Genomic DNA, 56,635 nt, shown 5'->3' on the forward strand with positions numbered 1-56,635 from the left:
GGTCTTCCTGCCCAGCGTGCCGCACCTGCTGGGGCTGGCCAGCGAGATGGAGGCCGAGCGGGACCACGTGCTCGGCAAGGCGAAGGACCCCGACGGCTTCGACGACGACCTGCTGGAGCGCGCCCAGCGGGACGACCAGGCCAGCGGCGAGCTGGAGAAGAGGTTCGCGGCGCTCTCCGCGACCGCCGAGCTGGACCAGGTGATCTTCGACGGCGCGTCGTTCGGCACCGCCGCCCAGGCCGGCACCCCGGAGGAGGAGGAATATCTCGGCCTCCCCGGGCTGCTCACCGCGGACCAGGTCGCGATGCTGCTGAGCAAGCGGCAGGCCGAGCAGCTGGCCGCGCAGCGGCGCAGGGCCGCCGAGCGGACCGCTGAGCCGGCCGCCGAGGCGCCCGCGCCGCCGATGAGCGCCGCCCAGCGCCGGGTCGCGCTGCGGCGGCAGTTGAACGCGCTGGTGGCCGCCCAGCACCACCGGACCGGGCAGCCGCACGGCAAGATCCACGCCGAGCTGCGCCGGATCTGCGGCGGCCCGCCGAGCGCCCAGGCCACCATCGAGCAGCTCGAAGAGCGCATCGCCACCGTCCAAACCCTCTAACCCCACCCACCCACCCACGGTCCAGCGGCTTGATCAAGAGGTTCGCGTCCGGTCCGGGCCGAGTTTCGACCCAAACTTCTTGATCAACGCCCTGGGGGTGGCCCTCAGGCGGTGGGGGCCGGTTCTGTGGGTGGGGCTGGCTGTGATGCCGACGCCCTCTGTTGATCCACTCCGCAAGCGGCGGTATCCATCACCCAACGACACCGCCACATACCGCACACGAAGTCGCTCACCGCGCCCTGCCCCACCACGCGCGACACTTTCGGGGAAAGTGGCCCCTCAGAGCGCCGCGAGGGCCCACTTTCGGCGAAAGCGCGCCTTGAGCACACACCCGGCGGACCGAGGACAGGCCAGCCAGGACCGGCCAACCAGGGCGAGCCTCCAGCCCGTACCCCGAGGCACGAGTCACGCAGCTCGCCCCGCCGGGTAGGTAACGCGACAGCCGGGACATCGGGTCCAGGTGCGGACATCGGGCCGAAAAAGCCGGCCGGAGGCACCTTTCGGTGCCTCCGGCCGGCTTATGTCGGGTTGCGGATTCTCAGTTCGCCATCAGATCGGCGCCACGCCAGCTGAACTCCGGGTCCGACGCGTACCGCACGGTGATCTTCACGAGATCCTCCGCGTACTTGTTCGCGTGGTGCCCACAGAACACCAGCTCGCTCCCACCCGCCAGAGTGATCCGGAGCTTGCCGGCAGCATTGCAGCGGTCGCACCGTTCATCGGCGGCCGGGGGGCTCACCGTCTCGGGCGGCGGCGTGAGGGTCGGGGTCATCGCCTTCCTCCTCTGGTCGTCACCGATGAACACTCTCTTCGGTTGCTCACCTATCGTGCAACACCCTTCTCGGGCCCTGCCTTCCCTGTGTGCCCGTCGGGGACGGAGGTCACACCTGGCGTGGGAGACAGTGTGCCGTGCACCAAGGGTGCCACGTCAACGATCACAAACAGGCAACCGTCAGGTCACCGGTGAGTGTTCTACGGCTGGTGATCAAACCGACACGACTGGTTGACGTGTGGCGGTCAGTCCAGGTAGTCGCGGAGCACCTGGGAACGCGAGGGGTGCCGCAACTTGGACATCGTCTTGGATTCGATCTGCCGGATGCGCTCCCGGGTCACGCCGTACACCTGGCCGATCTCGTCCAGGGTGCGCGGTTGGCCGTCGGTGAGGCCGAAGCGGAGGCGTACCACGCCGGCCTCACGCTCGGACAGCGTCTGCAGGACCTGCTGGAGCTGGTCCTGCAGCAGCGAGAACGAGACCGCGTCGACCGCGACCACGGCCTCCGAGTCCTCGATGAAGTCACCGAGCTGGCTGTCGCCCTCGTCGCCGATGGTCTGGTCCAGCGAGATGGGCTCCCGGGCGTACTGCTGGATCTCCAGCACCTTCTCCGGTGTGATGTCCATCTCCTTGGCCAGCTCCTCCGGGGTGGGCTCGCGACCCAGGTCCTGGAGCAGCTCGCGCTGGATCCGGCCGAGCTTGTTGATCACCTCGACCATGTGCACCGGGATGCGGATGGTGCGGGCCTGGTCGGCCATGGCGCGGGTGATGGCCTGGCGGATCCACCAGGTGGCGTAGGTGGAGAACTTGTAGCCCTTGGTGTAGTCGAACTTCTCGACCGCGCGGATCAGGCCGAGGTTGCCCTCCTGGATCAGGTCGAGGAAGGCCATGCCGCGGCCGGTGTAGCGCTTGGCCAGCGAGACGACCAGCCGGAGGTTCGCCTCCAGCAGGTGGTTCTTGGCCCGCTCGCCGTCCCGGGAGATCCACATCAGGTCGCGCTGCATGTCCCGGGTGAGCTTCTCCTCGCCCTCCTCGGCGGCGCGCAGCCGCTCGGCGGCGTAGAGGCCGGCCTCGATCCGCTTGGCGAGCTCGACCTCCTGCTCCGCGTTGAGCAGCGGCACCTTGCCGATCTGCTTCAGGTAGGCCCGCACAGAGTCGGCGGAGGCGGTCAACTCGGCGTCGCGGCGCGCCTGCTTGAGCGCCTCGGACTCCTCGTCGTCCCACTCGAAGTCGTTGTCGTTGGCGGAGTTGGCCGCGTCGGCCTCGGCGGCCCGGGTCAGCTCGGCCGGCTCGTCGACCACCACGTCCTCGATCTCGGCGGCCAGCTCCTCCGGGTCGATGTCGCCCTCGGAGCCCTCGCCCTTCGGACCGGCCTTCGCCGGCTTCGCCCCGGCGGTCTTCGCCGCCACGGTCGCCTTGGTGGCCCGGGTCGCCTTGGTGGCCTTCGCCGGGGCGGCGGCCTTGGCGGCCCCCTCCGCGGTGGTGCCGGCGGCCTTGCGCGCGGTCGCCTTCCGCGGGGCGGGGGCCGGGACCTCCTCGGCGGCCGGCGCCTGCTTCGGGGCGGGCGCGGCGGCGCTCTTGGTGGTCTTGGCGGTGGTGGCCCGGGAAGCCGGCGTGGCGGACCGGGCGGCGGCCACCCGGCGGCGGGTGCTGGCAGAGCCGTCCACGACCACCGTCACCCCCGCATCGGAGAGCGCACGCAGGATCTTCTTGGCCTGGGCCGGGGTCACCTCAGCGGACTCGACGGTGCGCGCGAGCTGGGCCGACGTGAGCTGGCCGCCGGCGCTCTGCGCGTGGGCGATCAGGGTGTCGGTGAGCGAGCGAACGTCGGCGCCGGTCTGGCGGGGTTCTGTCACGAATGACCTTCCGGAGGCGAAGAGCGAGCACGGCCGGGTCGTCCGGCGCAGCACGGAACGCCGTGCCGGGCGAGTCGTTGAGGGACCCCCGTGTCCCGGACCGGCCGGTCGCTGGCGGTCCGTGGCGCGTGGGCAGGGTGAATTGTAACGCCGTCTGCGGCGATCATCCCCCGCCGCACGGCGTACCGGCGGTATGGACCGCCGATTCGGCGCAGATGTGGACTTTGTAAGGATGATACCCGCGCTCGACCGGGCCGGTCCCGGTCGTGCGGGAAGGGGACGAACATGATCGGCTCGGCGCCCACTCCGCCGGAACTGCTGGAGATCGCGATCACGGTGGCCCGGGACGCCGCCGCCACCGCGCACCGGATGCGGGCCGAGGGGGTGTCGGTCGCCGCGACCAAGAGCACGGTCACCGACGTGGTCACCGCCGCCGACCGGGCCGTCGAGCGCCAGGTGCTGACCGCCCTGCGTACGCGCCGCCCCGGCGACGCGGTGCTCGGCGAGGAGTACGGCGCGGGGGAGACCGGGCCGGCCGCCGACGGCGGGGTGCGCTGGATCGTCGACCCGATCGACGGCACCGTCAACTACCTGTACGGGCTGCCGTACTGCGCGGTGTCGCTGGCCGCCGAGGTGGCTGGCGAGGTGGTGGCCGGGGTGGTGCGCAACATCGCCACCGGAGAGGAGTGGACGGCCACCGCGGGCGGCGGCGCCTGGCGGGACGGGGCGCGGCTGCGCTGCTCCGCCGAGACCGACCTGGGGCAGGCGCTGGTGGCCACCGGGTTCGGCTACGACGCCGGCCGCCGGGCGCACCAGGCCCGGGTAGTCGCCGAGCTGATCCCGCACGTCCGGGACATCCGCCGGATGGGCGCCGCGGCACTGGACCTCTGCCTGGCCGCCGAGGGGCGGGTCGACGCCTACTACGAGAAGGGGCTGGCCGCCTGGGACCTGGCGGCGGGCGGCCTGGTGGCGCGCGAGGCGGGACTGCGGGTGACCGGCCTGTCCGGGCGGCCGCCCGGCCCGGACCTGGTGATCGCCGCGCCGCCGGCGCTCTTCGAGCCGCTGCACACCCGGCTCGCCGCCCTGGACGCCTCCGGCGGCCCCTGACTACTTGTCCTTCCCCGACGTCGGGCAGGTGCCGGTCGGGGCCTCCGGGGAGCCGAGGTCGCCGAGGGACTGGTTGACCTCAGTGGTCGTGGCGAGCTGCTGGAAGGCGTTGCCGAGGATCACGTCGACCGTGTCGTCCGTGCGCTTCGCGTCGTACTGCTGCTCGGCGTTGTCGAGGAAGTAGGCCCGCAGCAGGTGCGCGGAGCCGACTCCCTTCGGGCCGAAGCGCAGCACGGCGACTTCGTCCACGGCCTTGGGGGCGTTGCCGACCTTCTTGACCTGGAACTTGCGGTTGCGGAAGTCGTCCGCGACGCTGCCGGCCCGGCCGACCTCGTCGGTTCCGTTGTACACGTTGATCTTGACGTCCTTCGGCTCGCGCAGCGTGACGTCCGCCAGTGGCCAACCCTTCGGGCAGCCCGCAGCGGTGCCCGCCTTGCCCTGGGTGTCGCGGACCATCGCGACGATGACGAAAACCAGGGCGAGGACCGCCAGCAGACCGACGACAACGAGTGCGCGCACTCGTGCAAAGCTCATCTGGGCGCTCCCCGTACAGAGATTGGGTGGTGGCCGTCGGCGGTCGGGCCGCCCCGCCGGCCGTCAAGTACGCCGCTGAGGTTAACGGTTGTCCGGCGGTGGCGTGGAAACAGCCCGACATGCCGGCGCGCCACCGAGGGAACGGGTAGTACTACCCCTATCTTCGTGTCGCCTGAGTCACATTGGGAACAACTTCGGGCGCAGGGGCGTACATCTCTGCCACGAGGGCGGTATACATGCCTCGCCCAATGGGGGGGTAAGGTTCCGCGCTCGCTGGGGTGTTCTTCTCTGGCGGACTCGGCCCACCGGTCGTCGGGTCGGGTGACCGACACAAAGTGGTGGCCGGCCAGTGGAACCGAAACAGCGTCCTCCGGCGTTACACCCGGAAGTGACCATATCGATATGGGAGAGTGAAACCGATGGCCACCGACTACGACGCCCCGCGTCGCGACGAGGTCGACCTCGGCGAGGACAGCCTCGAAGAGCTCAAGGCCCGGCGGGTCGACTCACAGTCGGGCGCCGTGGACGTCGATGAGGCCGAGGTGGCGGAGAGCTTCGAGCTGCCCGGCGCCGACCTGGCCGACGAGGAGCTCACGGTCAAGGTGCTGCCGATGCAGCAGGACGAGTTCCGTTGCGCCCGGTGCTTCCTGGTCCACCACCGCAGCCAGTTGGCGGTCGAGCGCAACGGCGAGCTGATCTGCCGCGAGTGCGCCTGATCACGACGTGTCTCACCGGCGGCGGCCTCCTCGATGGGGCTGCCGCGGTCCGAGCCGCCGTGCGGCGGTGGCGGGAAGCTGCTTGACTCGTAACCGGCGGCTGTCACGCCGCCCAGAGGCGGGAGGGCGGACGGGTGAGCGAGCACAGCGGGCGGGCCGGGGCACCGGACGCCGCCGGGACCGGCGCCCAGGGGCGGACCGACCGGCCCGCCGAGCCGTCCGCGCCGGCCGTCGGGGGAGCGGCCGAGCCTTCAGCGCCGGCGGCCGGGGGCGGTGACGCGGAGCAATTCGGCGCGACCGTCGCCGCGCTGACCGCGGACGACATCGCCCCGGCCCGGCGCCGGCAGCTGCTCACCCGACTGGTCGGCCAGGCCCGTGCCCGCGGCCTCGCCGACCTGTTCAAGCCGAAGGCCGCGGTCCGCTGGCTCACGGACACGGTCGCCGAGGTCGCCCCGCACGTACCGGTCCGCGACCTGGCCACGCTCCGGCGGCACTTCCCCGGCCTGACCGACGACGAGCTGGCCGAGCGGCTGATCCGCAACGCCGCCCGGGCCACTGCCGGGGTCGGCGCGGCCGGCGGCGGGGTCGCCGCGGTCGAGTGGACGGTCACCCCGACCCTGCTCACCGCCCCGGTGCTGCTGGCCGCCGAGACGGTCGCCGTGGTCGCGATCGAGCTGAAGCTGGTCGGCGAGCTGCACGAGATCCACCGGGTGCCGCTGCCAACCGGCGGCACCCAGCGGGCCGTGGCCCTGATCCAGTCCTGGTCCAGCCAGCGGGGGATCAATCCGATGCTGCCCGGGGTCGGGGTGAGCGCGGTACTGGGCACCGCCGCCCGCCGGGAGCTGCGGGACAGGCTGCTGCGCCGCTTCGGCCGCAACCTGACCACGCTCGGTCCGTTCCTGACCGGTGCCGCCGTGGCCGGTTACCTCAACCGCCGGGCCACCCGGGCCCTCGCCGACCAGCTCCGCAAGGACCTCCGCCGTCAGAGCCGAGAACTCCCCGGCTCCCGCCCCGCCCTGCCCTGACCGCGCCGCGCCTGCGTCCCGCCCGGTCAGGCGCCTCAGGCACGGAAACGGGCTCTCCGGCGGGGCACAGCCACTCGTTCCGGGAATCTGCCCGCAGCAGGGGCGGTGGTTCAGGCGGCGTCGCGGGCGGCGAGGATCGCCGTGGCCAGCTCGACCGGGTGCCGGGTGCTGACCACCCAGAACGGGGTCGGGTCGGCCGGGTCGTCCAGCACCACCTGCACCGCGCCGCCGATCCACGGGCGCTGCACCACGAAGGCCAGCGGGTCCGACCCGACGCCGAGCACCTCGCGCCGGCCGGCGGCGTCCAGCGGGACCACGTCGGCGACGTACCGCACCGGGAGGCGGGCGTCGTCCACCCGCAGCTCGCCGTCGCGGACCGCGACCCGGATCCGGCCCAGCCACCAGAGCGCGACCAGGACCGCCGGGATCAGCAGCACGAACGGCAGCCAGGACCGGACGCCCGTGGCACCCATCCAGAGCTCGGTGGCGAGCAGCCCGGCGACGGCGAGGCCGGCGGGCCAGGCCCACCACGGCAGCCCGAGCCGCTCCGCGTACTCGCGGGTGGCGGCCACCGGCGGGGTCGCGGCGGACGGGGACGACGACAGGCTCACAGTCCGAGGGTACGGCGCACGATCGGCCGGCCAACCGGCAGGATGGCAGGGTCACCCCCGCAAGGACCGGACGGAAGAGGAAGACCGTGACAGACGTCGTACCCGTGCCCGTACGGCAGCTTGATCCGCAGCTGCCGCTGCCGGCGTACGCCCATCCCGGCGACGCCGGCGCGGACCTGGTGGCCGCCGCGGACGTGGAGCTGCCGCCCGGCGGGCGCGCCCTGGTGCCGACCGGCGTGGCCATCGCGCTGCCGCAGGGGTACGTCGGGCTGGTGCACCCCCGATCGGGGCTGGCGGCCAGGCTCGGCGTGACCGTGCTCAACGCGCCCGGTACGGTCGACGCCGGCTACCGGGGTGAGATCCTGGTCAACCTGATCAACCATGATCGGGAGACACCGGCGAAGATCAGCCGGGGTGACCGGATCGCCCAGCTCGTCGTCCAGCGGGTCGCGCGGGCCGAGTTCCGGCCGGTGGCGGAGCTGCCCGCGTCCCGGCGCGGGACCGGCGGGCACGGGTCGACCGGCGGGCATGCCGGGCTGGTCCCGGCCCCGGCGAGCGGGCAGACGGAAGAGGTGGCAGGGTGAGTGTGAGCAGCGGAGGGCGGGCGCAGTGATCTTCTCCCGAAAGCGGGCCGGTGAGGCGCGGCACGCGCGTGACGAGCGGGGCGACGAGGTCCTCGACTCCCCGGCGACCGAGGAGTCGACCGCGCAGGCGACGTCTCGGGGCCCGTACGACGTCTCCGAGGCGCCCGACGCGCCCCGGCTGGACCTGGGCAGCCTCCAGATCCCGGCGGTGCCGGACGTCGAGGTGCGGGTGCAGGCCGACCCGCAGGGCGTGATCCAGCAGGTCGTGCTGGTGCACGGCGACAACGCGTTGCAGCTGGGCGTCTTCGCGGCGCCGCGGTCCGAGGGCATCTGGGACGAGGTGCGCGAGGAGATCCGGCGGTCGCTGTACAACGACGGCGCGGCCGCCCAGGAGGTGCAGGGGGAGTACGGCACCGAGCTGAAGGCCCGGGTCCGCACCCCGGACGGGCTGACCGACCTGCGCTTCGTCGGCATCGACGGCCCGCGCTGGATGGTCCGCGGCGTCTACCAGGGCGAGGCGGCCAGCAACCCGGCCGTCGCCGGCCCGCTGACGGCCTGCCTCGACGGCCTGGTGGTGGACCGGGGCCAGGAGGCCAAGCCGGTGCGCGAGCCGCTGCCGTTGCGGCTGCCCCGCGAGGTGGCTGAGCAGCAGGCGGCCGAGCAGCAGGCCACGCAGCAGGCCGCGCCGGGGCAGCGCGAAGCCTGAGCCGTATCGCACGGGCCCGGCCCGTCGGCTCCTGTCGACGGCGCCGGGCCCGTCGCGTGTCCGGCGCCATCCGGCGGACGCCGGCTCCGCGGCTCGGCCGGATCGGCGTACGCTGGCGGGACGGTTCCGCATCCCGGGGCCGAGCCAGTGCCGGCGCGGCCGGCCAGCGTGGAGAGGGTGACGCGGAGGTCATGACGACCGACGAGAGCCGGGTGTCGCTGCGACGGCTGCTGCATCGGCTCACCGCGAGCGAGGCCGAGATCGAGGCGCAGGAGCTGCGCCGGGAGAGCGCGGAGTCCGGCGGCATGCCGGCCCAGCAGTGCCTGCGGGGCCAGGTGGTGTCGATCAACGGGCGGCTCCGCACGGTGGTCTACACGCCCCGGACCAACCTGCCGACGCTGGAGGCCGACCTCTACGACGGCAGCGACGTGGTCACCCTGGTCTGGCTGGGCCGGCGGCACATCGCCGGCATCGAGCCGGGTCGGCACCTCACCGCCCGCGGCCGGCTGGCCGTCCGGGACGACCGCAAGGTGATCTACAACCCGTACTACGAGCTGGAGTCGCCGAAGTGACGACCGGACAGCATCGGTCCGCCGGGCCGGAACTCGGGCCGGAGGACGACGAACGCCTGCCCAGTCTCGCCGAGCAGATGGCCGACCAGCTCGGCGGCTGGCGGGGCCTGGTCGAGTCGAGCATCCCCGTGGTGGTCTTCGTGATCGCCAACGTGCTGGGCGAGCTGCGCCCCGCGGTGATCGCCTCGGTGGCGGTGGCGCTGCTGATCGCCGGGCTACGCCTGGCCCAGCGCCGGCCGATCCGGCACGCGGTCAACGGGCTGGTCGGCATCGCCATCGGCGCCGCCATCGCCTGGCGGACCGGCGACGAGCGGGACTTCTACCTCCCCGGCATCCTCTACGGGATCGGCTACGGGCTGGCCCTGCTGCTGTCGGCCGCCATCAAACAGCCGCTGGTGGGCTGGATCTGGTCGGTGCTGGTCGCCCGGGGCCGCTCCGAGTGGCGGGACGACCCGCGGCTGGTGCGCACCTTCACCCAGCTGACCGTGCTCTGGGGCGTGGTGTGGCTGGCCAAGGTGGGCGTGCAGGCCGGGCTCTACCTGGCCCACCAGGACACCCTGCTGGGCGTGGCCCGGCTCGCCCTGGGCTACCCGCCGTACGCGCTGCTGCTGCTGATCACCGTCTGGGTGGTGCGCCGGGTGACCCGCGAGACCACGCGGACGGCGCTGCCGGGCGCCTGAGCCCGCCGGCCGTACCGGAATCCCGGCCGGCGGAGCCGAACGGCTGCCGTCAGGCGCCGTCGCGGGTGCGCTCGACGCTGTCCGGCCCGAGGATCACCGCCCGGACCTCGTCCTCCACGGCGGCCGTGCACACGAAGACCAACTCGTCGCCGGCCTCGATGGGGTCGTCCGGGCTGGGCACCAGCACCCGCTTGCCGCGCAGGATCGCCACCAGCGCCGCGTCGCGGGGGATCGGCACGGCGTGGATCGGCTCACCGACGTACGGCGCGGTGGGCGGCAGGGTGATCTCGACCAGGTTCGCCTCGCCCTGCCGGAAGGTCATCAGCCGGACCAGGTCGCCGACCGTGACCGCCTCCTCCACCAGGGCGGCCATCACCCGCGGCTTGCTCACCGCGACGTCGACGCCCCACTGCTCGGTGAACAGCCACTCGTTCTCCGCCCGGTTGACCCGGGCGACCACGCGGGGCACCGCGAACTCGGTCTTGGCGAGCAGCGACACCACCAGGTTGACCTTGTCGTCACCGGTGGCGGCCACCACCACCTCGCAGCCGGCGATGTTGGCCTCCTCCAGGCTGGCCAGCTCGCAGGCGTCGGCGAGCACCCACTCGGCGGCCGGCACCCGGTCCGGCCGGAGCATCTTGGGCTGCCGCTCGATCAGCATCACCTGGTGCCCGTTGTCGATCAGCTCCTGGGCGATGGACCGGCCCACGTTGCCCGCGCCGGCGATGGCGATGCGCATGGCTCAGTGCCCCCCTTCCGGCGGCGCGGCCGCCACCGAGGTGACCGACGGGATGATGTCGTCGGTCACCAGCATGAAGACCTGGTCGCCCTCCTGCACCACCGTGGAGGCAGTGGGCAGGGTGCCGATCCCGAACCGGATCAGGTACGCGACCCGGGCCCCGGCGGCCTCCTCCAGCTCCCGCAGCGACCGGCCGATCCAGTCCTTGTGCACCGGCGCCTCGATGATCGACACGGTGCTCGTCGGGTCGCGGAAGATCTCGACGTTGCCCTCGGGGACCAGGTGCCGCAGCATCCGGTCGGCCGTCCACCGGACGGTGGCGACGGTGGGGATGCCCAGGCGCTCGTAGACCTGTGCCCGGCGCTGGTCGTAGATGCGGGCGGCCACCCGGGAGACGCCGAACGTCTCCCGGGCCAGCCGGGCCGAGATGATGTTGGAGTTGTCGCCGCTGGAGACCGCCGCGAAGGCGTCGGCGCGCTCGATGCCGGCCTGGCGCAGCACCTCGCCGTCGAAGCCGGCACCGGTGACGGTGATGCCGGCGAAGTCGGGGCCGAGGCGCCGGAACGCGTCCGCGTCCTGGTCGATCACCGCCACCGAGTGCCCCCGGGACTCCAGGCTGTGGGCGAGGGTCGACCCGACCCGGCCGCAGCCCATGATCACGACATGCACGGTGTCCGCTCCTCCCACGGTCCGCCCGGCGGACCCGTCGACTGCGAGCCTGCCACGTCCCCGTTGCCGGCGGGGAGCCGACCGTACCGCGCGGACCAACGCGGGGGTGATCAGCCACCCACACCGCATTCCCTGGACTGGTCGTACCCTTGGCGGTTGTGGCCAGACCCACCTCGCTGCTGAAGCGACTCCTCGTCGGTCGACCGTTCCGGTCCGACCGCCTCCAGCACACCCTGCTGCCGAAGCGCATCGCGCTGCCGGTCTTCGCCTCGGACGCGCTCTCCAGCGTCGCGTACGCGCCCGACGAGATCCTCCTGACGCTCTCCATCGCCGGCGCGTCGGCGTTCTTCTTCTCGCCGTGGATCGCGCTCGCGGTCGTCGTGGTGATGCTCACCGTCGTGGCGAGCTACCGGCAGAACGTGCACGCCTACCCCTCCGGCGGTGGCGACTACGAGGTGGCCACGGTCAACCTCGGCCCGCGCGCCGGCCTGGCGGTGGCCAGCGCGCTGCTGGTCGACTACGTGCTCACGGTTGCGGTCTCGATCTCCTCCGGGGTGGCCAACCTCGGCTCCGTGCTCCCGTTCGTGGCCACCCACAAGGTGCTGATCGCGGTCATCGCGGTGGCGCTGCTCACCGCGATGAACCTGCGCGGCCTGCGCGAGTCCGGCACGGCGTTCGCCATCCCCACCTACGGCTTCGTGATCGTGATCGGCGGCATGCTGCTCACCGGCCTGGTCCGGATCTTCATCCTCGGCGACGAGCTGCGCGCGCCCAGCGCCGGCCTGGAGATCCAGGCGGAGCACAGCGTCACCGGTTTCGCCCTGATCTTCCTGCTGCTGCGGACCTTCTCCTCGGGCAGCGCCGCGCTCACCGGTGTGGAGGCGATCTCCAACGGAGTGCCGGCGTTCAAGGCGCCGAAGAGCCGCAACGCGGCCACCACCCTGCTGCTGCTCGGCGTGATCGCGGTGAGCATGCTGTTCGGCATCATCTGGCTGGCCCGGCTGACCGGCCTGCAGTTCGTCGAGTCCCCGAGCCAGATCGTCTCCGGCCCGCCCGGGTACGTGCAGAAGACCGTCACCACCCAGCTCGGCGAGGCGGTCTTCGGCAACGGGGTGCTGCTCTACGTGGTCGCCGGGATGACCGCGCTGATCCTGTTCCTGGCCGCCAACACCGCCTTCAACGGCTTCCCGGTGCTCGGCTCGATCCTGGCCCAGGACCGCTACCTGCCCCGCCAGCTGCACACCCGCGGCGACCGGCTGGCCTTCTCCAACGGCATCGTCTTCCTCGCCGTCTTCGCGGTGGTGCTGATCGTCGGCTTCCAGGCCGAGGTGACCCGGCTCATCCAGCTCTACATCGTCGGCGTGTTCGTCTCGTTCACGCTCTCCCAGGCCGGCATGATCCGGCACTGGAACCGGCACCTGCGCACCGAGCGGGACCCGGAGGTGCGCCGAAGGATGGTGCGGTCCCGGGCGATCAACGCCTTCGGCATGGCGCTCACCGGCACCGTCCTGATCATCGTGCTGATCACCAAGTTCCTGCTCGGCGCCTGGATCGCGATCGCCGCGATGGCGGTGATCTACCTGCTGATGCTGGCCATCCGCCGGCACTACGACCGGGTCGCCGCCGAGCTGGAACCGACCGAGACCCGGGGTGTGCTGCCCGCCCGCAACCACGCCATCGTGCTGGTCAGCAAGCTGCACCAGCCGACGCTACGGGCCATCGCGTACGCCCGGGCGACCCGGCCGGACACGCTGACCGCGGTGACCGTGAACGTGGACGAGAAGGACACCCGGAACCTCCAGGCCGACTGGGAGCGGCGGGAGCTGCCCGTGCCGCTGACCGTGATCGACTCCCCGTACCGGGAGATCACCCGGCCGATCCTGAACTTCGTCGCCTCCACCCGCCGCGAGTCGCCCCGCGACGTGGTCACCGTCTTCATCCCCGAGTACGTGGTGGGCCACTGGTGGGAGAACCTGCTGCACAACCAGAGCGCGCTGCGGCTCAAGGGCCGGCTGCTCTTCGAGCCGGGGGTGATGGTGACCAGCGTTCCATGGCAGCTCGCCTCGACCGCCAACAAGAACCTGGACCGGCTGGACGCCAACCTCAGCCGCGGGCCGGCGCGCGGACCCCGGGTGGCCCCACGCAGCACCCTGCCACCCACCGTCCCGCCGGTGGCCCCCGCCCCGCCCGGCGAGAGCGGAGACCGCGCGTGACGGCGCCGGTCGACGGGCGGCGCGGGCTGGAGGAGGCCGAGCGGGTCGAACTGACCGTGGCCGCGGTCGCCCCGGGCGGGCACTGCGTGGCCCGGGTCGACGGCCAGGTGGTCTTCGTGCGGCACGCGCTGCCCGGGGAGCGGGTGGTCGCCGAGGTGACCGAGCTGCACCGGGGCTTCGCCCGGGCCGACGCGGTCGAGGTGCTGGCAGCCTCCCCGGACCGGGTCGAGCCACCCTGCCCGTACGCGAGGCCGGGCCGCTGCGGCGGCTGCGACCTCCAGCACGTCGCCCCCGACGCCCAGCTCGACTGGAAGACCGCGGTGGTGCGCGAGCAGCTCACCCGGCTCGGCGGCCTCACCGACCCGCAGGTCGACGCGCTCGGCGTTCGGGTCGAGGCGCTGCCCGGCGGGCCGCTGGGCTGGCGCTCCCGGGTCCGGTACGCCGTCGACGGCGCCGGCCGGGCCGGGCTGCTCAAGCACCGCTCGCACGAGGTGGTGCCGATCGACCGCTGCCTGATCGCCCACCCGGCGATCCAGGAGCTGCCGGTGCTCGCCCCCGCCGGGGCCCGCTGGCCGGACGCGGACGCGGTCGAGACGGTCGCCGCCTCCGGCGGGGACGTCAGCGTCACGGCGTACGCCCAGGGCGTGCCCACCCCGGTGAGCGGCCCGGCGGTGGTCCGCGAGGTGGCCGCCGGCCGGGAGTGGCGGCTCCCCGCGTCCGGTTTCTGGCAGGTCCACCCGGCTGCGGCGGACACCCTGGTCGGGGCGGTGCTCGACCTGCTCGACCCGCGCCCCGGCGAGACCGCCTGGGACCTGTACGGCGGGGCCGGGCTGTTCGCCGCGGCCCTCGCCGGCCGGGTCGGTGCGGCCCGGGTCACCCTGATCGAGTCCGCCGAGCCAGGCGTGGCCGCGGCCCGGGAGAATCTGGCCGACCTGCCCGCCGTGGAGGTGGTCGCGGCCCGGGTGGAGACCGCGCTGGCCCGCCGCCGGGTCACCGGCCCGGTCGACCTGGTGGTCCTCGATCCGCCCCGCTCCGGCGCCGGCGCGCCGGTGGTGCGGGACATCGTCGCCGCCGGCCCGCGGGCGGTGGCGTACGTGGCCTGCGACCCGGCCGCCTTCGCTCGGGACGTGCGCACCTTCACCGGCCTGGGCTGGCGGCTGGCCGCGCTGCGCGGCTTCGACCTGTTCCCGATGACCCAGCACGTCGAGCTGGTCGGCCTGCTCCTGCCGCCGTCCTGAGCCAGGCCGGCGGGTCAGGATCCCCGCCGGCCGACGGGGGCCTTCGCACCCCCCGATCCGGCTGCTGTGATCCACGGCCGAGCTGCGGGCTGTCGGGCGGCCGATAGACTCTTCGGTCATGAGTGTTGAAGAGGGCACGGCCAACCGCGGCCGACTGCTGGGCACCGTCCGGGGCCCGCAGGACGTGAAGCGGATGACCGCCGAGCAGCTGGACATCCTCGCCGCCGAGATCCGTGACTTCCTGATCGCCAAGGTCTCCCGCACCGGCGGGCACATCGGGCCCAACCTCGGTGTGGTGGAGCTGACCCTGGCGATGCACCGGGTCTTCGACTCGCCGCGGGACCGGCTCCTGTTCGACACCGGCCACCAGGCCTACGTGCACAAGATCATCACCGGCCGGCAGGAGGGCTTCGACAAGCTCCGCCAGCGCGGTGGCCTCTCCGGCTACCCCAGCCAGGCGGAGAGCGAGCACGACCTGATTGAGAACTCGCACGCCTCCACCGCCCTGTCCTACGCCGACGGGCTCGCCAAGGCGTACGCGCTGCGCGGCGAGCGGCGCAGCGTGGTCGCCGTGGTCGGCGACGGCGCGCTGACCGGCGGCATGTGCTGGGAGGCGCTGAACAACATCGCCGCCGCCGGCAACCCGCTGGTGATCGTGGTGAACGACAACGGCCGGTCGTACGCGCCGACCATCGGTGGCCTCGCCGACCACCTCTCCTCGCTGCGGCTCAACCCCGGCTACGAGAAGGTGCTCGACACCGTCAAGGAGGCCCTCGGCTCGACCCCGCTCGTGGGCAAGCCGATGTACGAGGTGCTGCACGCGGTCAAGAAGGGCATCAAGGACGCGGTCGCGCCGCAGGCCATGTTCGAGGATCTCGGCATCAAGTACGTCGGCCCGGTCGACGGCCACGACGTCGCCGCGGTCGAGTCCGCACTGCGCGCGGCGAAGAACTTCGGCGGCCCGGTGATAGTGCACGCGGTCACCCGCAAGGGCTACGGCTACCGCCCGGCCGAGGAGGACGAGGCGGACTGCCTGCACGGCCCCGGCGGCGCCTTCGACGTCGAGACGGGTCAACTGGTCGCCGCGCCCTCGGTGAAGTGGACCCACGTCTTCGCCGACGAGCTGGTCAAGATCGCCGACGAGCGGCCGGACGTGGTCGGCATCACCGCCGCGATGGCCGAGCCGACCGGGATCGCCAAGCTGGCCCGCAAGCACCCGAAGCGGGTGTACGACGTGGGCATCGCCGAGCAGCACGCCGCCACTTCGGCGGCCGGCCTCGCCATGGGCGGCCTGCACCCGGTGGTGGCCGTCTACGCCACGTTCCTCAACCGGGCCTTCGACCAGGTGCTGCTGGACGTGGCGATGCACAAGCTGCCGGTCACCTTCGTGCTGGACCGGGCGGGCATCACCGGCCCGGACGGCCCGAGCCACTACGGCGTCTGGGACATGTCCGTCTTCGGCGTGGTGCCCGGCCTGCGGATCGCCGCGCCCCGCGACGCCGGCAGCCTCCGCGAGGAACTGCGCGAGGCGGTCGCCGTGGACGACGGCCCGACCATCGTCCGCTTCCCGACCGGCACGGTGGCCGCCGACCTGCCGGCCGTGCGCCGGGTGGGTGCGGTGGACGTGCTGGCCGAGTCGGCGCGTACCGACGTGCTGCTCGTCGCGGTCGGCTCCTTCGGCCAGCTCGGCATGGAGGTCGCCGCCCGGGTGGCCGAGCAGGGTTACGGGGTCACCGTGGTGGACCCGCGCTGGGTCCGCCCGGTCCCGGCCGAGCTGGTCGAGCTGGCCGCCGCGCACCGGCTCGTGGTCACCGTCGAGGACGGTGTCCGGGTCGGCGGCGTCGGCGACGCGCTCGGCCAGGCCATGCGGGACGCCGACGTCCGGGTGCCGCTGAAGGACCTGGGGGTGCCGGCCGACTGGCACCCGCACGGCACGCGGGCGCAGATCCTGGCCGACCTGGGCCTGACCGCGCAGAACGTGGCCCGCGACGTCACCGGCTGGATCTCCGGCCTGGACGCCCAGCCCGTCGAGCCGGCCGCCTCCGAGGCCACCGCCAAGAACTGACTCGGCACGCGAGCGGGTGGTCCTGCACCAGCAAGGCCACCCACCGCAGCTAGGGAAGATCTTGGTAGGAAGTGGCCCCTCCAGGGGTCATTTCCTACCAGGATCGCAGCGTGACCCGGAGGTGCACGGGCAGCAGCAGGGGCGCGCGCGTGGTTTCATCTGGTCATGATCGAGCCCGTTCGTCGCATGGCCTACCAGTTGTACGCCCGCCGCCTGCGAGCGCAGTTGGTCGACGTCTCACTGCCTCGGCACGTTGCCATGGCGATGGACGGGAACCGGCGGTGGGCCAGGCAGATGGGCTTCGACGACCCACGACTGGGGCACCGGTACGGGGCGGAGCACATGCACGAGGTGCTGAGCTGGTGCGCCGAGTTGAGCATCCAGCACGTCACCCTGTTCGTCGCCTCCGTCGACAACGTACGCAAGCGGGCCTCCGACGAGGTGGAGCACCTGATGCGGATGATCGAGGAGGTGGTGGCGGAACCACTGCTGCGGCCGGGCAACCCGTGGCAGCTTCATGTGGCCGGTCGCCCGGACGTGCTGCCCGACTCGACGCGCCACGCACTGAAGCTGGCCGAGGAGGCGACCGGTGCGCGCGGCGGCAACTTCCATCTCACGGTGGCCGTCGGCTACGACGGCCGCGAAGAGATCGTCAACGCGGTCCGTTCACTGCTGGAGCAGGAGGCGCAGACCGGCGCTACCGTCGATGACGTCGCGCAGCGCCTGACCGCCGAGGACATCGCGGCGCACCTGTACACCGGCGGCCAGCCCGACCCGGATCTCGTCATCCGCACGAGTGGAGAACGCCGGATGTCGGGCTTCCTGCTCTGGCAGGCCGCCTACTCCGAGTTGTACTTCTGCGACGTGTACTGGCCCGGCTTCCGGAAGGTCGACTTCCTTCGCGCCCTGCGTTCCTACGCGGCACGCAGCCGGCGATTCGGGGGATGATCATCACGAGAGCCGGCCACCCGGGAGCACGGGCGGGCGGCCCAGGCGGGCGCTTGGGGCGCGTAGGTCAGCGTCCGTCCACGGAGCGGTACCAGGTCTTTTCAGTGCCAGCCAGGCTGAACGTCTGACGAGAGTCCGGCTGCGGCATCACCACCAGGCCCGGCCGGTCGACCAGGCGCGACGCCCCGGGCGGGGCGGCGAACGAGGTGTCCCGGCTGGCCCGCCAGGTCAGCACCGCGAGCGGCTGGCCCGGCATCGGCAGGTGGTACGCCTGCAGGGTGGTGGACCGGTCGGCGGGGGAGACCACCGGGGTGCCGCCGTCGCCCGGGCGGTAGACCAGCGCGGTCATCGTGCCGGTGGCGCTCTCCCAGGTGAGCTGCTGCAGGTCGCCCGGCTCGCCGCCGGCCAGCGCCACCTCGCCCAGCGACCGGACGGCGACCTTCGCCATCGGCCAGGACTCCGGCGCGGAGCGGGGCGCCAGCCGATCGCCGATGCGGCGCGGCACGCTGCCGAACGGTCCGGTGGTTTCGGCGAGAACGCAGGTGTCCAGCCCGGCCAGGGCGCGCTTGCCGGTGCCGGTCTCGTCGCGTACCAGGGGATACCGGGGGTCGGCGGTGGCCGTACCCAGGTCGAGGACGCGGTCGGCGGCCCGGCCGCGCGGCAGCGACCGGGTCGGGCGCAGCGCCACGGTCAGCTCCACGGCCCGGCAGGCCGGCACGGCGAGCGGCTCGGTGAGGCCGTCGGTGCTGGCCAGCGCGCGGCCGTCCGGCCCGAGCAGCCGCTCCACCCGGGCCGAGGTGAGGTAGCGCCGGCCCTGCGGGAGCCGCACCGGCAGCACGTCGGAGTAGACCAGGTAGCCGGGGTCGGTGTACTCGGTGGCGTGGGCGACCCGCCAGCGGTCCTCGGCGCGGTCGAGCTGCAGCAACCAGGACGCGCTCTCGCCGGGCACGTCGGCGGCGACCAGGGCGAGCGGTGACCCGGCCACCTCGCCGGAGTAGAGGATGCCGGAGGTGGGCAGGTGTGCCCGGTCGTCGACCGGCGAGCGCCAGTCCCGGACGGCCGCGCTGATGGCGGCGGTCGCGGTGGCGTCGCCGGCCAGGCTGCCCCGCGCCGGCCAGACGGTCAGCGGCCCGTCCAGGCTGTCGTAGCCGACCCGCAGGTCCGCCGACTGGCGCCCGGCGACGGGCCCGCACCCGGGTGCGGCCAGCAGCAGGGTCAGCAGCGCGGTGGCCACCGTGCCGCGTCGGCGGACTGAAGCCACCTGTACGCCCCCGATCGCGTCGTTGGTCGTGTTTGCGAGCCACATGGTACGAGACGACCGGTCGTCCGGCCGCGCCCGGCTCACCCCCTCCGGACACTCGCCACAGTGGACGGTGGTGTGCGTTTCGTGGCCATTTTCCGGCTCCGGTAGACTCCGCCGACTGTGACGCCTGCCGAGCCCCGTGGCGACTCGCCAGCGGACGCCGACGCCCCGACGGGCTCCGCCTCCGTCACCACCGTGGCCCCGCCCGCCCCCGATCCCGCCTTCGACCCCGCCCCCGGCGACGGCCGACCGGTCGCCCGGCCGCGCCCACGCTGGACACCCCGCCGGCAGGATCTCGCCATGTACGGCATCTTCCTGCTTGCCGCGCTCTGGGTGACCAGCCGGATCTGGGTCGACCCGGCCGGCCGGGTGGCCGCCCTCTACAGCAGCGACCCGGCGCAGGTGCAGTTCTTCCTCGCCCACTCCGTACGCGTCGTGCTGCACGGCGAGTTCCCGTTCTACACCGACCAGTTCAACTATCCGGACGGGGTCAACCTGATGGCGAACACCGCCATCCTGGCCCTCGGCATCCCGATGGTGCCGATCACCGTCCTGTTCGGACCGGCGGTCTCCTTCGTCACGCTGGTGACGCTCGGCCTCGCCGGCACGGCCGCCGCCTGGTACCGGGTGCTATCCCGGCACGTGGTGCGTACCCGGCTGGCCGCCGCCGTGGGCGGCTGGTTCTGCGGGTTCTCACCGGCGATGCTGTCGCACGCCAACTGGCACCCCAACATCATCTCCCAGTTCCTGCTGCCGTTCATCGTCTGGCGGGTGTTGGTGCTGACCCGCTCCACCCGCCCGGTCCGCGACGGCGCGCTGCTCGCCCTGCTGGTCACCGCGCAGGCGTTCATCAACGAGGAGATCCTGCTCTTCACCGCGCTGGCCTGCGGCGTGTTCCTGCTGGCGGTGGTCGCGCAGCAGCGGGAGCGGTGGGCCACCGCGTGGCGTCCCCTGGGGACCGCGCTGGCGGTCTGCGCGGTGCTCGCCGGGTCGCTGCTGGCGTACCCGCTCTGGGTCCAGTTCGCCGGGCCGATGGCGTACCACGGGCTCAGCGACACGGTCCGCGACTACGGCAACGACATCGCCTCGTTCTTCGCCCCCGGCTCGCCCACGCTGGGCGGCCACGAGCGGGCGAACGTCAACCTCGCCCCGAACTACTCGGAGGAGAACGCTTTCTTCGGCTGGAGCCTGTCCCTGTTGGCCGTCGGCATCGTGGTCTGGCTCCGCCGGGAGGTGACCGTCCGGGCGCTCGCGGTGACCGGGCTGTTCTTCGCGGTGCTCTCCCTCGGTGAGCGGGTGTCCTGGTGGGACCGGGAGCTGCTCACCGGCCCGTGGGAGCTGCTGGTCCGGCTGCCGCTGCTCGACGCGGTGGTGCCGACCCGGTTCGGCCTGATCACCACCGTGGTCATCGGGATCCTGCTGGCCCTCGCCGTGGAGCGGGCCTGGTCGCTGCGGACCGCCGAACGCCGGACCGTACGGACCCTGACGGTCGCCGGTCTGGTGCTGGCGCTGCTGCCCATCGCGCCGATGCCGTTGCAGGTCACCACCCGGCCGGAGGTGCCCCAGTTCATCACCGCCGACCGGTGGCGGCGGTACGTCGGCCCGGACCAGACGCTCGTGTCGGTGCCGGTGCCGAGCATGGGCAACACCAACGCGATGCGCTGGGCGGCCAGCACCGACCTGGCCTTCAAGATTCCCGGCGGGTACTTCCTCGCCCCACGCAACGGGGTCACCGGCGACCCGGGCCGATTCGGCGGTCGGCCCAGCGGCATCGGCGACCTGCTCGCGGAGGTCGCCGCCACCGGGCGTACGCCGAAACTCGACGACCGGCAGCGCCGGCGCTTCCTGGACGAGCTGCGGCACTGGCGGGCCGCCGTCGTGGTGCTGCCGCTCGACCAGCCGAACGCCGACCCGCTGCGGCAAACCGTCGAGCAGCTGATCGGGCCGGCCCGGCAGGAGCTGGACGTGTGGGTGTGGGACGTCCGGACACTGACCAGCCGGTCGGCCTGACCGCCCCGCCGGACCCGCCGGCGACCCGGTCGCGGCGTCGGCGCCTCCGCCTGGTCGACGCCCTCGTGGTCGCCGGCTACCTCGGCCTGGCCGTCCTGCTCACCGGCGACCAGTGGCGGCGGCCGGAGCGGCTGTTCCACCAGGCCGGCGACCAGATGCTCTTCGAGTGGATGCTGGCCCGGGCGGCCCGGGCGGTGACCGCGGGGGAGAACCCGCTGCACAGCACCGCGCTGAACGCCCCGGACGGGGTGAACCTGATGGCCAACACCTCGGTGCTCGGGCTGGGCCTGCCGCTCACCCCGATCACCCTGCTGTTCGGCTCCCAGACGGCCTTCCTCGTCGCCGTGGTCGCCTGCCTCGCCGGCACCGCCACCGCCTGGTACGCGCTGCTGGCCCGCCGGCTGGTCAGGTCCCGGGCCGCCGCGGCACTGGGTGGGCTGTTCTGCGGGTTCGCGCCCGGCATGGTGTCGCAGGCCGGGGCGCACCTGCACATGGCAGCCCAGTTCCTGGTCCCGGTGATCCTCGCGCTGGTGTTCCGCCCGGCCACCGACCGGGTACGCCGGGACGGGGTGCTGCTCGGGCTGGCCGTCGCCTACCAGGTCTTCCTCGGTGAGGAGGTGCTGGTCTTCGTGGCGCTGGCCGCCGGGGTTGTCGCCGCGGCGTACGCGCTGGCCGACCGGGCGGCCGCGCGCCGGCTGGCGCCCGTGGTGCTGCGCCGGCTCGGGGTCGGTGCGCTGGTGGCGGGGGCCCTGCTGGCGTACCCGTTGTGGTTCCAGTTCCGCGGCCCGGGCCACTACGCGGGGATGCCGTTCTTCGCCCAGGGTTACCGGCTGGACGTCGCCTCGTTCACCGCGGGGGCCCGGCAGAGCGTGGCCGGGGACGACCGTCACTCGCGGCTGCTGGCGCCGAACCCCACCGAGCAGACCTCCTTCTTCGGGCCGTTCCTGCCGCTGCTCGCCCTGCTGGTGGTGGTCCGGCTGTGGCGGCGGCCGCTGGTCCGCGCCCTCGCCGGCTGCGGGCTGCTGTTCGCCCTGCTCTCCCTCGGCACCACGATCGTGGTGAACCGGCACGAGACCGGCCTGCCCGGGCCGTACCGGCTGGTCGCCGGCCTGCCGCTGCTCGACCTGGTGGTGCCGGCCCGGTTCGCGCTGGTCTGCGTGCCGGTGCTCGGGGTGCTGCTGGCCCTGGCGCTGGACCGGGTCCGCCACCGGTCGGCCCGGACCTGGGCGCCCTGGGCCGGGGCGGTCGCCGCCGCGCTGCTGCCGCTGGTCCCCACGCCGATCCGTACCGTGCCGGTGGTGCCGGTGCCGGCCTTCGTCGCCGACGGCGGCTGGCGGACGTACGTCGTGCCGGGCCGGACGCTGGTGCCGGTGCCGCCGGTGACCGGTGCGGCGAAGAGCCCGGCCACCTTCTGGTCGGCCCGCACCGGGCTGGCGTTCCACGTGCCGGGAGGCTACTTCATCGGCCCGCGGAGCGCGGACGACCCGACCGCGCGCTGGGGCGCCCCGGACCGCCCCACCTCGTTGCTGCTGCGGCGGGCCGCCGAGACCGGTCAGGTGCCGCCGGTCGGCGCCGCCGAGCGCCGCCAGGCGGTCGCGGACCTGCGGCACTGGCGGGCGGCGGTGCTGGTGCAGGCCGGCTCGTTCCCGGGCGACCCGGTCCGGACCACGGTGGACGCCCTCGTCGGCCCGGGCCGCGACGTGGCCGGCGCGTACGTCTGGGACGTCCGCCCCCTGGTCGGCTGACTGGGAGCATGGTGGGGTCGGTTCAGAGCCGGTCGCGGACGTCCCAGAGCCAGACGTCGTCGATCCGCTGCGGCGGCCCGAGCAGCGCGGTCATCAGGTCGCGCAGCACCGCCTCGCGCGGGTTCGCGCCGAGGACCACCACCGACGCCTTCCAGAAGCGCAGGTCGTCGACCGCCTGACGGCGGTGCTCCGCGGTGATCGCGGGGACCTTGTTCGCGTCCATGGTGGCGTAGATGAGCGTGCTGGTCGGCCGGTTCGGCGCGCCGAAGACCCCCGCACCGTTCTCGTTGGGGCCGATGAAGTAGCCGGCGGGGATGGGGAACTCCTGCCCGGTCAGTGCGCTCCAGCGTAGGGTGGGCAGGCCGTGCACGTTGCTCGGGATCGGCACCGGGACCAGCGTCCGGCCGTCCGGCACGTACGGCCGCCAGCCGCCCGCGGTGATGAAGTGCGGCGGCGGGTCGATCCGCTCGGCCGGCAGCGGGCGCGGGAAGAGCGGTAGCAGGGCCGCCACGATCGCCGCGTACCCGATGCCGCGCAGCCAGCGGCGACGCGGGCCAGCAGCCGGCGACGTCCCGGTGGCCGCCCCGGCGCGCTGCCTCGGCACCGGCGGGCGGCCGGCCCCGGCCAGGGCGTTCCAGGCCAGCGCGAGCAGCACGCCGACGGCGCCGGCCACCACCAGGGCCAGCCGGGTCGGCATCATCATCTCGACCAGCGGCAGGTCGTCCGGCACGTACGCCCAGGGGCCGTCGACAGTGGTCTCGACCCCGTCGAAGCGCACCTTCGGGCCGATCGCGGCGACCGTGAAGACCACCACCAGCACGGCGACGATCCGGGCCGGCAGCGAGCGGCGTACCAGCAGCACCAGGGCGACCAGGGCGACCAGCACCAGCGGCCAACCGAACCAGGTGTTCTGCTCGGTCAGCCCGATGGTCTGCTCGACCGCCTCGTCACCGGCCACCGTGTCCCGGGCGAAGGTGACGAAGGCCATCAGGTCCTCGCCCCAGTTGTGGAAGACCCCGCCCTGCAGGCCCCGGTAGGACTGCGGCCCGTTGAACTGGAACCAGAGCGGGTAGGCGGTCAGCAACAGGGCCAGGCCGCCGCCCACGCCGAGCGCGGCGAGGAACGTCCCCGCCCGCTCCCGCGCCGCGCGTGGCCGCTGCACCGCGTACGCCACCACGATGACCAGGCAGGCCAGCGCGGTCAGCAGCAGCATCTCCTCGTTGAGGAAGATCTGGTACGCCACCAGCAGCCCCAACGCGACGCCGTTGCGCAGCCGACGGCCCGGCTCGCCGAGGCGCAGCACCCGGGCCACGATCAGCGGCAGCAGGAAGTTGGAGACGAAGTTCGGCTGCCCGTTGGCGTGGTGCACGATGCCGGGGGCGAAGCCGAGGAACACCCCGCCGACGAAGGCCGCCGCGCGGGAGCGGACCAGGTGCCGGGAGAGCATCCAGTACGAGGTGGCCGCCGTCGCCGACAGGGCCGCGCCCAGGTAGAGCGCGTACATCACCTGCGGGCCGAGGAGCAGGGTGAGCGGCGCGAGCGGCAGGGTGACCCCGAGCAGCGAGGTGTTCGCCATCATGTTCACCCCGTCCGGGGCGTTCTGCCGGGCGGTGAAGAGCGGGTTCTCCAGGTGACGCACCGAGTAGGCGCCGTGCGCGAAGAGCCACTCGAACCAGCTGTGGTCCGTCGGCAGGTGCGAGGAGACCCGGTGCTGCACGTCCCCCCAGTAGTTGAGGCAGACGAGAACCCCGAGCAACGCATAGGCTCCGATGGCCAGCACGTCGGCGCGGGCCGGCCGGCGCCGCGGCCGGCGTGGCGGGACCGCCGCGACGGGCTCGACCGCGACGGGCGAGGGGTTCAGCGAGGGGTCTACCACCGGCACAGCCACGACGGGCCATCGTACAGGCGACCCGGCGTCACCCCGGCCGGCCGGTACGCCCGGCGCTGGTGCGCCGGAGGGCTGCCCGGGAAGGGGTGATCGTGACGGTCATCGATCTGGGCGAGCTCCGCCGCGACCCGGCGCCGGAACCGCCGCCTCGCCCGCCGCGTGCCGTCAGCCGGCCGTACCGGGTGCTGGCCGTGCTGTTGGCCGTCCTGTGGGTGGTCGCCGGCGGAGTCCCGCGCCCGGAGCGCGCGGTGGCCATCGTGCCGGCCCGGCTCGGCGCGGACGTCTTCCTGGCGGCCGACCGCCTCTACGTCGTGGATCCGCTGGATCCGCAGCAGGGTACGGGGCGGCTGCTGGTGGCGTACCGGATCCCGGCGGAGGGGCCGCCCGCCGTCCTGTGGCGCACCTCGCTCCCGGCCGGCGGCGGCGACGTGTGGCTGCTGCAGCAGGGCGGGACGGTGCTGGTCAGCGGCCGCCAGGTGGGCGGCCCCGAGGGCGTGTTCCGGACGACCGCCCTCGACGCCGGCACCGGCCGGTCGGGCTGGCAGCAACCCGGGGCCAGCTACCCGGCGGGCGACGGCGTGCTCCTCCAGAACCTCGACGTTTCCGGCGAGGGCTCGCTCCGCCGGGTCGACGCGGCGTCCGGCCGGACGCTGTGGTCGGTGCCCACCCCGCTGGACGGCCCCAACCTGCGCTTCGGTCCCGACGGCGTGGACGGGATCGTGCTGGCCGCCCCCTCCGGCGAGGTCGAGGTGCGCGACCCCGCCAGCGGTTCCCTGCTGGCCGCCCGCAACATCCGCCCCGGTCAGCTGCCGAGCTGGCAGCGGAACCAGATCGTCGGCGACCTGCTGCTGGTGATCAGTGACAACGGCGGCACGGTGACCGGCTACGGCCTGGATCGGCTGGACCAGCGCTGGACGGCCCGGCTCGCCCAGGTCGGGTACCTGACCGACTGCGGCGACCTGCTCTGCGCCTACCGGCAGACCGGGGGGATGTGGGCGCTTGACCCGGCGACCGGCGCCGTGCGATGGAGCAACCCGCGCTGGCAGGCGGTGCTGCGGGCAGAACGCGGCCGGTTCCTGGTCAGCTCGGGCCACGGCAGGCCGGAGAGTTCCGCGTGGTCGGGCGGGGAGCGGCTCGTGGTGGTGGAGGCGGCCACCGGCCGGGAGGTGGCCGACCTGGGCACCTGGGAACTGGCGAACTGGCAGGAACCGGACAGCCGGCTGATCGGCGCCCGGCGGAGCCGGGACGGGCGCCTGCTCGTGGCCGAACTGGACCTCACGGCCGCCCGGAGCCGGGTGGTGGACGCGTTGCCCGGTGTGCTCGGTGACTGTCGGACCGGCCGGGACGTGCTGGTATGCCGGCGCAACGAGGGCGGGCTCGCGGTGTGGCGGCTGCCGTGAGTCAGCCGGCCGGTACGCCGGCCTGGCCGGTGGGCCGCGACGGAGTCACCAGTTGGCCTGGGCGGGTGCCGGCGGCAGCGGCACCGACGCCGGCCGGACCACGTACGTGACGCCGCCGCTGCCTGCCTGCCAGGCCGCCTCGAACGCCGCTCGGGGCACCGTCCGGCGGACCCCCTCGTCGTCCGGGGCGTACGGGTCGTTGAGCACCGGGTCGCCGTCGGCGGTGAAGCCGACCAGCACCATCAGGTGCCCCCGGGTGTCGTAGTCCAGCCCGGGCACCTGCCCCGCTGCGAAGGCGGTCGACAGGATCAGCGGTACGCCGGCGGCGACGAACCGTTCCGCCTCGGCGAGGGAACGCAGCCGGGTGACGAAGGCGTCCACCCCGTGCAGCCCCGCGTACGCCGTGTTGAACGCCCAGTTCCCGGCCCCCGCGTACGCGTGGTCGTAGCAGTGCCGGGCGGCGTGCACCACCACCGGCCGTGGGCCGGGCGGGTCGACCCAGGCGTACCGGTCGGGGGCGGGCCCGGCGCCCCAGAAGTCCAGCACCATCGACGTGCAGGTGGGGCTGCACCAGGAGTCCCCACCACCGCCCCAGCGGGTCTCCCCGCCGGCGTGCAGCCGCTGCGAGTAGCGGGGCACGTCCAGCACCCGCCCCCGGGCGCCGGTCGACGGCGGTGCCGCAGCGTCCACCGACCCGGAAGCCGCCCTGCCGGAGGCGACCGCGCCGACCGTGCGCAGCACCGGGCCGGCCGGGGACCCGGGGCGGCGGAACAGGCTGACCCGGACCTGCCAGCCGGTGACCACCGCGTCCGTGACCCGCAGGGTGTCCTCCGCCACCCGCGCGTCGTCGCCGGCCTGCCCGGGCACCGAGCTGCGGTGGATCGTCGTCTCATCGGCCGCCCAGTCACCCAGCACGTACCAGCCGGTCGACGGGCCAGTCTCGGCCCAGCCGCGCAGCTCCACCCGCAGCCAGCAGCCCGGCGGGGTGTCCGCGGTCCACGACGGGACGATCTCGGCCGCCGGGAAACCCAGCCGGACCGGCGGGGACGTCCAGGTCGCCAGGTCGTAGCCGGCGGTGTTGCCGGTGTGCGGATCGGTGTGCTCGACCCGGCCGGCCGCCGGGCCGACCACCAGGCCGCCCGGGCCGGCGATCACCCCGTCGGACGCCCCGCGGCCCAGTTCGTCCGGGAAGCGGAAGCGGTGGTAGGCCACGTCCCGCCCGGTGGGCGTTCCGGTCATCGGCAGCTCCTTGTCGCCAGGTGCCGGGAAGCATGGCGTACGCGAAGATTCTTTGCAACGGCGGCGCGGGATGCTGGTTTGGTGGCCGGCACTAGGTTGTCGGGAGGTCACGAGCTGGGAGGCCGGGGATGCGGGTACTGGTGGTCGAGGACGAGCGGAACCTCGCCGACGCGATCGCGCGTGGGTTGCGCAAGCGCGGGATGGCCGTGGACGTCGCCTACGACGGCGCCGCCGGGCACGAGGCCGCCTTCGTCACCCGGTACGACGTGGTGATCCTCGACCGGGACCTGCCCGGCGTGCACGGCGACCAGATCTGCGCCGAACTGGCCGCCTCCGGCACCCTGACCCGGGTGCTGATGCTGACCGCCAGCGGCACCGTCGCCGACAAGGTGGAGGGCCTGCAGCTCGGCGCCGACGACTACCTGCCCAAGCCGTTCGCCTTCGACGAACTGGTCGCCCGGGTGCAGGCGCTGGGCCGGCGGGCCACCCCGGCCGCCCCGCCGGTGCTGGCGGTCGCCGACCTGGTGCTCGACCCGGCCCGCCGGGTGGTCACCCGCGGCGGGGTGCCGGTCGACCTGACCAACAAGGAGTTCGGCGTGCTGGCCGAGCTGCTCAAGGCGCGCGGCGCGGTGGTCTCCAGCGAGGAACTGCTGGAACGGGTCTGGGATGCGAACACGGACCCGTTCACCACCATCGTCCGGGTCACCGTGATGACGCTGCGCAAGAAGCTCGGCGACCCGCCCCTGATCGAGACGGTGGTCGGCGCTGGCTACCGCACCGCCGAGGTGTCAGCGTGAGCGCGAGGAGTGAGCCGGTTTTGCGAGCCCCGCAGTCGCGAACTGAGGAGGCACTGTGAGCGCGAGGAGTGAGCCGGTTTTGCGAGCCCCGCAGTCGCGAACTGAGGAGGCACTGTGAGCGGCGGCCTGCGCCCCACGCTGCGGCTGCGGCTCACCCTGCTCAACGGGGTGCTGCTCGTCGGCGCCGGGGCGATCCTGGTGGTGCTGGCCTGGCTGCTGGTCCGCGACGCGCTGCGCCCCACCGACGAGCTGCGGCCCGGCACCACGGTGGTGCTCGCCGACGGCCGCACCCTGGACGCCGGGCAGTGGCAGCATGATCTGGTCGGCGCCGCCTCGACGGAGCTGCTGGTCAAGGGCCTGGTGGCGCTGCTGGTGATCAGCGTGGTCGGGGTCGCCGGGGCGTACCTGGTGGCCGGCCGGGCGCTGCGCCCGCTGCACCAGGTGACCGCCACCGCCCGCCGGCTCGGCGAGGCCACCCTGGACCAGCGGATCGGCTGGTCCGGCGCGGACGACGAGGTCGCCGAGCTGGCCCGGACCTTCGACGCCATGCTGGACCGGATCGCTGCGGCGTTCGAGGCGCAGAAACGGTTCGTCGCCAACGCCTCGCACGAGCTGCGTACCCCGCTGGCGGTGATGCGGACCGAGATCGACGTGACGCTCAGCGACGACGAGGCGGACCGGGCCGAGTACCGGCGGATGGCCACCGTGGTCCGGGACGCCTCGGAGCGGGCCAACGGCCTGGTCGACGCGCTGCTGGTGCTGGCCCGCAGCGAGGCCCAGACGGGCCGCCGACTGGCCCGGCGGGCCGAGTGCGACCTGGCCGCCGGCACCGCCAACGCGCTCTCCGCGATGTCCGGCGAGGTGGAGCGGATCGGGCTGAAGGTGCACACCGCGCTGCGCCCGGCCCCGGTGGTCGGCGACCCGGGGCTGCTCGACCGGCTCGCCGGCAACCTCGTGGAGAACGCGGTCCGCTACAACCACCTGCACGGCCGGCTCTGGGTGCGTACCGGCACCGACGGGCAGCGGTCCTGGCTGGTGGTGGGCAACACCGGCTTCGAGGTCGCCCCGGCGGACGTGCCGGGGCTGTTCGAGCCGTTCCGGCGGGGCGGCCAGGAACGCACCGGCGCCCGTGGCTCCGGCCTGGGGCTCTCCATCGTCCGGGCGGTCTGCGACGCGCACGGCGGCACGGTGACGGCGGTGGCCCAGCCGGGCGGCGGCCTGGAGGTGACCGTCACCCTGCCGTCCGCCGACGCCCCCGCCGCCACCTGACCGGCCGCCGGCGGGCGTCCGGCCGTCCGGCTCAGCCCCGCAGCGCAAAGGCCGGGCCGGCGGCGGGTTTGTGCGGACGGCCGGGGCGGTGACATGATGCTGCGCGTCAGCTCGAAATGCGGAAGGGGGTGTGGTCGATGTCCACCGTGAAGACTCCCGCGCCCCGCAGCCGCCGCTGACGTCATCCGCTTCCGCGGGGCGCACTCCGACCAGGAGGTAGCACCGTGAGTGCACAGATCCACTGCGTCACCGTCGAGACCGACGACCCGTACGCCCTGGCGAGCTGGTGGGCGGGGGTGCTCGATCGGAAGCTGCACGACGACGACCACCCGGGCGACCCCGAGGCGGTGCTCGTCGCGCCCGACGGGCACGGCCCCGACCTGCTCTTCGTGTCGGTCGGGGAGCGGCACGGCAAGGGCGCGTTCCACCTCGACCTGCACCCGGCCGAGGGCACCCGGGACGCCGAGGTCGAGCGGTTGCTCGGCGTCGGGGCCACCCTGGTCGCCGACCGGCGCCGGCCGGACGGCACCGGCTGGGTGGTGCTCGCCGACCCGGAGGGCAACGAGTTCTGCGTCTGCCGCAGCCCCGCCGAGCGGGCCGCGTCGGCCTGACCCGGAAACGGGACCGGGCCCCCGCCACGGCGGGGGCCCGGTCACCGGTCTGGCGGGCGGTCAGTCCTTGTGCTCGATCTCGCCCCGCATGGCGACGAACTCGGACTGCAGCGCGGACGCGGGCTTGAAGTACATGACGATCATGCCGACGCTGCCCCGGTCGGCCCAGACGCAGACCCCGACCGGGTCGCCGTCGATCTTGCCGTCGCCGCACTTGGCGTCGCCGCCCAGCGGGCCGGCGTCCACCGTCTTGAACTCGGTCACCCCGAGTTCGCTGCCGAGGCCCGTGGTGGCGTCGTCCAGCTCCTTCTTCGGGTCGGCCATCACGCCGGACGCGCCGGCGATCATGACCAGATCCTGCTTCGTGGGGTCGCCGTAGAAGGCGCCGACGGCGCTGGTGGCGTCCGGCACGTCCTTCTTGATCTCCGCTTCCATCTCCGTGGCGGCGGACTGGAGTTGCGGGTTGTCCACCTTCGGCCGGCCGCCGAGGGTCTCCGGAGCCGATACCCGGGTCTTGGTGGCGTCGACCACCTCGCCCACGGTGTCCTTCGCGGCGAAGTAGATGGCGGCGCCGCCGCCGATGCACAGGACCACCACGACGGCCAGCACGATCAGCACGATCTTGCCGGCCTTCGACTTCTTCTTCGGCGGCACCTCGGGGCCGCCGAAGCTGGGCTGGCCGGTCTCCACGTACCCGCCGTACTGCGGGGCGGGCTGCTGGGGCGCCTCCGGGTGGCCGCCGTACTGGGGGGCGGGCTGCTGCGGCGCCTCCGGGTGGCTGCCGTACTGGGGGCCGGGCTGCTGCGGAGCCGGCGGGTAGCCGCCACCGTACTGGGGCTGCTGCTGCGGCGGGTAGCCACCGCCGTGCTGCTGGTCGGGCTGCTGCGGCGGAGGGTATGAACCGGGGTACGGACTGGACGGCGGCTGGGACATGTTGGTCAGCTCCTAAGAAATCTGGACGCGTGATGGTAGCGAGCCCGACCGACAGACCGCTGACCGACGGGTGCCGACGTGATGAAACCGGAACCGGCTCGTGACCGGCCCCGCCGCATCGCCGATGCGGCCGCGAGCGCGGGGTGACCGGGCAGTGACGGACCGGGTGCGCCCGAGCTGCCGGCATCGTCCGCCCGGTGGCGCAGGCGGCGAGCGGTGCCGGTCCGGTCCTGGAAACGACGAACGCGGTGGCCGGACCGTCCGGGAGGGACGGTCGGCCACCGCGATCGCGGGGGAGCGGCGGTGGTCAGGCGGGCAGGCTGGCCACCCCGCGCGGCAGGAACCGCTGGCCGGTGACCCGCTCGGAGGTGCCGGTCCGGTCCAGGTACGGCGTGACGCCGCCCAGGTGGAACGGCCAGCCGGCACCGAGGATCATGCACAGGTCGATGTCCTGCGCCTCGGCGACGACGCCCTCGTCGAGCATCAGCCGGATCTCCTGCGCCAGCGCGTCGAGCGCGTGCTGCCGGACCTGCTCGGCGGTCAACGGCTGGTCGCCGACCACGAGCAGCTTGACGACCTCCTCGTTGACCTGGTCGTCGACCACGATCGGCTGGCCGGAGTCGGCGATCCGCTTGAGGTTTTCGCTGACCTCGAACCGGTCCGGGAAGGCGGCGTGCAGGGTGCCGCCCACGTGGTACGCCACGGCCGGGCCGACCAGCTGGAGCAGGGCGAGCGGGCGCATCGGCAGGCCCAGCGGGTCCAGCGCGCTGTTCGCCACGTCCAGCGGGGTGCCCTGGTCGACGGCGGCGAACACGGTGCCGAGGAAGCGGGTCAGCAGCCGGTTGACGACGAACGCCGGAGCGTCCTTGACCAGCACGCTCGACTTCTTCAGCTGCTTGCCGACCGCGAACGCGGTGGCCAGGGTGGCGTCGTCGGTCCGCTCGCCCCGGACGATCTCCAGCAGCGGCAGCACGGCGACCGGGTTGAAGAAGTGGAAGCCGACCACCCGCTCCGGGTGCTCCAGGTCCTCGGCCATCGCGGTGACCGACAGCGAACTGGTGTTGGTGGCGAGCACCGCCTCCGGCTTGACGATCTTCTCCAGTTCGGCCCAGACCTGCTTCTTGACGTTCAGGTCTTCGAAGACCGCCTCGATGACGAAGTCGGCCTCGGCGAAGACGGACTTGTCGACCGAGCCGCTGACCAGGCCGTACAGCTTGGCGGCGGTGCCCTTGTCCATCCGGCCCTTGCTGACGGCCTTTTCGATCTGGGTGTGTACGTAGCCGACGCCCTTGTCCACCCGGGCCTGGTCCAGGTCGGTCAGGACGACCGGCACCTGCAGGCGGCGGGCGAACAGCAGGGCGAGCTGGCTGGCCATCAGGCCGGCGCCGACGATGCCCACCTTGGTGACCGGGCGGGCCAGTCCCTTGTCCGGCGCGCCGGCGGGCCGCTTGGCCCGCCGCTGCACCAGGTCGAAGGCGTACAGGCCGCTGCGCAGCTCCTCGGAGAAGACCAGGTCCGCCAGGGCCTCGTCCTCGGCGGCGGTGCCGGCGGCGAAGTCGGCGTCCTTCGCGGTCTCCAGCAGGTCCAGCGCCTGGTACGCGGCCGGGACCGCGCCGTGCAGCCGCTGGTCGAGGGTCTGCCGGGCGAAGTAGAGCACCCCCGCCCACATGTCCTTGTCGACCTCGGGCCGGGTCACGGTGACCTCGCCCTTGACCACGCCGGCGGCCCACTCCAGGGACCGCTCGAGGAAGTCGGCCGGCTCCAGCAGCACGTCCGCGATGCCCATCTCCGTGGCCTGCTTCGGCTTGAGCATCTTGTTCTGCATCAGCGGGTTCTGCAGGATCACCTGGGTGGCGGCCGGGATGCCGATCAGGTTCGGCAGCAGCTGGGTGCCGCCCCAGCCGGGGATCAGCCCGAGCGAGACCTCGGGCAGCGCGAGGGCCGCCGCGCCCGCCGACAGCGTCCGGTAGTGGCAGTGCAGGGCCAGCTCCAGGCCGCCGCCCATCGCCGCGCCGTTGACGAAGGCGAAGGTCGGGATCTGGCTGTCCTTGAGCCGGGCGAAGACCCGGTGGCCGAGCCGGCCGATCTCCAGGGCCTGCTCGCGGTTCGCCAGCAGCGGCAGAGCGGTGATGTCCGCGCCCACGCAGAAGATGTACGGCTTGCCGGTGACCGCGACGAACGCCGGGTTCGCCGCGAGGGCCGTGGTGATCGCCTCGTCCAGGCTGGTCAGTCCGCCCGGCCCGAAGGTGTTCGGCTTGGTGTGGTCGAGACCGTTGTCCAGGGTGATCAGGGCGGCGGGCCGGTCCAGCCCCGGTACGTTCACCTGGCGGAGCAGCGCCCTGGTGACCACCTCGTTCGGTGCGGCTGGCGTGCTCACTTGTCTCCACCCTCCCGCTGAACCGGCTTGCCGGACTCCGTCCAGTGCGGGTTCTCCCAGATGACGGTGCCGCCCATGCCGATGCCGATGCACATGGCGGTGAGGCCGTAGCGGACCTCGGGGTGCTCGGCGAACTGCCGGGCGAGCTGGGTCATCAGCCGTACGCCGGAGGAGGCGAGCGGGTGACCGACGGCGATCGCGCCGCCCCACGGGTTGACCCGCGGGTCGTCGTCGGCGATGCCGAAGTGGTCGAGGAAGGCGAGCACCTGCACGGCGAACGCCTCGTTCAGCTCGAACAGGCCGATGTCGTCGATGCTGAGGCCGGCGATGCGCAGCGCCTTCTCGGTTGAGGGGATCGGGCCGACGCCCATCACCTCGGGCTCGACGCCGACGAAGCCGTACGACACCAGCCGCATGGCGATCGGCAGGCCCAGCTCGCGGGCGGTCTCCTCGGCGACGACCAGGGCGGCGGTGGCGCCGTCGTTCAGGCCGGCCGCGTTGCCCGCGGTGACCTTGCCGTGCGGGCGGAACGGGGTCTTCAGGCCGGCGAGCTTCTCCAGCGAGGTGTCCCGGGGCGCCTCGTCCACGGTGGCCAGGCCCCAGCCGGTCTCGGGGTCGCGCACCGCGACGGGCACCAGGTCGCCCTGGAGCTTGCCGTTGGCGTACGCCTTGGCGGTCTTCTGCTGCGAGGCGAGCGCGAACGCGTCGGTGCGCTCCTTGGTGATGTGCGGGACCCGGTCGTGCAGGTTCTCCGCGGTGGCGCCCATGACCAGGGCGGACGGGTCGACCAGCTTTTCCGCGATGATCCGCGGGTTGGGGTCGACGCCCTCACCCATCGGGTGCCGGCCCATGTGCTCGACGCCGCCGGCGATGGCGACGTCGTACGCGCCCATCGCGATGCCGCTGGCGACGGTGGTGACGGCGGTCATCGCCCCGGCGCACATCCGGTCGATGGCGAAGCCGGGCACCGTTTTCGGCAGGCCGGCCAGCAGGGCGGCGGTGCGGCCGATGGTCAGGCCCTGGTCGCCGATCTGGGTGGTCGCGGCGATGGCGACCTCCTCGACCCGCTCCGGCGGCAGCTGCGGGTTGCGCCGCATCAGCTCGCGGATGCAGCGGATCACCAGGTCGTCGGCGCGGGTGTTGGCGTACATGCCACCCGCCTTGCCGAACGGGGTGCGGACGCCGTCGACGAAGACGACGTCCCGAACTTCACGGGGCACTTGGAGCCTCCTTTTCGACCACAATTCGGCCTCCGCGCGCCGACCGGCGGCGCCGCGGGCCGAATGAAGGTCGCCGGCGCTGGCGTTTCCCCGGATGCTACTCGTCAGTAACCAGCGCCGACACCACCCCCCGTGTGGCCAACCCCACACCCCGCCCGCGGCGCCGCGCTCCGTCGATCATGAGGTTGACGGCGATGTGGATCTCCAAAACTGCCGCCAACCTCATGATCAACGGGAGATCAGGGGGCCGTGAGGGCCTGGGAGAGTGCGGGGAGGAGGAGGGTGAGCTGCCATTCCCGGGTGCCGAAGCCGCGGAGAGTCTCCGCCACGGTCTCGTCGGTGATCTCCTCCGGTGGCTGCCAGGCGAGCCGGCGGACGTAGTCCGGTGCGATCAGGTTCTCCGGCGGCAGGTTGTGCTCACCGGCGATGCGTAGCACCACCTCCCGGCAGCGGGCCAGCCGGCCGGCCGCCACCGGGTCCCGCTCCGCCCAGCGGTGCGGCGGGGGCGGCCCCTCCACCACCGGGGTCACCGGCAGCGCGTCGTCCGGCAGCTGCCGGGCGTCGTCCAGGGCCGCCAGCCAGGTCCGGGCGAGCCGGCGTACCGAGCGGCCGCCGAAGCCGGGGAGGGTGAGCAGCGTCTTCTCGTCCTTCGGGTCCAGCTCGGCGGCGGCCACGATCGCCGAGTCGGGCAGCACCCGCCCCGGGGCGGCGTCCCGCCGCGCGGCGATCTGGTCGCGGGCGTACCAGAGGGAACGGACCCGGGCCTGGGCGCGGGCGCCGCGCACCCGGTGGATGCCCGAGGTACGCCGCCACGGCTCGGCCCGGACCCGGGGCGGCCGGGCGCCGTTGCGGACCAGCGCGGCGAACTCCTCCGCCGCCCACTCCGACTTGCCCTGCCGGCGCAGCTCCTCGTCGAGGGCGTCGCGCAGGTCGACCAGCATCTCCACGTCCAGCGCCGCATAGGTGAGCCAGGACTCCGGCAGCGGCCGGCTGGACCAGTCCGCCGCCGAGTGGTGCTTCTCCAGCGTGTAGCCGAGCAGTTGCTCGGTCAGCGCGGCGAGGCCGACCCGCTCGAACCCGGCCAGCCGGGCGGCCAACTCGGTGTCGAACAGCCGGCGCGGGCGCAGCCCCAGCTCGCCGAGGCAGGCGAGGTCCTGGCTGGCGGCGTGCAGCACCCACTCGGCCTCGGCGATCACCGCGTCGAGGGCGGAGAGGTCGGGCAGCGGCAACGGGTCGATCAGCGCCGTGCCCGAGCCGGCCCGGCGCAGCTGCACCAGGTAGGCCCGCTGGCTGTAGCGGTATCCGGAGGCACGCTCGGCGTCCAGGGCCACCGGGCCGATGCCCGCCGCGAAGCGGGCCACGACCTCATCGAGCTCGCTCGGCATGGCCACCGGCGCGGGGGTGCCCTCGCGGGGGGCGGTCAGCGGCACGGGCCCGCCGGCGGTGGGTTCGGTCCCCGCGTCCGTTGGCTCCGACCCGGCCGACGACGGACGCGGTGCTGCCTCTCCCGTACGGCTTTCGGCGGCCCGACGGCGCAGGGGTGGTTCGTCGGTCACCTGACAACCCTAGTGCGCGCGCCCGACGCGGTGTGCGCAGCCGGTCCGGCGCGTGTCGGCGGGATGACCGCCGGGTGTCGGGGCAGGTCGGCTTGCGCGCCCGTGGCAGGGTCGGACAACAGGGGAGACAAACCCCGTTCGCGCAGGTACGGTCCATCGAGCCGCAGCCGGGGTGTCGAGGGGCCGTCGGGCGGTGTCGGGCGGGGCGTTCACGGGGGAGGACGAGCGATCATGACGGCTGCGTACGGCGGTGCCGGGGTGCCGGGGCCGGGCCCGGACGAGACGGCCGAGCAGGCTCGCGGCGAGACCGCCCGGCCGGGGCCCCTGCCGCCGCGGATGATCCCACCGGTCGCGCCGGGTCAGCCGGCGCCGTTCGGTGCGCCCGCCGGTTTCCCGGCCGCGCCCACTGGTGGCGTCCCGGCCCCCGACCAACCCGCCGGTGGGCCGGGTCACCCGGCCGTGCCCGCGCCCAGAGCCACCTGGCCGGCGGTGCCGAACAGCGGCCAGTGGGGCCCGGCCGGCGGCTCGGCCGCCCCGCGCCCCCAGGACGGATGGCCGCCGGCCCAGCCGGGCAGCGCGCCCGGGCAGCCGGTCGGCGCCGAGCCGACCGTCCCCGGCGGCTTCGCCGCCCAGCCCACCACCGCGCCTGCCCAAACGGCGTCGGCGTTCGCCCCGCCGGCCTCCGTTCCGTTGCAGCCGGTCCCGGGGCCGGCGTTCGCGGGGCAGCCAGCCCCGGCGCCCACCCACCCCGGACAGCCGATCTCCGCGCCGGCCCACCCGGCTCAGCCGACCTCCGCACCGGTCCACCCGACTTCCGCACCCGCCCACCCGGGGCAGCCGGTCGCCGCGCCGACCTACCCAGGGCAGCCGATCTCGGGGCCGGCCTACCCGGGCCAGGCCACCGCCGGGCCGGCCCTGCCGGGGCAGCCCGCCCCTGGGCAGGCGTACCCGGGCGGGGCCGTAGGCGGGACCGGCCGCCGGCGTCGGCTGCCGGTGGTGGCGCTCGTGCTGGCCGGCGTGCTGGCGGTGGTCGCGGGGGTGCAGGCGTACCAGATCCACCGGCTGGACGACCGGCTCGCCGCCACCGACCGGCGGTTGGCCGACGCCCAGGGCGCGGACGGCAGCCGGCTGGACGGGCTGGAGAAGCGGGCGGAGGCCCTGGAGAAGCAGGCCGGTTCCGCCTTCAACCCGGAGGCCGTGGCGACTGCCGTGCTGCCCAGCGTGTTCCGGGTCAGCGCCGGCCAGTTCACCGGGACCGCCTTCGCGATCGGCAAGCCGCCGTCCGGCGGCGGCACCATGCTGCTCACCAACTTCCACGTGGTGGAGTCGGTCTACGACGGGGGCGGCCGGAAGGTGTTCCTGGAGCGGACCGGCCAGCGCTTCGACGCCACCATCGTCAAGGTCGACAAGGACAAGGACCTCGCCCAGCTGCGCACCACGGCCCGGTTCACCGGGCTGGTCGCGGCCCGTACGCCGGTCAAGTCCGGGCAGCAGATCGTGGTGGTCGGCGCCCCGCTGGGCCTGCAGGACAGCGTGACCACCGGGGTGGTGAGCGCGTTCCGCCCGGACGAGGGCGGCTCCGGCCCGGTGATCCAGTTCGACGCGCCGATCAACCCCGGCAACTCCGGCGGACCGGTGATCAACGGGTCCAAGGAGGTCGTCGGCATCGCCACCGCCAAGGCCCGGGACGCCGAGGGCATCGGCCTCGCGGTGCCGATCAAGACCGCCTGCGACACCTTCACGCTCTGCTGACCGGCCCGCATCCGGTCGCCGTTGACCGCATCCGTCGACGCGTGGCCCGACCACGTCGACCCGCAGACCCCGGCCCTTCGGGGGCCACCCCACGGGGGACCAGCACACCTGGAGGTACGTCATGTCCCAGCCACCGACCGGAGCGGCGGGCTACCCGCCCCAGCCGCCGGGCGGCACCGGGTACGGCAGCCCGTACGGCGGCCAGCCCGCGCCCCAGCAGTACCCGGCCGGCCAGCCCGACCCCACCCTGCCCCAACCCGTCACCCCGGCGCCCGCCCCGCCGGTCCCCGGCCAGTACCCGCCGGGCGCCGCCCCGGTCCCCGGGCAGTACGCGCCGAGCGCCGCCCCGACCCCTGGGCAGTACGCGCCGGGCGCCCCGGTCCCGGGGCAGTACGCGCCGGGCGCCGCCCCGGTCTCCGCGCCCGGTTACCCGCAGCCGATGTCGGCGCCGCCGATGTCCGCCCCGCCCGTGTCCGGGCCGGGTTTCGGGCCGCAGCCGATGTCGGCCCCGCCCGGCGCGGTCCCGCCGTACGGGGCGCCGGCGGCGCGCGCCGGCAAGGGGCGGAGCACGCTGATCCTCGCCCTGGTCGCCGGGCTGCTGTTCGTGCTCGGTGGCGTGATGACCGGCCTCTACGTCACCACCAACGGGAAGCTGCACCGCACGGAGCAGCAGGTCAGCCAGCGGGACGGCACCATCGCGGCCAACCGGCAGGAGATCGACAAGCTCAAGGCCGACCTGCAGACGGTCCGGGACAAGCTTGCCGACACCGAGCAGAACCTGACCGGCACCAAGAACGACCGGGACGAGCAGGCCCGGCAGAAGAAGGTCATCGCCACCTGCCTGGACAAGCTGACCACCGCCATCGCGGCGGCGTCGACCGGCAACAAGGCCGCCTTCGACAAGGCCAACAAGGGCCTGGACAAGGTCTGCGACGAGGCCGAGAACTACCTCTGACGGGGTCCGCGCGGGCCGCTCCGGTCACCCGGGGTGGCCCGTCGCCGGTTTTCCGCCGCTCAGGCGGCGCCGGCGGGGCGGCGGGACGGCAGGGCCGTCACCCCGGGCGGCGGCAGCCCGGCCGTCGAGGCCAGCAGGGCGCACCAGCCGAGCAGGTGCGGGGACAGGTCGACGCCGAGCGGGGTCCAGGAGGCCCGGATCTCGATGTCCCCGGCGGCGGGCGGCCCGGCCAGCTCGCCGAACCGGGTGGAGAGGGTCTGGGTGACCGTGCCGCCGATGGCCCGGTGCCGGGCGTCCTGCGCGTCCAGCGCGTCGGTCAGCCAGGTCCAGCCCACCCCCGGCAGCAGCGGGTCGCTGGCCAGGTCCACCTCCAGCTCCGCGGTCACGTACGTGACCAGCCGCAGGGTGCCCTGCCACGCCTCGTGCCCGGCCGGGTCGTGCAGCAGGATCAGCCGCCCGGTGGCCACCTCGTCGTCGTCGCGCATGACCGCGGCGGAGAGCGCGAACGCGTACGGGGCCAGGCGCTGCGGGGCGCCGACCTCCTCCAGCACGATCTCCGGGCGGGGGGTCACCGATCGCAACCCCGCGACCGCGCGGGCGAAGGTTTCCGGGAGCGCGATCGGGGGGGCCATGCGGGCAGCCTATGCCGCCGCCCGCCGGTACGGCGGGACGGCGCGCCGAGCGGCGGGCGCGATCATGCGGCGAGGAGGCCTGCCGTCCGGGGCCTTCGGGCGCCGGGGGCGTCAACCAGGGCCTTCCGTTCACGTCACAAAAGGTGACGGTGGCGGCGGGGGCCGCCCGCACGCGTGGCACGATTGCCGCGATGACCACCGACACCACGGGCACCGCCGCCCGAGACGGACAATCCCGCCGTGGCGGGCCGGCCGATTCACCCTTCGTCCGCGCCTGCCGGCGCGAGCCGGCCCCGCACACCCCGGTCTGGTTCATGCGGCAGGCCGGCCGGTCGCTGCCGGAATACCGGGAGATCCGGGCCAACGTGCCGATGCTGGAGTCGTGCCGCCGTCCGGAGCTGGTCACCGAGATCACCCTTCAGCCGGTCCGCCGGCACGGGGTCGACGCGGCGATCCTGTTCAGCGACATCGTGGTCCCGGTGGCCGCCGCCGGGATCGACCTGGACATCGTGGCCGGCACCGGGCCGGTGGTGGCCGAGCCGGTCCGCGCCGCCGCCGACGTCGAGCGGATCCGGCCGATCACCCGCGACGACGTGTCCTACGTGGACGAGGCAGTCCGGCTGCTCGTCGCCGAGCTGGGGGACACCCCGCTGATCGGTTTCGCCGGTGCCCCGTTCACCCTGGCCAGCTACCTGGTCGAGGGCGGGCCGTCGCGGACCCACGCGAAGACCAAGGCGCTGATGTACGGCGACCCGGACCTCTGGCACGCCCTGTGCGGCCGGCTGGCCGAGGTCACGCTGTCGTTCCTGCGGGTCCAGGTCGACGCCGGGGTGTCCGCGGTGCAGCTCTTCGACTCGTGGGCCGGCGCGCTGTCGGAGGCCGATTACCGCCGCTACGTGCTGCCGCACTCGACCCACGTGCTCACCGGCCTGGCCGACGACTGCTCCGGGTCGCGGCGCGGCGACAGACCGGCCTTCATTCGGTCCGGAGCGCCGTCTAGCGGCGCGGAGGCCGAATTATGGCCGCCAGCCGAGCCGGAGTGGTCGCCAGGCGTGCCCCGGATCCATTTCGGGGTGGGCACCGCCGAGCTGCTGGGCGCGATGGGCGAGGCCGGCGTCGACGTGGTCGGCGTGGACTGGCGTACCCCGCTGGACGTGGCGACCCGCCGGATCGGTCCGGACAAGGCCGTGCAGGGCAACCTCGACCCGTGCGTGCTGCTCGCCCCGTGGCCGGTGGTGGAGGCCGAGGTGCGCCGGATCCTGGACGAGGGGCGGGCCGCCCCCGGTCACGTGTTCAACCTCGGGCACGGCGTCCTGCCGGAGACGGACCCGGACGTGCTGACCCGGGTGGTCGCGCTGGTGCACGAGCTCAGCGCGCGGCCGGCCGAGTAGGGGAGAGACCATGGCGCGACCGTGGCGGGTGGCGATCGTCGGTGGCGGCGTCACCGGGCTGGCCGCCGCCGTCCGGTTGCGCGACCGCGCCCCCGCCGGCACCGAGGTCACCGTGTACGAGCAGTCCGACCTCCTCGGGGGCAAGCTGCGCACCGGCGAGCTGGCCGGGCAGCCCGTCGAGTTCGGCGCCGAGTCGTTCCTGATGCGTGACCCGGCCGGCGGGGAATCGGCCGCGGTGACCCTGGTCCGCCGGCTCGGCCTGGCCGACTCGATCGTGCACCCGACCGTCGGGCAGGCGGCGCTGGTCGTCGACGGCGGGCTGCGCCCGGTTCCCGGCGGCACGCTGGTCGGCGTACCCGGTGATCTGGAGAAGGTGGCGGCGGTGGCGCGGCCGGCGGCGGACGCCGACCGGGACGCCGGCCGGCCGTTGCTCGGCCCGGACGCCGACATGGCGGTCGGCGCGCTGGTCCGGGAGCGGTTCGGCGACGAGGTGGTGGACCGGCTGGTCGACCCGATGCTCGGCGGCGTCTACGCAGGCCGGGCCGACGGCCTTTCCCTGGTCACCACCATGCCGGCGCTGGCCCGCGCGGCCCGGGTCGAGCACACCCTGGTCGGCGCGGTCCGGGCCGCGCAGGCGGCCGCGCCGCGCACCCCCGGCGCGCCGGTCTTCGGCACCCTGGCCGGCGGGCTGAGCACCCTGGTCGAGGCGGCGGCGCGGGAGAGCGGCGCGACGATCCGCCGGGACGCGGCGGTCCGCGAGCTGCACCGGACATCGACGGGGTGGCGCCTCACCGTCGGCCCGACCCGCGAGCCTGACGACGGCTCCAGGTCGCGGCGCGGCGGCAGACGCGCCGAGCTGGAGTTGTCGGAAGTCGAGGCCGATGCCGTGCTGCTGGCCGTGCCGGCCCGCCCGGCCGCCCGGCTGCTCGCCGGCCCCGCGCCCGAGGTGGCCGCCACCGTCGGCGGGCTCGACTACGCCAGCGTCGCCCTGGTCACCCTGGCCCTGCCCGCGCCGGAGCTGCCGGAGCTCTCCGGCTTCCTGGCGCCGGCCACCGAGGGCCTGCTGATCAAGGCGGCCACGTTCTTCACCACGAAGTGGGGCCACCTGCGCCGGGCCGACGGGCTCGCCCTGCTGCGCGCCTCGGTCGGTCGGTACGGGGAGGAGACGTCGCTCCAGCTCACCGACGACCACCTGGTCGTCACCGTGCACCGGGAGCTGTCCAAGGTGCTGGGCGCCCCGCTGCCCGCCCCGGTCGCCCGGCACGTGCAGCGGTGGGGCGGGGCCCTGCCGCAGTACACCCCCGGCCACGGCGCGCGGGTGGCGGCGGTCCGAGCGGGCCTGCGCGCCGCCCACCCGACGCTGGCCCTGGCCGGGGCCGGCTACGACGGTGTCGGCATTCCGGTCTGCGTCCGCTCCGGCGAGGCGGCGGCCGAAGAGATCATCACAGCACTGGGAGGATCGGCAGCATGACCGAGCAGACCAACGCGGCCCGGCTGCGGGAGCTCAACGAGACCATCCGCTACACCATGTGGTCGGTGTACCGGGCCACCAGCCCGCTCCCGTCGCTGCGCGAGAACGTCGTCGACGAGGTCGAGTCCCTCTTCACCGAGCTGGCCGGCAAGGACGTGACCATCCGGGGCACGTACGACCTGGCCGGCCTGCGCGCCGACGCCGACCTGCTGATCTGGTGGCACTCCTCGTCCAGCGACGCGCTCCAGGACGCGTACCTGCGGTTCCGCCGGACCACGCTGGGCCGGGCGCTCACCCCGGTCTGGTCGCAGATGGCGCTGCACCGGCCGGCCGAGTTCAACAAGAGCCACATCCCGGCGTTCCTGGCCGGCGAGGAGGCCCGGGCCTACCTCTGCGTCTACCCGTTCGTCCGCTCGTACGAGTGGTACCTGCTGCCGGACGCCGAGCGGCGCGAGATGCTGGCCGAGCACGGCCGGATGGCCCGCGGCTACCCGGACGTGCGGGCCAACACGGTGGCCTCGTTCGCCCTCGGCGACTACGAGTGGATGCTCGCCTTCGAGGCCGACGAGCTGCACCGGATCGTCGACCTGATGCGGGACCTGCGGGGCTCCCGGGCCCGGCGGCATGTGCGGGAGGAGATCCCCTTCTACACCGGTCGCCGCCGGTCCATCGCCGACATCGTCACCTGCCTGGCCTGACGCTTGGTCGTCGGCGGACGCGGCAACTTCGGGGAAGGTGCCGCGTCCGCCGCGGCTGAGGCAGCACCTTCCCCGAAAGTGCCGCCTCGCGGTATCCGTCAATGTCCGCTCAGGCGGACGGCCGGCCCTCCCGCCGCATGGGGGTGTGCGGGATGCCGTCCTCCACGTACCCGGGGCCGCTGATCGCGAAGCCGTGGCCGGCGTAGAAGTCGACCAGGTGGGTCTGCGCGTCCAGCACGCACGGACCCGCGCCGACCACGGCCAGCGCCTCGGTCATCAGCCGGCCGGCCAGGCCCGCGCCGCGGGCCGCCGGCGCCACCACCACCCGGCCGATCCGTGCCACGCCGTCCGGGTCGGCCAGGATCCGCAGGTACGCCACGACCACGCCGTCCCGGGTCAGCCAGAGGTGCCGGGTGCCGGGTTCGACGTCCCGGCCGTCCAGCTCCGGGTACGGGCAGTTCTGCTCGACCACGAACACGTCGATGCGCAGCCGGAGCAGGTCGTGGAAGGTGCGGGCGGCCAACTCGGCGAAGCTGGCGACGTGCGACTCGACGGGCATCCCGCGATGGTAGGCGTGGCCAGGCGGCGCCAGATCGCCGACCTGGCGATGTCTGGGCGCGCCGGATGCCGCCACATCGCCGACCCAGGGGCTGCGCGGGGCGGATGCCGCCACATCGCCGACCCGGGGAACCGCGCGGGGCGCCTTTCGGTCAGGACGGGCGGGCGCCCACCGCGTCGCGGACCTCGGCGCCCTGGGCGCCCTCTACCGCCCGCGCGCAGTGCGCGCAGCAGAAGAAGCGGCCGTTGACCTCGACACCGTGGCCGGCGATCTTGATCTGGCAGTGCTCGCAGATCGGCGCCATCCGGTGGATGGCGCACTCGAAGGAGTCGAAGGTGTGCACCGCCCCGCTGGCCGTACGGACCTCGAACGCCCCCCAGTAGTCGTTACCGCATACCTCGCAGGTTGCCATTACAAATCCCCCCGATATGGACACGTCACCCCAGCGTCGAGCAGCCGACACACGCGGGCAACCGGAACCGGGGAATCTGGTCCGGCTCGACGGCGAGTCGCCCCCGGCGTGTCGGACGTTAGGCCCGGTGACCGCCCCGACACCCCCGGAGGACCACGTGATCAAGCGCAACAAGCTGTTCGGCACCCAGACCCGGGTCACCTTCTGCCTGCCGCGCGACACCCCGTCCGGCACGGTGAGCGTGGTCGGCTGCTTCAACGACTGGGAGCCCGGCCGGCACGAGCTGGTGCCCCGCCGGGACGGCAGTCGGACGATCACCGTCCGGCTCGGCCCCGGCGAGCACCACTTCCGCTACCTCGCCAGCGGCGGAGTCTGGCTGGACGACGAGTCCGCCGACGCGGTCGATGAGCGGGGCTCCCGCCTGCTGCTCTGACCGCCCGGCACGACCGGTGCCGGTGCCGGCGGGCGGCGCCTCAGCCCTGCTCCGGCTCCAGCCGGATCGAGACCGAGTTCACGCAGTGCCGGGTGTCCTTCGGCGTGAACCTCTCACCCTCGAAGACGTGCCCCAGGTGGCTGTCGCACCGGGCGCAGCGGATCTCCGTACGCCGCATGCCGAGGGTGTTGTCGGGGATCTCCTTCACCGCGCCGGGGATCGCGTCGTCGAAGCTCGGCCAGCCACAGTGCGAGTCGAACTTGTCCTCGCTGCGGAACAGTTCCGCCCCGCAGGCTCGGCAGTGGTAGACGCCGGGGGTTTTGGTGTCGACGTACTCGCCGGTCCACGGCCGCTCGGTGCCGTGCTCGCGGAGCACCCGGAACTCCTCGGGGCTCAGCCGGACCCGCCACTCTTCCTCAGTGGTGGGCAGTTCGCTCTCGGAAAGACTCACCGGTCAACGGTACGCCGGGCGTCGGTGGCATCGCATATGGTCGCGCAATGGGTGGCACCAAGGCCGCAGCCGAGGAGATCGAGGTCGCCGGGCACACCGTACGGCTGAGCAGCCCGGACCGAGTGATCTTCCCGCAGCGCGGCTTCACCAAGGCGGACGTCTTCCACTACTACCTGTCGGTCGGCGAGGGGATCATGCGCGCCCTGCGCGACCGGCCGACCACGTTGCAGCGCTTCCCCGAGGGCATCGAGGGGGAGATGTTCTTCCAGAAGCGGGTGCCGACCCGGGGCGTACCCCCGTGGATCCGGACCGCGGAGATCAGCTTCCCCAGCGGCCGGAAGGCCGCGGAGCTCTGCCCGGCCGACCTGGCCCACGTGGCCTGGGCGGCGCAGATGGGCACGGTGGTCTTCCACGCGTGGCCGGTCCGCGCCGCCGACGTCGACCGCCCCGACGAGCTGCGGATCGACCTGGACCCGCAGCCCGGCACCGACTTCGCCGACGCGGTCACCGCGGCCGGCGAGCTGCGGGCGCTGCTGGACGAGCTGGGCGTGGCCGGCTGGCCGAAGACGTCCGGCGGCCGGGGCGTGCACGTCTACCTGCGGATCCAGCCGCGTTGGACGTTCGTCGAGGTGCGCCGGGCCACCATCGCGCTGGCCCGGGAGCTGGAACGCCGCCGTCCGGAGCTGGTCACCACCGCCTGGTGGAAAGAGGAGCGCGGCAGCCGGGTCTTCGTGGACTTCAACCAGATGGCCCGGGACCGGACCATCGCCTGCGCGTACTCGCTGCGGGCCAACGCGCGGGCCACCGTCTCCACCCCGGTCGACTGGGACGAGCTGACCCAGGTGGACCCGGACGACTTCGACCTGCGCAGCGTGCCCGCCCGGCTGGCCGAGCGGGGTGACCCGCAAGCCGGCATCGACGACGCCCCGTGGGACATCAGCCCGCTGCTGGAGTGGGCCGAGCGGGACGCCGCCGCCGGGCAGGGCGACCTGCCGTACCCGCCGGAATACCCGAAGATGCCGGGCGAGCCGAAACGGGTGCAGCCCTCCAAGGACCGCGACCGCAAGACCACCTGACGATCAGCGGACGGTCGGCAGCAGACTCCGTCTGAGTCAGTCGATCGGCCGGGCGTTGTCCCTGGCGGCGATGCCGGGTCAGGTACCCGTGTTCAGGTCCTCCGGAGCTGATGGCGTAAACGATTCACCGCCGATCCGGCGTTGACTCGCCTGTGCTGTCAGCTCCAGAGGCCGTGCAGACCTGCCCGTTGGCCCGTCGGTTCGTGGCCCGCTGAGGCGGCTGGTAACGATCATGTAACGGGCGCGAACCTTTCCCGCCCCCCGACCGGTCTTCCTTTTCATCGGCCCGACCGGGGGCCAGGGGAGGGCGTCGGATGAAGTTGGTGTGGAGGCGGGCCGTCGAGGCGCGCGGGCTGCTGCTCGCCGCCGCCGTGGCGGCCCTGGTCGCGGTGGCACTGGTCACCGGGCTCTCCGACTACAACCGGCGGGCCGTCGACGCCGGAGCGCGGGTGGTGCTCGACGCCGCCCCGGCCGAGGAGCGCAGCCTGCTGGTCAGCGGCTCCGGCGGACCGGACGCGGCCGCGTACGCCGAACGGGACCGGGCGGTCCGCGCCCAGTTCGCCGCCGGCCTGGGCGAGGTGCCGGTCACCGTCGCCGCCGCCCGCTACGGCACCGGGCGCGAGCTGACCGGGGACCTCGGCGCCGCCCGGACCGGCGACGACGCGGTCTTCGCCAACCTCGGCACCCTCGACAACCTGGCCGCGCACGCCCAACTCACCGCCGGGTCGTGGCCGACGCCCGGGGCGAACCCGCTGCAGGTGACGCTGCCCGAGAAGGTCGCCGGCCAGCTCGGGCTGCGCACCGGCGATCGGGTGCCGCTCTACGACCGCAGCACCGAGCGGGCCGGCGCGGTCGTGGTCGCCGGAATCTGGCGGCCCCGTGACCCGACCGAGGCGTACTGGCGGCTGGCTCCCGGAGTGGGCGAGGGTGACCCGGGTGCGGTCACCTCGTACGGGCCGTTCGCGCTGGACCCGGCCGACTTCGCCCGTACCTTCCCCGGCTCGGTGTCCGCGTCCTGGCTCGTGCAGCCGGACCTCGCGGTGGTCGAGCCGAGCCGGCTGGTCTCGGTCAAGACCGCCGTCGCCACCATCTCGGCGAAGATCCCCGACGCCACCGGCCTCGGCTCGTCCGCGCAGGCCGTCAGCAAGCTGGACCAGCTGATCGACCGGCTCGGCCGAGCCGACCTGGTGGGCCGGTCCGCCCTGCTCACCCCGCTGTTGCTGATCGTGGTGCTCGGCGGGTACGCGCTGGTGCTGGTCGCCGCGCTGCTCAACGAGGACCGGCGGGCGCAGACTGCACTGCTGCGCGCCCGGGGCGCCGCCCGCGGCCAGCTCGCCGGCCTCGCCGTGCGGGAGGCGACCCTGGTGGTGGCGCCGGCCATGCTGCTCGCCCCGCCGCTGACCGGGCAGGCCGTGCAGCGGCTCGGCGCCGACCTGCGGCTGGCCGACGGCGGCCTCGCCCAGGTCTGGCTGGTCGCGGTCGCTGCCGCGATCGGCTGCCTGCTCGCCATGGTGATGCCCGCGCTGCGGCGGGCCGGCACCTACGTCGCCGACATGGCGGCCCGGTCCCGCCCGACCCGCGGCGCGGCGGTGCAGCGCGCCAGCGTCGACCTGGCCCTCGTCGTGCTCGCCGTGCTCGCCTGGACCCAGCTCCGGCAGTACTCCTCGCCGCTGGCCGGGGCCGGCGGGCGGCTCGGCATCGACCCGCTGCTCGCCGCCGCGCCCACCATCGGGGTGCTGGCCGGCGCGGTCGTCGCGTTGCGGCTGCTGCCGCCGGCGACCCGGGTCGCCGAGCGGTTCGTCGACCGGCGGCCGTGGACGGCCACCGTGTTCGGCATGTGGCAGGCCGGCCGCCGGCCGCACGCCGGGCCGGTGCTGCTGCTCGCTCTCGCCGTCGGCGGCAGCACGCTCGCCTGGTCGTTGGTCGCCTCCTGGGAGCGGTCGCAGCAGGACCAGGCCCGGCACACCGTCGGCACCGACCTGCGGCTGGTCGAGCGGAGCGGGAGCGCCCCGGCCGACCGGGCGGGCCGGCTGGCCGCGGTGCCCGGGCTGGACCGGGTGCTGCCGGCGTGGCGCGACGACGTGCGGCTCGGCCGCGACAACCGGGAGGCGACCGTGGTGAGCCTGGACGCCGCCGCCGCGACCGGCATGATCCGGCTCGACGACGCCGCCGGTGGGGCGTCCGGTGACGAGCTGCTCGACCGGCTGTCCCGCAAGCGGGTCGCGCCCGCCGGGATCGCCCTTCAGGCCGATGCGCGGACGCTCTCCGGCACCGTTCGCACCCCCGTCGAGACGCGGTTCGAGCAGCCGCGGGTGTCCGTGGCCGCGCTGCTCGTCACCGACTCCGGTACGGCCTGGCGGCTGCCGCTGGCGGTCGGCCAGGGCGACGGCCGGCCGGTGTCCTTCTCCGTGCCGCTGCCCGAGACCGGCGGCGCCCCGCTGCGGCTGGCCGGGTTCGAGGCCGACGGCGGCGAGGCGGTCGGCGAGAGCTACCGACTGCGGATCAACGGGCTCCGGCTCACCGATTCCGCCGGCGGCAGCCGGCCACTGGCCCTCGACGGCGAGTGGCGGATCAGCGGCGAGGAGGGAGCGCGATCGGCGGCCCAGGCCGGCGGGGACTCCGTCGACGCCACCCGCGGTTTCGTAGTGCCCGAGGGTATGCGGGAATTCATCAGCGCGCCGTCGGCCCGGATCGCCGTGGTGCCCGTCGGGGAGGACCCGCCGGTGCCGGCGCTGGTCACGTCCGGCGCAGCCGCGGCGCTGAACGTCCGAACCGGCGACACCATCAACCTGTCGCTGTCCGGGGTCTCCCTGCCGGTGACGGTGGTCGGGCAGGTCAAGGCCGTCCCCGGCACCGCTGGTGACGGGGTGCTGCTGGACCTGCCCGCCGCCACCAACCTGCTGCTACGCCAGCAGGGCACGGTCCGGTCGACGGCCGAGTGGTGGCTGCGCACCGACGACAGCGGTCACGCCGCTGCGGCGGAGGCCCTCGCCGCGCTGCCCGGGACCACCCTGCTCGACCGGCGCCAGGTGGCGGCGGAGGCAGCCCGGGACCCGTACTGGCGGGGCGCCCGGGTCGGGCTGCTGGCCGCCGCGCTCGGGTCGGCGCTGCTCGCCCTGGTCGGTCTCGCCGTGGACGTCTGGGCCACCACCCGGCACCGGCTGACCGAGTTCGCCGTGCTGCACACGCTGGGCGCGAACGCCCGGCTGCTGGCCCGAGCACTCCTCGCCGAGCAGGCCTTCCTGGCCGGCATCGGGGTCGGTGTCGGGCTGCTGGTCGGGGCCGGGGTCGCGGCCACCATGGTGCCGCTGGTGATCCTCACCCCGGCCGCCGGCCGGCCGGTGCCGGAGGCGGTCTTCACGGTGCCCTGGACGCCGATCGGCCTGACCGCGGCCGGGCTGCTGCTCGCCGCGCTGGCCTTCGCCGCGGTCATCACCACCGGCATCCGCCAGCGGGTGGCCGCCGTGCAGCTGCGGATCGGGGGAGACCGATGAGCCTGTTCAGGGTGGCCCGGCGGGTCCGGGCGTACGGGGGACATTTCCTCCTCCTCGCGGTGCTGACCCTGGCCACCGCCCTGCTGATCACGGCGGTGCCGCGGGTGGCCGATCGGCTCACCGGGCAGGGGCTGCGGGAGCACGTGGCGGCCCAGCCGGTGGCTCACCGGGACCTGAACTACACGACGGAGCCGGCGCTGATCCGCTCCGGGAGCCGGGAGCTGCTGGCCAGCCGCGCGGCCGAGCTGGACACGTTCCAGCAGCGGATGCCACCCGCCGTGCAGCAGGTGATCGGCGAGCGGTGGTTCGCCGCGCAGACCTCGTTCGCCCGGCTCAAGGGGCCGGAGTTGACCGCCGACAAGGGGCTGATCGATCTCAGCGTGCGGACGGTGACCGGAGTCGAGGATGCGGCGGCCCTGGTCGAGGGCCGGTGGCCCGGCACGGGTCGGCCCGCCGACCGCTCCGTCGAGCTGGCTCTCGCCGACTCGGTCGCCGGTCGGCTCGGGCTGCGTGCCGGTAGCCGGCTCACCCTGTCCATCCTGGATGCCGACGGCAACGCGACGGCGCGCGCGAAGATCAACGTGGTCGGCCTGTTCCGGCCGGCCGACGGGCGCAGCGGGATCTGGGACGCGCTTCCCTCGTTGCTGCGGCTCGGTGAGCCCGAGGGCGACGGAGAACCGTTCCTGATGGTCGGGGTGACCGCCGACCAGGGCCTGGCCGCGTTGGCCGACGCCGGCTGGCCGGTCAGCTTCGGCTGGCGCTACCGGGTCTCGCCGGACCGCATCGCCCCGGCCCGGCTCGACGCGCTGATCGAAGGGCTGAGCAGCCTCGACCGGACCCCCAAGCCGACCGGGCTCAGCTTCTCCCAAGGGGTCGACATCCCGTTGCGGCAGTTCGCCGACTCGCTCGCCTCCGCCCGTACGCTGCTCGCGATCATCGCGGCCGGGCTGCTCGCCACTCTGGCCGGCCTGACCCTGCTCGCCGCCCGCCTGGCGGCGCGCCGGCGCCGGTCCGAGTACGTGCTGCTGCGCGCCCGGGGCGGCTCGACCGGGGCGGTGCTCCGCCGCGGGCTCGCCGAGTCGGTGCTCGTGCTGCCGGCCGCGGCCGGCTTCGGTTGGCTGCTCGGCGGCCTGCTGCCCGGCGAGGGCACCGAGCTGCGCTGGGTGCTGCTCGTCGCGGTGCTGGTCACCCTGGTCCCGCCGGTCGCCGCGCTCACCGCCGCACGCGGTGGCGCCGGCCGGGCCGATCTGATCAGCACCCGGTCCACCACCTTCCGGCTCACCGTCGAGGTGACCGTGCTCGGCATCGCCGTGCTCGGGGCGTTCCTGCTGCGCCGCCGGGGCCTGGCCCTCGACGGGTCGGTGGACCCGCTGCTGGTCTCCGTGCCGGTGCTGCTGGCGGTGGCCGCGGCACTGGTCGCGCTGCGCGCGTACCCGTGGCCGCTGCGGCTGCTCAGCCGGCTCGCCGCCCGGGCGCGGGGCAGCGTGGCGTTCCTCGGCACCGCCCGCGCCGGCCGGGCCGCCACCACCGGCCCGCTCGTCGTGGTCGTCCTCGCCGTCGCCACCGCCGCGTTCTGCGGGGTGGTGGCGGCCGGCATCGAGGCCGGCCGGGACCGGGCCGCCGTCCGGGCCGTCCCCGGGGACGTCCTGGTCAACGGGGAACGGTTCGCCCCGGACACCACCGAGGCGCTGGCCGCGCTGCCCGGCGCCCAAGCGGTGGCCCCGCTGCTGGTCGAGCCCAACGTGCGCCCGTACGCCGACCAGGCCGGCCGGTTCGGCGGGGTCGGCGACACCCGGGTGCTGCTGGTCGACGGCGCCCGTTTCGCCGAGGTGGCCCGCCGCGCGGGCGTACCGGTGACCGTCCCCGACGCGCTGCGCGCCACCGGCGACGGCACCACGCCGCTGCCGGCGCTGGTCTCCCCGGCGCTCGCCGAGGAGTTCACCGAGGCCGGGCTCGCCGACCCGCAGGGCCGCCGACCCGCCTGGCTGGACGTGCAGGGCAACCGGCTGCCGGTGCGCACCGCCGCCACCGTCACCGAGTTCCCGCTGATCGACCGGGACGTGGACCGGTTCGTGGTGCTGCCCTGGCCGGCGCTGCCCGCGAACGCCCCGCATCCGCTCGTACCCACGGGTTTCGTGCTGGCCGGGGAGCGGGTGGAACAGGCCGCGGTGGCCCGGGTGGTCAACGAGGGGCAGCAGCGCTACCAGCGCACCGGGGCGGTCACCGCCGGGGAGCGGCCCCGCCAGCCGGAGCTGCGGGTCCGGTCGGCGGTCCGCGCTGAACTGGGCGGCAGCGGGGTGAACGGCCTGCTGGTCTTCGGCTTCACCATGGGCGCGGCCGGCGGCGGCGCGCTGGGCCTGCTCGCGCTCGCGTTCGCGGTCCTCGCCGGGGCGCGGGGGCGGGGGCAGGTGCTGTCCCGGCTGCGCACCATGGGCCTGTCCCGCCGGCAGTGGCGCGGGCTGCTGCTGGTCGAGCTGACCCCGCTGGTGCTGGTGTCGGTGCTCACCGGCGCGGTGGTCGGGGCGCTGCTGCCGATGCTGCTCACCCCGGTGCTTGGCCTGCCCGCGTTCACCGGCGGCGTCGCCGTGCGGGCGAGTTTCGAACCCGGCCTGGTGGCCGGTGTGCTGGGCCTCGCCGCGCTGGCCCTCGGCTTCGCGATCGCCGTCGAGGCCCTGAACAACCGCCGGATGCGCCTCGGCGAGGTGCTCCGGCTCGGAGAGGAGAGCTGAGATGACAGCGACCGCCGAGGCGTCCGCCGTGCCGGACCTGGCCGCCCTCCAGCAGCGCGCCGCGCAGCGCGCCGCCGAACGGGCCGGCGGGCGGGACCGGTTGCGCGGGCACATCGTCTGCGACGGCCTGGTCCGCATCTTCAAGACCGAGGGGGTGGAGGTGGTCGCCCTCCAGGGTCTCGACCTGGTCATCGACCGGGGCGAGCTGGTGGCGATCGTGGGGGCCTCCGGCTCCGGCAAGTCGACGCTGCTGAACATCCTTTCCGGGCTGGACACGCCCACCGCCGGCATCGCCCGGGTCGCCGAGTACGACCTGCTCGCCCTGTCGAACCGGCGCCGGCTCGCCTACCGCCGGCAGCTGGTCGGCTTCGTCTGGCAGCAGACCGGGCGGAACCTGCTGCCGTACCTGACCGCGCTGGAGAACGTGGAGCTGCCGATGCGGCTGGCCGGCGGGCGCAGCCGGCGGGCCCGGCGGGAACGGGCCCGCGAGCTGCTCGACCTGGTCGGCGTCGGCTACTGCGCGGACCGGAAGCCCGGCCAGATGAGCGGCGGCGAGCAGCAGCGCTGCGCGGTCGCCGTGTCGGTGGCCAACGACCCGGAGGTGCTCTTCGCCGACGAGCCGACCGGTGAGCTGGACGAGGCGACCGGGGCCGAGGTCTTCGCCGCGCTGCGGACCATCAACGCCGAGCTGGGCGTCACCATCGTGGTGGTCACCCATGACCACGCCGTGGCCAGCCAGGTCCGCCGGACCGTCGCGATCCGCGACGGCCGCACCTCCTCCGAGGTACGCCGCACCGCCCGCGTCGCGGCCGACGGCAGCACCGAGCTGGTCAGCGAGGAGTACGCGGTGCTTGACCGGACCGGCCGGATGCAGCTCCCGGCGTCCTTCGTGGACGCGCTGTCGCTGCGCGACCGGGTCCGGCTCAATCTGGAATCCGACCACGTCGAGGTGCGGCCCGGCGACCGGGCGCACGCCGAGAAGGAGCAGGCATGAGCGAGCGTCAGCGAGCGGATCATCAGTGCGGCGTTGTGGTGCCTCATGCCGACGCCGAGCGGAGCGAGGTGGCGGCATGAGCGAGTCGACTTTGGCGCCGGCCCGCGTCGTCACCACCGACGAGGTGGTCCGGGTCGAGGCGCTGAGCCGCACCTTCGGGCGGGGCGAGCATGCGGTGCACGCCGTGCGGGACGTGTCCTTCTCCGCCGGCCGGGGCGAGCTGGTCGCGATGCGGGGTCGCTCCGGTGCCGGCAAGACCACCCTGCTCAACTTGGTCGGCGGCCTGGACCGGCCGGACAGCGGGCGGGTCCGGGTGGCCGGGCACGACGTGACCGGTGCGAGCGAGCGGGAGCTGCTCGCGCTGCGTCGGGGCACCGTCGGCTTCGTCTTCCAGACCTTCGGGCTGGTGCCGATCCTGTCGGCGGCCGAGAACGTCGGGGTGCCGCTGCGGCTGGCCAAGGTGCCGGCCGCGGAGCGGGAGCAGCGGGTGGCGGTGCTGCTGGAGCTGGTCGGGCTGGGCGGGCACGCCGCGCAGCGCCCGTACGAGCTGTCCGGCGGGCAGCAGCAGCGGGTGGCGGTGGCCCGCGCCCTGGCGAACGAGCCGGACCTGCTCATCGCCGACGAGCCGACCGGCCAGCTCGACTCGGAGACCGGGCGGTCCATCATGGACCTGCTCCGGGCCGTGGTGCACGCCCGGGGCATGACCGCCCTGGTCGCCACCCACGACCCGGCGCTGATCGAGATGGCCGACCGCACCCTCACCCTCCGCGACGGCCGCCTGGTCACCGACTGACCGCCGGCGGCGGGGCCGCGGGAGTGACCGACGGGGCCGGGCCCGCTCTGCGGCTGCGCGAGAAGGCGGTATCTCACCGCCGACCAGCGGTTCAGCCGCGATCCCAGCGGGCGGTCCGGCTTCGGGCCCGCTGGCGACACCGCCGGTCGGGGAGGCGCGGCGTGGGCGACCAGGGCGAGCCCGCCCGCCACCGCCGGGCAACCGGTCAGTCGCGACAGCGGCGGCGCTGGTAGGACAGGGTGACCGCGAGCAGGAGGGGGCCCCAGAGGAGCAGCGGGACGTAGCAGGCCACCAGCAGCGCGAAGCCGGCCGGCGAGAAGCCCAGGCCATCGCCCTCGACGACGAGGTCCCGAACGATGATGCCCCAGGCCGCGTACGCCCAGACGAGGGTGATCCCGATGGCGCCGGCGGTGGCGGCGGTGACCGCGAACGACGGCGGCACCCGACGCCCGCCCAGCAGCGGCAGCCACCGGGGGAACACCTCGCCCCACGGGCGGACCAGGCCGAGCGCGAGCAGCGCCAGCGCCTCGGAGAACACGGTCAGCGAGACGACGTAGACGCTCTCCCCGCCGTGCGTGCGGACCGGCGCGCCGTGCTCGTACGCGCCGATCGGCACCCCGGCGACCAGGGCGAGCCGCCAGAGCCCGGACGGCAGGACGACCAGCGGGATCAGGTGGGCGGCGCGGACCGCCCAGGCGGGTGCGGGCCGGCCGTCGCGCGGGTGGGCGGCGGCCGGTGCGGTGGCGGTGGACATGTGACTCCCGTTCGTCGGCTGCCCGCCCAGCCTGCCCGTGCCGGCCGCCGGCGATCATCCCGCGCGGCGGGGAGTCGGCTCCCTCCGGTGGGGGAGCCGCCGGGGTCAGAGCGCCAGCTTCATCCCCTCGTGGCTGGCCACGAAGCCGAGGTTGCGGTAGAAGCGGTGCGCGTCGGCGCGGGTCTTGTCGGTGGTGAGCTGCACCAGCGCGCAGCCCCGCGCCCGGGCCTGGTCGATGGCCCAGGTCATCATCTGCCGCCCCAACCCCCGGCCGCGCAGGTCGGAGCGGACCCGCACCGACTCGATCAGCGACCGCTCGGCGCCGTGCCGGCCCAGCCCCGGGATGTACGTGATCTGCATGCAGCCGACCAGCTCGCCGCCGGCGTCCGCGACCACCAGGTGGTTGCGCGGGTCGGCGGCGATGTCGGCGAACGCCTGCTCGTACGCGTCGTCGACCTCGGTGAAGTCGCGGGCCTTGCCCAGCACGTCGTCGGCGAGGAGGGCGATGATGGCCGGCAGGTCCGCGCGGACCGCCTCCCGGAAGATCGCGTCGGTCATGCCGGCAGCGTGACACAGCGACAGCCGGCGATGGGCGGTGGTCAGCGCGCCGGGCAGCGCAGCCCCGCCCGGGGCGCGGTCAGCGAGATCAGGTACGCGTCGACGGCGGCCGTGATGCAGGCGGTCTGCGGGTAGGCCGTGTGCCCCTCGCCCTCCCAGGTGAGCACCTGCCCGACGCCCAGCATCGAGGCCAGCGCGGCGGTCTGCTCGTATGGGGTGGCCGGGTCGCCGGTGGTGCCGACCACCACGATCGGCGGGGCGCCGGCCGCCTTCCCGGTCGGGTACGGATCCCGCCCCCCGGGCCACTCCACGCAGCCGAACATGCCCACCGCCAGGGCCGGACCGAACAGCGGGTACTTCGCCCGCCACTGGGACTGGAGCTGGCGGATCTGCTGCGGGCTCGGCTTCTCGGTCTCGTCCGCGCAGTTGACCGCCATGTTGGCGTCGAACAGGTTCGAGTAGTGCCCGTCGTCGCCGCGGCCGGCGTACGCGTCGGCCAGCTTGAACACCCCGGTCGGGTCGCCGCCCTGCAACGCGTCGATCGCCCGGGCCAGTTCCTGCCAGCCCGCCTCGGTGTAGAGGGAGGAGATGACCGCGTAGAACACCCAGCCCGCGGTGGCCTCCCGGCCGTCTCGGCTGCGGACTGGGGAGACCTTGGCCTTGTCGATGGCGCTGGTGACGGCGCCCCGGGCGTCCGGCGCGATCGGGCAGCGGCCGGCGTTGTCCGCGCACCAGCGGGCGAAGTTGTCGAAGGCCCGCTCGAAGCCCTTCGCCTGGCTCTCCGACCCGGCGATGAGCTTCTGCTGCGGGTCCACCGCGCCGTCGAGCACCAGCGCCCGCACCCGCTTGGGGTAGAGCTGGGCGTACACGGCGCCGAGCAGGGTGCCGTACGAGTAGCCGAGGTAGGTGAGCTTCTCGTCGCCGACCGCCGCGCGCACCGCGTCCATGTCCCGGGCGGCCTGCTCGGTGCCGTAGAGCGGGAGCTGGTCGCCGTACTTCGTGCCGCAGCCGGTGCCGATCCGCCGGTTGAGCGCGGCCAACCCGTCGAACGACGCCTGGCTCTGCGGGTCGGGGTCGTAGCCGAAGCTGGCGTCCAGGTCGGCGTCGGAGATGCACTTGACCGGGCTGGACCGGGACACGCCGCGCGGGTCGAACCCGACGATGTCGAAGCGGTCGGTCACCGCGGCCGGCAGCCCGCCGAACGCCGGGCCGAAGGAGAGGTAGACGGCGGTGTCCACGCCGGAGGCGCCGGGACCGCCGGGGTTGACCACCAGCGAGCCGATCCGGTCGTGCTGCTTGTTCGATCGGATCCGGATCAGCGAGATCTCGAAGGTCTCGCCGGCCCCGGGCCCGGCCGTCGCGCCGGTGGCGGCGCCGTTGCCCCAGTTCCGGGGCACGGCGATCCGGGCACACTCGTAGCGCATGCCCGGTGCGCCCCGGCCGACCAGCTCGTCGGGGACCTCCGGGCAGGCGCGCCAGGTCGGGGCGGTGCCCGGGGCGGCCGC

49 protein-coding genes (2 of these 49 cut by a window edge) are annotated in these 56,635 nt (G+C 74.2%); 29 read left to right on the forward strand and 20 right to left on the reverse strand.

The window, feature by feature from the left end:
* On the forward strand, positions 1 to 595 hold the 3' portion of the coding sequence (locus tag ACFYM6_RS17345) for a DEAD/DEAH box helicase (protein ID WP_387276548.1). It extends 1,130 nt beyond the left edge of the window; the window shows 595 of its 1,725 coding nt (coding positions 1,131-1,725); its start codon lies beyond the left edge, outside the window; its stop codon occupies positions 593 to 595.
* Between the two features lie 538 nt (positions 596 to 1,133).
* Here the strand turns inward: ACFYM6_RS17345 and ACFYM6_RS17350 are convergent.
* Both ACFYM6_RS17350 and ACFYM6_RS17355 read right to left on the reverse strand, forming a co-directional pair.
* Complete coding sequence (locus tag ACFYM6_RS17350) at positions 1,134 to 1,367, reverse strand: hypothetical protein (RefSeq protein WP_013284786.1); 234 nt, start codon at positions 1,365 to 1,367, stop codon at positions 1,134 to 1,136.
* 245 nt (positions 1,368 to 1,612) lie between these two features.
* Positions 1,613 to 3,223 (reverse strand): RNA polymerase sigma factor, encoded by a 1,611-nt coding sequence (locus ACFYM6_RS17355; protein ID WP_387276550.1) that lies wholly within the window; start codon positions 3,221 to 3,223, stop codon positions 1,613 to 1,615.
* A gap of 285 nt (positions 3,224 to 3,508) precedes the next feature.
* Here ACFYM6_RS17355 and ACFYM6_RS17360 point away from each other — a divergent pair, with 285 nt between their 5' ends.
* Positions 3,509 to 4,330: an inositol monophosphatase family protein gene (locus ACFYM6_RS17360; protein WP_387276552.1), complete on the forward strand. Its 822-nt coding sequence runs from the start codon at positions 3,509 to 3,511 to the stop codon at positions 4,328 to 4,330.
* Here the strand turns inward: ACFYM6_RS17360 and ACFYM6_RS17365 are convergent, their stop codons facing one another.
* A complete protein-coding gene (locus ACFYM6_RS17365; protein WP_387276878.1) occupies positions 4,331 to 4,849 on the reverse strand; it encodes a LytR C-terminal domain-containing protein in 519 nt (172 codons plus the stop codon).
* A gap of 434 nt (positions 4,850 to 5,283) precedes the next feature.
* Here ACFYM6_RS17365 and ACFYM6_RS17370 point away from each other — a divergent pair, with 434 nt between their 5' ends.
* Positions 5,284 to 5,580 (forward strand): DUF4193 domain-containing protein, encoded by a 297-nt coding sequence (locus ACFYM6_RS17370; protein ID WP_073835372.1) that lies wholly within the window; start codon positions 5,284 to 5,286, stop codon positions 5,578 to 5,580.
* A gap of 134 nt (positions 5,581 to 5,714) precedes the next feature.
* Positions 5,715 to 6,605, forward strand: coding sequence for a hypothetical protein (locus tag ACFYM6_RS17375; RefSeq protein ID WP_387276554.1), 891 nt, complete (start codon positions 5,715 to 5,717; stop codon positions 6,603 to 6,605).
* Between the two features lie 110 nt (positions 6,606 to 6,715).
* On the opposite strand, the gene ACFYM6_RS17380 is transcribed toward ACFYM6_RS17375, so the two are convergent.
* A complete protein-coding gene (locus ACFYM6_RS17380; RefSeq protein WP_387276556.1) occupies positions 6,716 to 7,216 on the reverse strand; it encodes a DUF3093 domain-containing protein in 501 nt (166 codons plus the stop codon).
* A gap of 86 nt (positions 7,217 to 7,302) precedes the next feature.
* On the opposite strand from ACFYM6_RS17380, the gene dut reads away from it, so the two are divergent.
* The 4 genes from dut to ACFYM6_RS17400 all read left to right on the forward strand — a co-directional run bounded on the left by dut (position 7,303) and on the right by ACFYM6_RS17400 (position 9,758).
* Entirely contained in the window at positions 7,303 to 7,800 is a 498-nt protein-coding gene (dut, locus tag ACFYM6_RS17385; RefSeq protein WP_387276558.1) for a dUTP diphosphatase, read from the forward strand.
* Positions 7,801 to 7,825: 25 nt separating this feature from the next.
* Positions 7,826 to 8,506, forward strand: a complete 681-nt coding sequence (locus ACFYM6_RS17390) for a DUF3710 domain-containing protein (RefSeq protein ID WP_387276560.1) — start codon at positions 7,826 to 7,828, stop codon at positions 8,504 to 8,506.
* A gap of 191 nt (positions 8,507 to 8,697) precedes the next feature.
* A complete protein-coding gene (locus ACFYM6_RS17395; RefSeq protein WP_357433347.1) occupies positions 8,698 to 9,078 on the forward strand; it encodes an OB-fold nucleic acid binding domain-containing protein in 381 nt (126 codons plus the stop codon).
* Complete coding sequence (locus ACFYM6_RS17400; protein WP_387276562.1) at positions 9,075 to 9,758, forward strand: DUF3159 domain-containing protein; 684 nt, start codon at positions 9,075 to 9,077, stop codon at positions 9,756 to 9,758. The genes ACFYM6_RS17395 and ACFYM6_RS17400 overlap by 4 nt, the downstream gene beginning before the upstream one ends.
* Before the next feature lie 49 nt (positions 9,759 to 9,807).
* Here the strand turns inward: ACFYM6_RS17400 and ACFYM6_RS17405 are convergent, their stop codons facing one another.
* On the reverse strand, positions 9,808 to 10,497 hold the full coding sequence (locus tag ACFYM6_RS17405; RefSeq protein ID WP_073835377.1) for a TrkA family potassium uptake protein: 690 nt from the start codon (positions 10,495 to 10,497) through the stop codon (positions 9,808 to 9,810).
* 3 nt (positions 10,498 to 10,500) lie between these two features.
* Positions 10,501 to 11,166: a potassium channel family protein gene (locus ACFYM6_RS17410; RefSeq protein ID WP_387276564.1), complete on the reverse strand. Its 666-nt coding sequence runs from the start codon at positions 11,164 to 11,166 to the stop codon at positions 10,501 to 10,503.
* A 158-nt stretch (positions 11,167 to 11,324) separates the two neighbouring features.
* Between ACFYM6_RS17410 and ACFYM6_RS17415 the strand changes: the two genes are divergently transcribed.
* The 4 genes from ACFYM6_RS17415 (at position 11,325) to uppS (ending at position 17,630) form a co-directional block, all read left to right on the forward strand.
* A complete protein-coding gene (locus tag ACFYM6_RS17415; RefSeq protein WP_387276566.1) occupies positions 11,325 to 13,379 on the forward strand; it encodes an APC family permease in 2,055 nt (684 codons plus the stop codon).
* Entirely contained in the window at positions 13,376 to 14,617 is a 1,242-nt protein-coding gene (locus tag ACFYM6_RS17420) for a class I SAM-dependent RNA methyltransferase (RefSeq protein ID WP_387276568.1), read from the forward strand. Before ACFYM6_RS17415 ends, ACFYM6_RS17420 begins: the two co-directional genes overlap by 4 nt.
* A 118-nt stretch (positions 14,618 to 14,735) precedes the next feature.
* The gene (gene dxs, locus ACFYM6_RS17425) at positions 14,736 to 16,682 is read left to right on the forward strand and encodes a 1-deoxy-D-xylulose-5-phosphate synthase (protein ID WP_357433338.1); all 1,947 of its coding nucleotides are present in this window, start codon (positions 14,736 to 14,738) and stop codon (positions 16,680 to 16,682) included.
* Positions 16,683 to 16,847: 165 nt separating this feature from the next.
* On the forward strand, positions 16,848 to 17,630 hold the full coding sequence (gene uppS, locus ACFYM6_RS17430) for a polyprenyl diphosphate synthase (RefSeq protein WP_387276571.1): 783 nt from the start codon (positions 16,848 to 16,850) through the stop codon (positions 17,628 to 17,630).
* 67 nt (positions 17,631 to 17,697) lie between these two features.
* On the opposite strand, the gene ACFYM6_RS17435 is transcribed toward uppS, so the two are convergent.
* On the reverse strand, positions 17,698 to 18,891 hold the full coding sequence (locus ACFYM6_RS17435; protein WP_387276572.1) for a hypothetical protein: 1,194 nt from the start codon (positions 18,889 to 18,891) through the stop codon (positions 17,698 to 17,700).
* Between the two features lie 162 nt (positions 18,892 to 19,053).
* Here ACFYM6_RS17435 and ACFYM6_RS17440 point away from each other — a divergent pair, with 162 nt between their 5' ends.
* Positions 19,054 to 20,943 carry a hypothetical protein gene (locus tag ACFYM6_RS17440; protein WP_387276574.1) on the forward strand — a complete coding sequence of 630 codons (1,890 nt, stop codon included), beginning with the start codon at positions 19,054 to 19,056 and terminating at the stop codon, positions 20,941 to 20,943.
* Positions 20,901 to 22,688, forward strand: coding sequence for a hypothetical protein (locus ACFYM6_RS17445; RefSeq protein ID WP_387276576.1), 1,788 nt, complete (start codon positions 20,901 to 20,903; stop codon positions 22,686 to 22,688). The genes ACFYM6_RS17440 and ACFYM6_RS17445 overlap by 43 nt, the downstream gene beginning before the upstream one ends.
* A 22-nt stretch (positions 22,689 to 22,710) precedes the next feature.
* Here ACFYM6_RS17445 and ACFYM6_RS17450 read toward each other — a convergent pair whose 3' ends face one another.
* Positions 22,711 to 24,549 carry a hypothetical protein gene (locus ACFYM6_RS17450; RefSeq protein ID WP_387276879.1) on the reverse strand — a complete coding sequence of 613 codons (1,839 nt, stop codon included), beginning with the start codon at positions 24,547 to 24,549 and terminating at the stop codon, positions 22,711 to 22,713.
* A gap of 119 nt (positions 24,550 to 24,668) precedes the next feature.
* Here ACFYM6_RS17450 and ACFYM6_RS17455 point away from each other — a divergent pair, with 119 nt between their 5' ends.
* Positions 24,669 to 25,976 carry a PQQ-binding-like beta-propeller repeat protein gene (locus ACFYM6_RS17455; protein ID WP_387276578.1) on the forward strand — a complete coding sequence of 436 codons (1,308 nt, stop codon included), beginning with the start codon at positions 24,669 to 24,671 and terminating at the stop codon, positions 25,974 to 25,976.
* A gap of 45 nt (positions 25,977 to 26,021) precedes the next feature.
* Here the strand turns inward: ACFYM6_RS17455 and ACFYM6_RS17460 are convergent, their stop codons facing one another.
* The gene (locus ACFYM6_RS17460; protein ID WP_387276579.1) at positions 26,022 to 27,215 is read right to left on the reverse strand and encodes a peptidase C39 family protein; all 1,194 of its coding nucleotides are present in this window, start codon (positions 27,213 to 27,215) and stop codon (positions 26,022 to 26,024) included.
* Between the two features lie 128 nt (positions 27,216 to 27,343).
* On the opposite strand from ACFYM6_RS17460, the gene ACFYM6_RS17465 reads away from it, so the two are divergent.
* The 3 genes from ACFYM6_RS17465 to ACFYM6_RS17475 all read left to right on the forward strand — a co-directional run bounded on the left by ACFYM6_RS17465 (position 27,344) and on the right by ACFYM6_RS17475 (position 29,892).
* On the forward strand, positions 27,344 to 28,012 hold the full coding sequence (locus ACFYM6_RS17465) for a response regulator transcription factor (protein WP_387276581.1): 669 nt from the start codon (positions 27,344 to 27,346) through the stop codon (positions 28,010 to 28,012).
* Positions 28,013 to 28,138: 126 nt separating this feature from the next.
* Positions 28,139 to 29,281: a HAMP domain-containing sensor histidine kinase gene (locus ACFYM6_RS17470; RefSeq protein WP_073835439.1), complete on the forward strand. Its 1,143-nt coding sequence runs from the start codon at positions 28,139 to 28,141 to the stop codon at positions 29,279 to 29,281.
* A 224-nt stretch (positions 29,282 to 29,505) separates the two neighbouring features.
* Positions 29,506 to 29,892, forward strand: a complete 387-nt coding sequence (locus tag ACFYM6_RS17475) for a VOC family protein (RefSeq protein ID WP_387276583.1) — start codon at positions 29,506 to 29,508, stop codon at positions 29,890 to 29,892.
* 60 nt (positions 29,893 to 29,952) lie between these two features.
* On the opposite strand, the gene ACFYM6_RS17480 is transcribed toward ACFYM6_RS17475, so the two are convergent.
* The 4 genes from ACFYM6_RS17480 to ACFYM6_RS17495 all read right to left on the reverse strand — a co-directional run bounded on the left by ACFYM6_RS17480 (position 29,953) and on the right by ACFYM6_RS17495 (position 35,978).
* Positions 29,953 to 30,825 carry a hypothetical protein gene (locus ACFYM6_RS17480; protein WP_387276585.1) on the reverse strand — a complete coding sequence of 291 codons (873 nt, stop codon included), beginning with the start codon at positions 30,823 to 30,825 and terminating at the stop codon, positions 29,953 to 29,955.
* 307 nt (positions 30,826 to 31,132) lie between these two features.
* On the reverse strand, positions 31,133 to 33,202 hold the full coding sequence (locus ACFYM6_RS17485; protein ID WP_387276587.1) for a 3-hydroxyacyl-CoA dehydrogenase NAD-binding domain-containing protein: 2,070 nt from the start codon (positions 33,200 to 33,202) through the stop codon (positions 31,133 to 31,135).
* The gene (locus ACFYM6_RS17490; protein ID WP_357433312.1) at positions 33,199 to 34,422 is read right to left on the reverse strand and encodes a thiolase family protein; all 1,224 of its coding nucleotides are present in this window, start codon (positions 34,420 to 34,422) and stop codon (positions 33,199 to 33,201) included. The genes ACFYM6_RS17485 and ACFYM6_RS17490 overlap by 4 nt, the downstream gene beginning before the upstream one ends.
* A 239-nt stretch (positions 34,423 to 34,661) precedes the next feature.
* The gene (locus tag ACFYM6_RS17495) at positions 34,662 to 35,978 is read right to left on the reverse strand and encodes an HRDC domain-containing protein (RefSeq protein ID WP_387276588.1); all 1,317 of its coding nucleotides are present in this window, start codon (positions 35,976 to 35,978) and stop codon (positions 34,662 to 34,664) included.
* A gap of 690 nt (positions 35,979 to 36,668) precedes the next feature.
* On the opposite strand from ACFYM6_RS17495, the gene ACFYM6_RS17500 reads away from it, so the two are divergent.
* Together ACFYM6_RS17500 and ACFYM6_RS17505 are read left to right on the forward strand one after the other, a co-directional pair.
* Entirely contained in the window at positions 36,669 to 37,730 is a 1,062-nt protein-coding gene (locus ACFYM6_RS17500) for a trypsin-like peptidase domain-containing protein (protein ID WP_387276881.1), read from the forward strand.
* 121 nt (positions 37,731 to 37,851) lie between these two features.
* Complete coding sequence (locus tag ACFYM6_RS17505; protein ID WP_387276590.1) at positions 37,852 to 38,685, forward strand: hypothetical protein; 834 nt, start codon at positions 37,852 to 37,854, stop codon at positions 38,683 to 38,685.
* A 59-nt stretch (positions 38,686 to 38,744) separates the two neighbouring features.
* Here ACFYM6_RS17505 and ACFYM6_RS17510 read toward each other — a convergent pair whose 3' ends face one another.
* Complete coding sequence (locus ACFYM6_RS17510) at positions 38,745 to 39,317, reverse strand: DUF3000 domain-containing protein (RefSeq protein WP_357433304.1); 573 nt, start codon at positions 39,315 to 39,317, stop codon at positions 38,745 to 38,747.
* A gap of 191 nt (positions 39,318 to 39,508) precedes the next feature.
* On the opposite strand from ACFYM6_RS17510, the gene ACFYM6_RS17515 reads away from it, so the two are divergent.
* Genes ACFYM6_RS17515 through hemQ form a run of 3 tightly spaced genes read left to right on the forward strand, consistent with a single transcriptional unit; the run spans position 39,509 to position 42,877 of the window.
* The gene (locus ACFYM6_RS17515; protein ID WP_387276592.1) at positions 39,509 to 40,708 is read left to right on the forward strand and encodes a uroporphyrinogen decarboxylase; all 1,200 of its coding nucleotides are present in this window, start codon (positions 39,509 to 39,511) and stop codon (positions 40,706 to 40,708) included.
* 10 nt (positions 40,709 to 40,718) lie between these two features.
* A complete protein-coding gene (gene hemG, locus ACFYM6_RS17520; protein WP_387276594.1) occupies positions 40,719 to 42,179 on the forward strand; it encodes a protoporphyrinogen oxidase in 1,461 nt (486 codons plus the stop codon).
* The gene (hemQ, locus tag ACFYM6_RS17525; protein ID WP_387276596.1) at positions 42,176 to 42,877 is read left to right on the forward strand and encodes a hydrogen peroxide-dependent heme synthase; all 702 of its coding nucleotides are present in this window, start codon (positions 42,176 to 42,178) and stop codon (positions 42,875 to 42,877) included. The genes hemG and hemQ overlap by 4 nt, the downstream gene beginning before the upstream one ends.
* 109 nt (positions 42,878 to 42,986) lie before the next feature.
* Here the strand turns inward: hemQ and ACFYM6_RS17530 are convergent, their stop codons facing one another.
* Together ACFYM6_RS17530 and ACFYM6_RS17535 are read right to left on the reverse strand one after the other, a co-directional pair.
* Complete coding sequence (locus ACFYM6_RS17530; RefSeq protein ID WP_387276598.1) at positions 42,987 to 43,436, reverse strand: GNAT family N-acetyltransferase; 450 nt, start codon at positions 43,434 to 43,436, stop codon at positions 42,987 to 42,989.
* 151 nt (positions 43,437 to 43,587) lie between these two features.
* Positions 43,588 to 43,848: a Prokaryotic metallothionein gene (locus tag ACFYM6_RS17535; protein WP_073835399.1), complete on the reverse strand. Its 261-nt coding sequence runs from the start codon at positions 43,846 to 43,848 to the stop codon at positions 43,588 to 43,590.
* Positions 43,849 to 44,005: 157 nt separating this feature from the next.
* On the opposite strand from ACFYM6_RS17535, the gene ACFYM6_RS17540 reads away from it, so the two are divergent.
* Positions 44,006 to 44,281 carry an isoamylase early set domain-containing protein gene (locus ACFYM6_RS17540; RefSeq protein WP_387276883.1) on the forward strand — a complete coding sequence of 92 codons (276 nt, stop codon included), beginning with the start codon at positions 44,006 to 44,008 and terminating at the stop codon, positions 44,279 to 44,281.
* A gap of 40 nt (positions 44,282 to 44,321) precedes the next feature.
* Here the strand turns inward: ACFYM6_RS17540 and msrB are convergent, their stop codons facing one another.
* Positions 44,322 to 44,732, reverse strand: a complete 411-nt coding sequence (gene msrB / locus ACFYM6_RS17545) for a peptide-methionine (R)-S-oxide reductase MsrB (protein WP_387276600.1) — start codon at positions 44,730 to 44,732, stop codon at positions 44,322 to 44,324.
* 47 nt (positions 44,733 to 44,779) lie between these two features.
* Here msrB and ligD point away from each other — a divergent pair, with 47 nt between their 5' ends.
* From ligD to ACFYM6_RS17570, 5 genes are all read left to right on the forward strand, one after another.
* Positions 44,780 to 45,808, forward strand: coding sequence for a non-homologous end-joining DNA ligase (ligD, locus tag ACFYM6_RS17550; RefSeq protein ID WP_387276602.1), 1,029 nt, complete (start codon positions 44,780 to 44,782; stop codon positions 45,806 to 45,808).
* A gap of 314 nt (positions 45,809 to 46,122) precedes the next feature.
* A complete protein-coding gene (locus tag ACFYM6_RS17555) occupies positions 46,123 to 49,302 on the forward strand; it encodes an FtsX-like permease family protein (RefSeq protein WP_387276604.1) in 3,180 nt (1,059 codons plus the stop codon).
* Complete coding sequence (locus ACFYM6_RS17560) at positions 49,299 to 52,031, forward strand: hypothetical protein (RefSeq protein WP_387276606.1); 2,733 nt, start codon at positions 49,299 to 49,301, stop codon at positions 52,029 to 52,031. The genes ACFYM6_RS17555 and ACFYM6_RS17560 overlap by 4 nt, the downstream gene beginning before the upstream one ends.
* Before the next feature lies 1 nt (position 52,032).
* Positions 52,033 to 53,025 (forward strand): ABC transporter ATP-binding protein, encoded by a 993-nt coding sequence (locus tag ACFYM6_RS17565; RefSeq protein ID WP_387276608.1) that lies wholly within the window; start codon positions 52,033 to 52,035, stop codon positions 53,023 to 53,025.
* A 76-nt stretch (positions 53,026 to 53,101) separates the two neighbouring features.
* Positions 53,102 to 53,818 carry an ABC transporter ATP-binding protein gene (locus ACFYM6_RS17570; protein WP_387276610.1) on the forward strand — a complete coding sequence of 239 codons (717 nt, stop codon included), beginning with the start codon at positions 53,102 to 53,104 and terminating at the stop codon, positions 53,816 to 53,818.
* Between the two features lie 205 nt (positions 53,819 to 54,023).
* Here ACFYM6_RS17570 and ACFYM6_RS17575 read toward each other — a convergent pair whose 3' ends face one another.
* From ACFYM6_RS17575 to ACFYM6_RS17585, 3 genes are all read right to left on the reverse strand, one after another.
* Positions 54,024 to 54,572, reverse strand: coding sequence for a hypothetical protein (locus ACFYM6_RS17575; RefSeq protein ID WP_387276612.1), 549 nt, complete (start codon positions 54,570 to 54,572; stop codon positions 54,024 to 54,026).
* A 105-nt stretch (positions 54,573 to 54,677) separates the two neighbouring features.
* The gene (locus ACFYM6_RS17580; RefSeq protein ID WP_387276614.1) at positions 54,678 to 55,130 is read right to left on the reverse strand and encodes a GNAT family N-acetyltransferase; all 453 of its coding nucleotides are present in this window, start codon (positions 55,128 to 55,130) and stop codon (positions 54,678 to 54,680) included.
* Between the two features lie 41 nt (positions 55,131 to 55,171).
* Positions 55,172 to 56,635, reverse strand: partial view of an alpha/beta hydrolase gene (locus tag ACFYM6_RS17585; RefSeq protein ID WP_387276616.1) — the 3' portion only. It continues 147 nt past the right edge of the window; 1,464 of the gene's 1,611 nt are visible here — the last part of the coding sequence; its start codon lies beyond the right edge, outside the window; it ends in the stop codon at positions 55,172 to 55,174.

Source organism: Micromonospora sp. NPDC006431, assembly GCF_042870725.1.
GTDB lineage: Bacteria > Actinomycetota > Actinomycetes > Mycobacteriales > Micromonosporaceae > Micromonospora.

What these genes read in the sequence shown, in the direction of transcription:
- ACFYM6_RS17580 (WP_387276614.1), bottom strand. Translation starts at nt 55,130, where the DNA reads ATGACCGACGCGATCTTCCGGGAGGCGGTCCGCGCGGACCTGCCGGCC.
- ACFYM6_RS17360 (WP_387276552.1), top strand. Translation starts at nt 3,509, where the DNA reads ATGATCGGCTCGGCGCCCACTCCGCCGGAACTGCTGGAGATCGCGATC.
- ACFYM6_RS17510 (WP_357433304.1), bottom strand. Translation starts at nt 39,317, where the DNA reads ATGGCCCCCCCGATCGCGCTCCCGGAAACCTTCGCCCGCGCGGTCGCG.
- ACFYM6_RS17570 (WP_387276610.1), top strand. Translation starts at nt 53,102, where the DNA reads ATGAGCGAGTCGACTTTGGCGCCGGCCCGCGTCGTCACCACCGACGAG.
- dxs (WP_357433338.1), top strand. Translation starts at nt 14,736, where the DNA reads ATGAGTGTTGAAGAGGGCACGGCCAACCGCGGCCGACTGCTGGGCACC.
- ACFYM6_RS17460 (WP_387276579.1), bottom strand. Translation starts at nt 27,215, where the DNA reads ATGACCGGAACGCCCACCGGGCGGGACGTGGCCTACCACCGCTTCCGC.
- ACFYM6_RS17530 (WP_387276598.1), bottom strand. Translation starts at nt 43,436, where the DNA reads ATGCCCGTCGAGTCGCACGTCGCCAGCTTCGCCGAGTTGGCCGCCCGC.
- ACFYM6_RS17395 (WP_357433347.1), top strand. Translation starts at nt 8,698, where the DNA reads ATGACGACCGACGAGAGCCGGGTGTCGCTGCGACGGCTGCTGCATCGG.
- ACFYM6_RS17465 (WP_387276581.1), top strand. Translation starts at nt 27,344, where the DNA reads ATGCGGGTACTGGTGGTCGAGGACGAGCGGAACCTCGCCGACGCGATC.
- ACFYM6_RS17480 (WP_387276585.1), bottom strand. Translation starts at nt 30,825, where the DNA reads ATGTCCCAGCCGCCGTCCAGTCCGTACCCCGGTTCATACCCTCCGCCG.
- ACFYM6_RS17560 (WP_387276606.1), top strand. Translation starts at nt 49,299, where the DNA reads ATGAGCCTGTTCAGGGTGGCCCGGCGGGTCCGGGCGTACGGGGGACAT.
- ligD (WP_387276602.1), top strand. Translation starts at nt 44,780, where the DNA reads ATGGGTGGCACCAAGGCCGCAGCCGAGGAGATCGAGGTCGCCGGGCAC.
- ACFYM6_RS17535 (WP_073835399.1), bottom strand. Translation starts at nt 43,848, where the DNA reads ATGGCAACCTGCGAGGTATGCGGTAACGACTACTGGGGGGCGTTCGAG.
- hemQ (WP_387276596.1), top strand. Translation starts at nt 42,176, where the DNA reads ATGACCGAGCAGACCAACGCGGCCCGGCTGCGGGAGCTCAACGAGACC.
- hemG (WP_387276594.1), top strand. Translation starts at nt 40,719, where the DNA reads ATGGCGCGACCGTGGCGGGTGGCGATCGTCGGTGGCGGCGTCACCGGG.
- ACFYM6_RS17370 (WP_073835372.1), top strand. Translation starts at nt 5,284, where the DNA reads ATGGCCACCGACTACGACGCCCCGCGTCGCGACGAGGTCGACCTCGGC.
- ACFYM6_RS17405 (WP_073835377.1), bottom strand. Translation starts at nt 10,497, where the DNA reads ATGCGCATCGCCATCGCCGGCGCGGGCAACGTGGGCCGGTCCATCGCC.
- ACFYM6_RS17555 (WP_387276604.1), top strand. Translation starts at nt 46,123, where the DNA reads ATGAAGTTGGTGTGGAGGCGGGCCGTCGAGGCGCGCGGGCTGCTGCTC.
- ACFYM6_RS17515 (WP_387276592.1), top strand. Translation starts at nt 39,509, where the DNA reads ATGACCACCGACACCACGGGCACCGCCGCCCGAGACGGACAATCCCGC.
- ACFYM6_RS17565 (WP_387276608.1), top strand. Translation starts at nt 52,033, where the DNA reads ATGACAGCGACCGCCGAGGCGTCCGCCGTGCCGGACCTGGCCGCCCTC.
- uppS (WP_387276571.1), top strand. Translation starts at nt 16,848, where the DNA reads ATGATCGAGCCCGTTCGTCGCATGGCCTACCAGTTGTACGCCCGCCGC.
- ACFYM6_RS17350 (WP_013284786.1), bottom strand. Translation starts at nt 1,367, where the DNA reads ATGACCCCGACCCTCACGCCGCCGCCCGAGACGGTGAGCCCCCCGGCC.
- ACFYM6_RS17575 (WP_387276612.1), bottom strand. Translation starts at nt 54,572, where the DNA reads ATGTCCACCGCCACCGCACCGGCCGCCGCCCACCCGCGCGACGGCCGG.
- ACFYM6_RS17505 (WP_387276590.1), top strand. Translation starts at nt 37,852, where the DNA reads ATGTCCCAGCCACCGACCGGAGCGGCGGGCTACCCGCCCCAGCCGCCG.